Origin of the sequence: Streptomyces sp. 150FB (assembly GCF_000818195.1) — a bacterium.
Lineage (GTDB): Bacteria > Actinomycetota > Actinomycetes > Streptomycetales > Streptomycetaceae > Streptomyces.
Window position 1 is genome coordinate 9,007,040 of sequence record NZ_JTHL01000001.1, and the last position, 56,542, is coordinate 9,063,581.

General features: G+C 70.3%; 55 protein-coding genes and 1 pseudogene (1 of these 56 only partly in view). 34 read left to right on the forward strand and 22 right to left on the reverse strand.

Going from position 1 to position 56,542, the window contains the following annotated elements; translation table 11 throughout:
• Positions 1-561, forward strand: a 561-nt coding sequence (locus tag QR77_RS49605) for a discoidin domain-containing protein (protein ID WP_040026593.1), incomplete at its 5' end; no start/stop codon positions are given.
• A gap of 337 nt (positions 562-898) precedes the next feature.
• Complete coding sequence (locus tag QR77_RS38550) at positions 899-1,804, forward strand: aldo/keto reductase (RefSeq protein ID WP_040026594.1); 906 nt, start codon at positions 899-901, stop codon at positions 1,802-1,804.
• Positions 1,805-1,824: 20 nt separating this feature from the next.
• Here the strand turns inward: QR77_RS38550 and QR77_RS38555 are convergent, their stop codons facing one another.
• The gene (locus tag QR77_RS38555) at positions 1,825-2,733 is read right to left on the reverse strand and encodes a LysR family transcriptional regulator (RefSeq protein WP_040026596.1); all 909 of its coding nucleotides are present in this window, start codon (positions 2,731-2,733) and stop codon (positions 1,825-1,827) included.
• Positions 2,734-3,009: 276 nt separating this feature from the next.
• On the opposite strand from QR77_RS38555, the gene QR77_RS38560 reads away from it, so the two are divergent.
• The 5 genes from QR77_RS38560 (at position 3,010) to QR77_RS49900 (ending at position 6,659) form a co-directional block, all read left to right on the forward strand.
• On the forward strand, positions 3,010-3,546 hold the full coding sequence (locus QR77_RS38560; RefSeq protein ID WP_040026597.1) for a histidine kinase: 537 nt from the start codon (positions 3,010-3,012) through the stop codon (positions 3,544-3,546).
• A gap of 76 nt (positions 3,547-3,622) precedes the next feature.
• Positions 3,623-4,474 (forward strand): DUF4097 family beta strand repeat-containing protein, encoded by an 852-nt coding sequence (locus QR77_RS38565; protein WP_040026598.1) that lies wholly within the window; start codon positions 3,623-3,625, stop codon positions 4,472-4,474.
• An 86-nt stretch (positions 4,475-4,560) separates the two neighbouring features.
• Complete coding sequence (locus QR77_RS38570) at positions 4,561-5,553, forward strand: daunorubicin resistance protein DrrA family ABC transporter ATP-binding protein (protein ID WP_040026599.1); 993 nt, start codon at positions 4,561-4,563, stop codon at positions 5,551-5,553.
• A complete protein-coding gene (locus tag QR77_RS38575) occupies positions 5,550-6,341 on the forward strand; it encodes an ABC transporter permease (protein WP_040026600.1) in 792 nt (263 codons plus the stop codon). The genes QR77_RS38570 and QR77_RS38575 overlap by 4 nt, the downstream gene beginning before the upstream one ends.
• A gap of 204 nt (positions 6,342-6,545) precedes the next feature.
• Positions 6,546-6,659, forward strand: coding sequence for an LPFR motif small protein (locus QR77_RS49900; RefSeq protein WP_269084350.1), 114 nt, complete (start codon positions 6,546-6,548; stop codon positions 6,657-6,659).
• 26 nt (positions 6,660-6,685) lie between these two features.
• Here QR77_RS49900 and QR77_RS38580 read toward each other — a convergent pair whose 3' ends face one another.
• Positions 6,686-7,003: a hypothetical protein gene (locus tag QR77_RS38580; RefSeq protein WP_052489395.1), complete on the reverse strand. Its 318-nt coding sequence runs from the start codon at positions 7,001-7,003 to the stop codon at positions 6,686-6,688.
• A 210-nt stretch (positions 7,004-7,213) separates the two neighbouring features.
• Positions 7,214-7,750: an EamA family transporter gene (locus tag QR77_RS38585; protein WP_052489396.1), complete on the reverse strand. Its 537-nt coding sequence runs from the start codon at positions 7,748-7,750 to the stop codon at positions 7,214-7,216.
• 105 nt (positions 7,751-7,855) lie between these two features.
• On the opposite strand from QR77_RS38585, the gene QR77_RS38590 reads away from it, so the two are divergent.
• The 5 genes from QR77_RS38590 to QR77_RS38610 all read left to right on the forward strand — a co-directional run bounded on the left by QR77_RS38590 (position 7,856) and on the right by QR77_RS38610 (position 12,751).
• Positions 7,856-9,439 carry an FMN-binding glutamate synthase family protein gene (locus tag QR77_RS38590; RefSeq protein ID WP_040026601.1) on the forward strand — a complete coding sequence of 528 codons (1,584 nt, stop codon included), beginning with the start codon at positions 7,856-7,858 and terminating at the stop codon, positions 9,437-9,439.
• A 216-nt stretch (positions 9,440-9,655) separates the two neighbouring features.
• Positions 9,656-10,678: an acyl-CoA dehydrogenase gene (locus QR77_RS38595; RefSeq protein WP_107069037.1), complete on the forward strand. Its 1,023-nt coding sequence runs from the start codon at positions 9,656-9,658 to the stop codon at positions 10,676-10,678.
• Entirely contained in the window at positions 10,675-11,439 is a 765-nt protein-coding gene (locus tag QR77_RS38600; protein ID WP_040026602.1) for a PIG-L family deacetylase, read from the forward strand. The genes QR77_RS38595 and QR77_RS38600 overlap by 4 nt, the downstream gene beginning before the upstream one ends.
• The gene (locus QR77_RS38605; RefSeq protein WP_040026603.1) at positions 11,436-12,062 is read left to right on the forward strand and encodes a class I SAM-dependent methyltransferase; all 627 of its coding nucleotides are present in this window, start codon (positions 11,436-11,438) and stop codon (positions 12,060-12,062) included. Before QR77_RS38600 ends, QR77_RS38605 begins: the two co-directional genes overlap by 4 nt.
• Positions 12,059-12,751 carry a glycosyltransferase gene (locus QR77_RS38610; RefSeq protein WP_040026604.1) on the forward strand — a complete coding sequence of 231 codons (693 nt, stop codon included), beginning with the start codon at positions 12,059-12,061 and terminating at the stop codon, positions 12,749-12,751. The genes QR77_RS38605 and QR77_RS38610 overlap by 4 nt, the downstream gene beginning before the upstream one ends.
• Positions 12,752-12,772: 21 nt before the next feature.
• Here QR77_RS38610 and QR77_RS38615 read toward each other — a convergent pair whose 3' ends face one another.
• Positions 12,773-14,053 carry a peptide ligase PGM1-related protein gene (locus tag QR77_RS38615; protein ID WP_040026606.1) on the reverse strand — a complete coding sequence of 427 codons (1,281 nt, stop codon included), beginning with the start codon at positions 14,051-14,053 and terminating at the stop codon, positions 12,773-12,775.
• A gap of 356 nt (positions 14,054-14,409) precedes the next feature.
• Here QR77_RS38615 and QR77_RS38620 point away from each other — a divergent pair, with 356 nt between their 5' ends.
• From QR77_RS38620 to QR77_RS38630, 5 genes and pseudogenes are all read left to right on the forward strand, one after another.
• Positions 14,410-15,093, forward strand: coding sequence for a HemK2/MTQ2 family protein methyltransferase (locus tag QR77_RS38620; protein WP_040026608.1), 684 nt, complete (start codon positions 14,410-14,412; stop codon positions 15,091-15,093).
• Positions 15,094-15,106: 13 nt separating this feature from the next.
• Positions 15,107-15,367, forward strand: coding sequence for a CDGSH iron-sulfur domain-containing protein (locus tag QR77_RS44515; protein WP_107069038.1), 261 nt, complete (start codon positions 15,107-15,109; stop codon positions 15,365-15,367).
• A complete protein-coding gene (locus tag QR77_RS38625; RefSeq protein ID WP_052489397.1) occupies positions 15,361-16,395 on the forward strand; it encodes an iron-containing redox enzyme family protein in 1,035 nt (344 codons plus the stop codon). The genes QR77_RS44515 and QR77_RS38625 overlap by 7 nt, the downstream gene beginning before the upstream one ends.
• A 137-nt stretch (positions 16,396-16,532) precedes the next feature.
• Positions 16,533-16,607, forward strand: a pseudogene (locus QR77_RS50110) (cysteine hydrolase); the annotation flags it as partial.
• A gap of 209 nt (positions 16,608-16,816) precedes the next feature.
• Positions 16,817-17,362 (forward strand): cupin domain-containing protein, encoded by a 546-nt coding sequence (locus QR77_RS38630; RefSeq protein WP_040029406.1) that lies wholly within the window; start codon positions 16,817-16,819, stop codon positions 17,360-17,362.
• 45 nt (positions 17,363-17,407) lie between these two features.
• Here the strand turns inward: QR77_RS38630 and QR77_RS38635 are convergent, their stop codons facing one another.
• On the reverse strand, positions 17,408-18,085 hold the full coding sequence (locus QR77_RS38635) for a TetR/AcrR family transcriptional regulator (protein ID WP_040026610.1): 678 nt from the start codon (positions 18,083-18,085) through the stop codon (positions 17,408-17,410).
• Between the two features lie 154 nt (positions 18,086-18,239).
• Between QR77_RS38635 and QR77_RS38640 the strand changes: the two genes are divergently transcribed.
• Positions 18,240-19,067: an alpha/beta hydrolase gene (locus QR77_RS38640; protein WP_040026612.1), complete on the forward strand. Its 828-nt coding sequence runs from the start codon at positions 18,240-18,242 to the stop codon at positions 19,065-19,067.
• A gap of 33 nt (positions 19,068-19,100) precedes the next feature.
• Here the strand turns inward: QR77_RS38640 and QR77_RS38645 are convergent, their stop codons facing one another.
• From QR77_RS38645 to QR77_RS38655, 3 genes are all read right to left on the reverse strand, one after another.
• Positions 19,101-19,598 carry an SRPBCC family protein gene (locus QR77_RS38645; RefSeq protein WP_040026615.1) on the reverse strand — a complete coding sequence of 166 codons (498 nt, stop codon included), beginning with the start codon at positions 19,596-19,598 and terminating at the stop codon, positions 19,101-19,103.
• Between the two features lie 155 nt (positions 19,599-19,753).
• Positions 19,754-20,377, reverse strand: coding sequence for a DsbA family protein (locus tag QR77_RS38650; protein ID WP_040026616.1), 624 nt, complete (start codon positions 20,375-20,377; stop codon positions 19,754-19,756).
• Positions 20,378-20,510: 133 nt separating this feature from the next.
• Positions 20,511-21,236, reverse strand: a complete 726-nt coding sequence (locus QR77_RS38655; protein WP_236710998.1) for a hypothetical protein — start codon at positions 21,234-21,236, stop codon at positions 20,511-20,513.
• A 131-nt stretch (positions 21,237-21,367) separates the two neighbouring features.
• Between QR77_RS38655 and QR77_RS38660 the strand changes: the two genes are divergently transcribed.
• The 3 genes from QR77_RS38660 (at position 21,368) to QR77_RS38670 (ending at position 25,866) form a co-directional block, all read left to right on the forward strand.
• A complete protein-coding gene (locus QR77_RS38660; protein ID WP_040026617.1) occupies positions 21,368-22,576 on the forward strand; it encodes a HupE/UreJ family protein in 1,209 nt (402 codons plus the stop codon).
• A 158-nt stretch (positions 22,577-22,734) separates the two neighbouring features.
• Entirely contained in the window at positions 22,735-24,711 is a 1,977-nt protein-coding gene (locus QR77_RS38665; protein WP_040026618.1) for a metallophosphoesterase family protein, read from the forward strand.
• A 75-nt stretch (positions 24,712-24,786) separates the two neighbouring features.
• A complete protein-coding gene (locus QR77_RS38670) occupies positions 24,787-25,866 on the forward strand; it encodes a DUF916 domain-containing protein (RefSeq protein WP_040026619.1) in 1,080 nt (359 codons plus the stop codon).
• A 39-nt stretch (positions 25,867-25,905) separates the two neighbouring features.
• Here QR77_RS38670 and QR77_RS38675 read toward each other — a convergent pair whose 3' ends face one another.
• The 7 genes from QR77_RS38675 to QR77_RS38705 form a co-directional block, all read right to left on the reverse strand.
• Positions 25,906-26,337 (reverse strand): VOC family protein, encoded by a 432-nt coding sequence (locus QR77_RS38675; protein WP_040029408.1) that lies wholly within the window; start codon positions 26,335-26,337, stop codon positions 25,906-25,908.
• Positions 26,338-26,457: 120 nt separating this feature from the next.
• Positions 26,458-27,903 carry an LLM class flavin-dependent oxidoreductase gene (locus QR77_RS38680; protein ID WP_078877664.1) on the reverse strand — a complete coding sequence of 482 codons (1,446 nt, stop codon included), beginning with the start codon at positions 27,901-27,903 and terminating at the stop codon, positions 26,458-26,460.
• 1 nt (position 27,904) lies between these two features.
• On the reverse strand, positions 27,905-29,647 hold the full coding sequence (locus tag QR77_RS38685) for an ABC transporter ATP-binding protein (protein ID WP_078877665.1): 1,743 nt from the start codon (positions 29,645-29,647) through the stop codon (positions 27,905-27,907).
• A complete protein-coding gene (locus QR77_RS38690) occupies positions 29,644-30,528 on the reverse strand; it encodes an ABC transporter permease (protein WP_052489398.1) in 885 nt (294 codons plus the stop codon). Before QR77_RS38690 ends, QR77_RS38685 begins: the two co-directional genes overlap by 4 nt.
• Positions 30,525-31,469: an ABC transporter permease gene (locus QR77_RS38695; protein WP_040026620.1), complete on the reverse strand. Its 945-nt coding sequence runs from the start codon at positions 31,467-31,469 to the stop codon at positions 30,525-30,527. The genes QR77_RS38690 and QR77_RS38695 overlap by 4 nt, the downstream gene beginning before the upstream one ends.
• 11 nt (positions 31,470-31,480) lie before the next feature.
• Entirely contained in the window at positions 31,481-33,178 is a 1,698-nt protein-coding gene (locus QR77_RS38700; RefSeq protein ID WP_078877666.1) for an ABC transporter substrate-binding protein, read from the reverse strand.
• Positions 33,179-33,519: 341 nt separating this feature from the next.
• A complete protein-coding gene (locus tag QR77_RS38705) occupies positions 33,520-34,458 on the reverse strand; it encodes a LysR family transcriptional regulator (RefSeq protein WP_040029413.1) in 939 nt (312 codons plus the stop codon).
• 431 nt (positions 34,459-34,889) lie between these two features.
• Between QR77_RS38705 and ssuE the strand changes: the two genes are divergently transcribed.
• The 3 genes from ssuE (at position 34,890) to QR77_RS38720 (ending at position 37,994) form a co-directional block, all read left to right on the forward strand.
• Positions 34,890-35,450, forward strand: a complete 561-nt coding sequence (gene ssuE, locus QR77_RS38710) for an NADPH-dependent FMN reductase (RefSeq protein ID WP_040026621.1) — start codon at positions 34,890-34,892, stop codon at positions 35,448-35,450.
• A gap of 116 nt (positions 35,451-35,566) precedes the next feature.
• Complete coding sequence (locus tag QR77_RS38715; RefSeq protein ID WP_052489399.1) at positions 35,567-36,787, forward strand: SfnB family sulfur acquisition oxidoreductase; 1,221 nt, start codon at positions 35,567-35,569, stop codon at positions 36,785-36,787.
• Positions 36,788-36,836: 49 nt separating this feature from the next.
• Entirely contained in the window at positions 36,837-37,994 is a 1,158-nt protein-coding gene (locus QR77_RS38720; RefSeq protein WP_040026622.1) for an LLM class flavin-dependent oxidoreductase, read from the forward strand.
• Positions 37,995-38,105: 111 nt separating this feature from the next.
• Here QR77_RS38720 and QR77_RS38725 read toward each other — a convergent pair whose 3' ends face one another.
• The gene (locus QR77_RS38725) at positions 38,106-38,927 is read right to left on the reverse strand and encodes a shikimate dehydrogenase (protein WP_201778862.1); all 822 of its coding nucleotides are present in this window, start codon (positions 38,925-38,927) and stop codon (positions 38,106-38,108) included.
• 356 nt (positions 38,928-39,283) lie between these two features.
• Here QR77_RS38725 and cysD point away from each other — a divergent pair, with 356 nt between their 5' ends.
• The 3 genes from cysD to QR77_RS38740 all read left to right on the forward strand — a co-directional run bounded on the left by cysD (position 39,284) and on the right by QR77_RS38740 (position 43,104).
• Positions 39,284-40,192 (forward strand): sulfate adenylyltransferase subunit CysD, encoded by a 909-nt coding sequence (gene cysD, locus QR77_RS38730; RefSeq protein ID WP_040029416.1) that lies wholly within the window; start codon positions 39,284-39,286, stop codon positions 40,190-40,192.
• A gap of 312 nt (positions 40,193-40,504) precedes the next feature.
• A complete protein-coding gene (locus tag QR77_RS38735; RefSeq protein ID WP_063798131.1) occupies positions 40,505-41,995 on the forward strand; it encodes a DHA2 family efflux MFS transporter permease subunit in 1,491 nt (496 codons plus the stop codon).
• A gap of 80 nt (positions 41,996-42,075) precedes the next feature.
• Entirely contained in the window at positions 42,076-43,104 is a 1,029-nt protein-coding gene (locus tag QR77_RS38740; protein WP_040026623.1) for a 3-dehydroquinate synthase family protein, read from the forward strand.
• Between the two features lie 56 nt (positions 43,105-43,160).
• On the opposite strand, the gene QR77_RS38745 is transcribed toward QR77_RS38740, so the two are convergent.
• Positions 43,161-44,078 (reverse strand): hypothetical protein, encoded by a 918-nt coding sequence (locus QR77_RS38745; RefSeq protein WP_040026624.1) that lies wholly within the window; start codon positions 44,076-44,078, stop codon positions 43,161-43,163.
• 231 nt (positions 44,079-44,309) lie between these two features.
• Here QR77_RS38745 and QR77_RS38750 point away from each other — a divergent pair, with 231 nt between their 5' ends.
• The 7 genes from QR77_RS38750 (at position 44,310) to QR77_RS38780 (ending at position 51,444) form a co-directional block, all read left to right on the forward strand.
• Positions 44,310-45,329, forward strand: a complete 1,020-nt coding sequence (locus tag QR77_RS38750; protein ID WP_040026625.1) for an aldo/keto reductase — start codon at positions 44,310-44,312, stop codon at positions 45,327-45,329.
• On the forward strand, positions 45,326-45,754 hold the full coding sequence (locus tag QR77_RS38755; RefSeq protein WP_052489400.1) for a PPOX class F420-dependent oxidoreductase: 429 nt from the start codon (positions 45,326-45,328) through the stop codon (positions 45,752-45,754). Before QR77_RS38750 ends, QR77_RS38755 begins: the two co-directional genes overlap by 4 nt.
• A 74-nt stretch (positions 45,755-45,828) precedes the next feature.
• Positions 45,829-47,124 carry a transposase gene (locus QR77_RS38760; RefSeq protein ID WP_150130508.1) on the forward strand — a complete coding sequence of 432 codons (1,296 nt, stop codon included), beginning with the start codon at positions 45,829-45,831 and terminating at the stop codon, positions 47,122-47,124.
• A gap of 482 nt (positions 47,125-47,606) precedes the next feature.
• Complete coding sequence (locus QR77_RS38765) at positions 47,607-48,389, forward strand: ABC transporter permease (RefSeq protein ID WP_052489401.1); 783 nt, start codon at positions 47,607-47,609, stop codon at positions 48,387-48,389.
• Positions 48,386-49,288 (forward strand): ABC transporter ATP-binding protein, encoded by a 903-nt coding sequence (locus tag QR77_RS38770; protein WP_052489402.1) that lies wholly within the window; start codon positions 48,386-48,388, stop codon positions 49,286-49,288. The genes QR77_RS38765 and QR77_RS38770 overlap by 4 nt, the downstream gene beginning before the upstream one ends.
• A 21-nt stretch (positions 49,289-49,309) precedes the next feature.
• The gene (locus tag QR77_RS38775) at positions 49,310-50,422 is read left to right on the forward strand and encodes an ABC transporter substrate-binding protein (RefSeq protein ID WP_040026627.1); all 1,113 of its coding nucleotides are present in this window, start codon (positions 49,310-49,312) and stop codon (positions 50,420-50,422) included.
• 119 nt (positions 50,423-50,541) lie between these two features.
• The gene (locus tag QR77_RS38780) at positions 50,542-51,444 is read left to right on the forward strand and encodes an ABC transporter substrate-binding protein (RefSeq protein WP_040026628.1); all 903 of its coding nucleotides are present in this window, start codon (positions 50,542-50,544) and stop codon (positions 51,442-51,444) included.
• 81 nt (positions 51,445-51,525) lie between these two features.
• Here the strand turns inward: QR77_RS38780 and QR77_RS38785 are convergent, their stop codons facing one another.
• The 5 genes from QR77_RS38785 to QR77_RS38805 all read right to left on the reverse strand — a co-directional run.
• Positions 51,526-52,890: a cytochrome P450 gene (locus tag QR77_RS38785; RefSeq protein ID WP_052489403.1), complete on the reverse strand. Its 1,365-nt coding sequence runs from the start codon at positions 52,888-52,890 to the stop codon at positions 51,526-51,528.
• A gap of 4 nt (positions 52,891-52,894) precedes the next feature.
• On the reverse strand, positions 52,895-53,770 hold the full coding sequence (locus QR77_RS38790) for a methyltransferase domain-containing protein (protein WP_052489404.1): 876 nt from the start codon (positions 53,768-53,770) through the stop codon (positions 52,895-52,897).
• Positions 53,763-54,605, reverse strand: coding sequence for a methyltransferase domain-containing protein (locus QR77_RS38795; protein ID WP_040026629.1), 843 nt, complete (start codon positions 54,603-54,605; stop codon positions 53,763-53,765). Before QR77_RS38795 ends, QR77_RS38790 begins: the two co-directional genes overlap by 8 nt.
• A 65-nt stretch (positions 54,606-54,670) precedes the next feature.
• On the reverse strand, positions 54,671-56,281 hold the full coding sequence (locus QR77_RS38800; RefSeq protein WP_052489405.1) for a serine hydrolase domain-containing protein: 1,611 nt from the start codon (positions 56,279-56,281) through the stop codon (positions 54,671-54,673).
• Positions 56,282-56,284: 3 nt separating this feature from the next.
• Positions 56,285-56,542: the end of an LLM class flavin-dependent oxidoreductase gene (locus QR77_RS38805; RefSeq protein WP_040026630.1), read on the reverse strand. 756 nt of this gene lie beyond the right edge of the window; only the last 258 of its 1,014 coding nucleotides appear in the window; the start codon falls outside the window, past its right edge; the stop codon is at positions 56,285-56,287.

Below are 56,542 nucleotides of genomic sequence, written 5' to 3' on the forward strand. Positions count from 1 at the left end.
GCGGGCGGCCGGCTCCCGCAGGGGCTCAGCGCCGAGGTCCGCGACGCCGCGACCGTCGTGCTGCGCGGCCCGTCCTGCCGCGTGGAGGTCGCCGCCCCCGGCGGCGGCCGTACCGTCCGCGTCACACTGCGCGCGGGACGCGCCCACACGGTCACACTGCCCGGGGCCGCGCCCTACCCGCTGGACGACCTCGCGCTCGGCCGCGTCACCTTCCCGACCTCGCCGCTGCCTCCGGGCATGTCCGACCCCGCCGCAGCGGTTGACGGCAGTGCGCACACCGCCTGGACGCCGGGCCCGGGCGGGCGCATGGTCGTCGATCTGGGCTCCGCTGTCCCGCTCGGTACGGTCACGGCCCGCTGGACCGGCGGCCGCACGCCGGCCGCGCGCGTCGAAACCAGTACGGACGGGCTGACGTACCGGCAGGCCGGGACGCTCGCCGGCCGCAGCACGTCGTCACTGCGCCTCCAGGGCACGGCGCGCTACGTCGCCCTCGCCGTCCAGAACGGCGCCCCGCACGGCGGTGCCCGTCTCGTGTCCCTGGCGCTGACCGGGGGACGCTGAGCCGCGCGGTCCGTCCGCCCCGGTCCCATGGGATCGGGGCGGACGGGGTTCGGCGTACGATCCGGCCGGGCGGTGCGCGAAGCGCTCCACCCGTGGCGGGACCTGGTAGAGTGTGCGTTGTTGTTCAAGCCTTCTTTCTGCGGATGCTGTTTCCGCCGAGGAGGCTTTTTTCATGCCCGGGGCGACTTTCCCTCGGAGCGTTCGGAGCGTGGGGATCCGCTCTCGCGATGCCGACCCCGCGCAGCGCGACTTGATATGCGGCGCCCCCTCATGAGCCTTTCCTGAAATGGAGATTCATGCCATACGCCCACGGCCCCGTAAAGGTGCGCGGCTGATCATGACCTCACAGACGAACACCGCGGCGGCCGCGGGCACATGGAAGCTCGGTGACCTGACCGTCAACCGCATCGGGTTCGGCGCGATGCGCCTGACGGGCGGTAGGCCCTTCGACCCCGGCGAGCCGAGCGACCGCGAGCGGTCGATCAGTGTGCTCCGGCGCGCGGTCGAGCTCGGTGTCAACCACATCGACACCGCCGCGTTCTACTTCTCGTCGAAGCGCTCAGCCAACGAGCTGATCAACCGCGCGCTCGCGCCGTACCCGGACGATCTGATCATCACCACCAAGGTCTGGCCCGGCCGGGACCCGTCGGGGGCGTGGTGGTGGGCCACACCCGAGCAGTTGCGCGGCCAGGTCGAGGAGAACCTCCGCCAACTGGGCCGTGATCACCTGGACATCGTGAATCTGCGCATACCGCCGAGCCGCCAAAACGGTTCGATCGCCGAGCACTTCGGGGCGTTGGCCACGCTGCGTGATGCCGGGCTCATACGTCATCTCGGTATATCCAACGCCACCCCTGAACACCTGGCCGAGGCGCGGGCCATCGCGTCGGTCGTATGCGTGCAGAACTCCTACGGTGTCGGCGCGCCGGGCAACGAGCAGGAATTCCTGCGGGCCTGCGGTGAACTCGGCGTCGCCTACGTACCGTTCTTCGCGATCGCCGGTGCCGGGCGCGAGGCAGGCGCGAGGGCCGCCGAGGATGAAGCGGTGCTGGACGTCGCACGCGCGCGCGGTGTGTCGGCCGCGCAGGTGCGGCTGGCCTGGACGTTGCGGCAGGGGCCACATGTGCTGGCCATCCCGGGCACCGGCGATCCGGCCCATCTCGTGGAGAACATGGCGGCCGGGGCGATGCGGCTCTCGGACGACGAAATGGCCCGTCTGTCCCCTCAACAGGACCTCGCGTAGGCAGCCGCCGAGCGCGACGCCTACGGACCTGTGAGCGTGAGCGGTGAGGGGTGCCGCTCCCTGAGCAGGTCCAGAAATGCCTCGGTCGTCGCGCTGGGCCGCCGATTCGCCGCGGTGGCAACGGTGAGTTGCCACCGCAGGTCGTAATCGGCCACCTCCAAGACCTCCAGGTCCGTAAGGTCGTTGACAAGGAACGGGCTGAGAAAACCGACCCCGAGCCCCGCGCGGATGAACTTGACGGCGGTCCCGATGTCCGCGACCTCAAGGGTCACTTCTCTGTCCACGCCCACAGAGGCGAAGGCCCGATCGACCAGGATGCGGTTGCCGAAGCCCTGCGGGGTGTCGACGAACGGGAACTCGCCGAGTTGGGTCAGCGACACCCGTCCTGCCCCGGCCAGGGGATGCGTGCTGGGTACGTAGAGGGAGAGCGAGGCGACGGCCAGCAGCCGGGTGTCCAGGCCGGCGGGCGAGGGGCCCGGCAACGAGAGGAAAGCGACGTCGAGTTGACCGTCGCGCAACTGCTGCGCCAGGCCGGCCGAGCCCGCCGCCGCTGCCCTCAGCCGGACTGTGACAGCGGGATGCCTGGTGTGCAGAACGGTCAGCAGTTCGGGGAGATCGACGACTTCGACCGAGGTCAGTGTGCCCACGGTCACGTCGCCCTGGAGAGTGCCCCGCATCCGGTGAACGGCGTCTCTGGCCGCGCTCGCGGCACTCAGTGTTTCCCGTGCCCGTGGCAGGAAGGCCCGGCCGGCCGGCGTCAGTGTGATGGTGTGGGGGCTCCGGATGAACAGGGCCGATCCGAGCTCCCGCTCCAGCGCCTTGACGGTTGCCGACACTCCCGACTGGACGACATGCAGGGTCTTCGCCGCGCGGGTGAAGCTGCCGGTGTCAGCGACCGCGAGGAAGTATTCAAGGTGGCGTAGCTCCATGGGTTCCACTATCACATGTGCTGCTGGCGTTCGGGATTACGAATCGCCAGGCATGATTTGCGGCGCATGTGGCATCACATGGCGCCAGATGATGCCAGGTGATGCCATGTGGTGCCACGTGATGCCATGCGGCGCCGCGTGGTGCCGCCCTGAGCCCTCATGTGTGCCGTATGGAACCTGACGTTTATGCAGGTCAGTCGCGTGAATGCGGGCATCCTCCCGCAGGCCCGCCGTCGGAGACTTGCGCGTGGCACCACATGGTGCCACTATGGCGTCATGGACCTCACGCCCTACGTCGACACCCTCCGCCGTGAACTCGCGGTGGCCGCCGAAGCCGGAGGGGACGAAGCTCGCGAGCTGGCCGAGCGGCTCACCGCTCCTCTGGAGTCGGCGACCCGCCTCACCATGCTCAACGTCCTCTCCGCCGCGATGAACGAGATCACCCGCGACCTCGCCCCCGGCTCCGTCGACGTACGGCTTCGCGGGCTCGAGCCCGACTTCGTGGTGACCCTGCCGCCGAGTGGCGGCAGCTACGAGGAACGGGGCGGGCAGGCCGAGCCGGCCAAGGCGCCGCACCCGACAACGGCCCCTGTCGCCGGCGACCCGGAGGACAGCGGTACCGCCCGCGTCAACCTGCGCCTGCCCGCCCCCCTCAAGGCCCGCGCCGAAGAGGCGGCGAGCCGCGAGGGGTTGTCGGTCAACGCGTGGCTCGTACGTGCCGTGTCGGCCGCCGTCGACCCCGGCGGCACGGAGCCGCGTACGGCGGAGAAGACCCGTACCGGCGGACAGAGCTTCACCGGTTGGGTGCGCTGAGCGCTCCCACGCCGTTCCGACCACATCACGTCCCACCAGCGGGGACGATCACGCGACCTCATGAGACGGGACAGTCATGCCTTCTTTCGACACATCCGAACCGATCTCGGTGACTGCTCAGGTGTTCGCCGGTTCCATTCACTTCGCCGCCTCCGACCGGAACGACACGGTCGTCGACGTCCGGCCCCACGATCCGAAGAAGGACCTGGACGTGCGGGCGGCCGAGCAGACCGAGGTCACCTACGCCGGGGGCAGGCTGCACATCAAGATGTCCAGACAGCGCAGCCTCTTCGGGCGCACCGGCGTCGTCGACGTGGTGGTCGACCTCCCCACGGGCTCCGACGTGGAGGCGACCGGCTCATGGGTCGAGGTGCGCGGCAACGGGCGCCTCGGTGAGGTCCGCGTGAAGACCTCGTCGGGCGACATCCGGCTCGGCGAGACCGGGCCGCTGCGTCTTGACGCGTCCCACGGATCCATCGTCGTGGACAGCGTCGAAGGTTCCGCCGAGATCACCACCAGCTCGGGCAGCATGCGGGTCGGTACCCTCGACGGCGCCGCGATCCTGAAGAACTCCTACGGCACCACAACCGTCCGCCACTCCACCGGCGATCTGCGGATCAGTGGTGCCTACGGCGACATCATCGTGGAGCGCGCCGAGGGATCCGTCGCCGCGACCACGGCGTACGGCGCCTTGCGCCTGGACGAGGTCATCCGGGGCTCGGTCCAGTTGGAGACCTCGTACGGGTCCATCGACGTCGGCGTTCGCGCGGGCACCGCCGCCTGGCTCGACGTCAGTTCCAGTTCCGGGCGCGTGCACAACTCGCTGACCGGGTCCGACAGCCCGGACGGCTCCGAGGACACGATCGAGGTCCGGGCCCGTACCAGCCACGGCAACATCGACATCCACCGCGCCGCCCCCATGAGCTGAGCAGCCTCCGGCCCCGCACCCGCCCGACCACCGATCGGCACCGATCCACACCCTCGAAAGGGGAGAGCGCCATGCCTTCATCTGTCATGCCCACGCCCAGACGCTCGGGCGATCAGCCGCCGCCGTACGCCGTTTCGACCCTCGGCCTGCGTAAGTCCTACGGGGACAAGACCGTCCTCGACGGCATCGACCTGCGCATCCCGGCCGGCACCGTCTTCGCGCTGCTCGGACCGAACGGCGCAGGCAAGACCACCACCGTGCAGATCCTGTCCACCCTGATCGCGGCCGACGGCGGTCAGGCCCTGGTCGCGGGTCACGACGTCGCCACCTCGCCCGACGGAGTGCGCGCCGCGATCGGAGTCACCGGACAGTTCGCGGCGCTCGACAACCTGCTCACGGCCGAGGAGAACCTGCTCCTCATGGCCGATCTGCTGCGGCTCGGCAAACGTGAAGGCCGCGCACGGGCACGGGAGTTGCTGAGCCGTTTCGGGATCGCTGACGTGGCCGGCAAACGCGCCGCCACCTTCTCCGGCGGCATGCGGCGCCGGCTCGACATCGCCATGACGCTGGTCGCCGACCCCGAGGTGATCTTCCTCGACGAGCCGACGACCGGCCTCGACCCACGCAGCCGCCGCACCATGTGGGAGACCGTGCGCTCGCTGGTCGCCGAAGGTGTCACCGTCTTCCTCACCACGCAGTATCTGGAGGAGGCCGACCAGCTCGCGGACCGCGTCGCCGTCCTCGACGGCGGCCGCATCGTGGCCGAGGGAAGCGCCGACGAGCTGAAGGCGCGCATCCCCGGCAGCTATGTGCGACTGCGGTTCACCGACGCCGACGCATATGAGCGTGCGATCGGAGTCTTCCCCGGAGCGGCCCGCGACGAGGAGGCCCTGGCCCTGCGCATCGCGGGCGACGGCGGCATCGAATCCCTGCGTACCCTCCTCGACCGGCTCGACGCGACCGGTGTACGCGCCGCCGACCTGTCCGTGCACACCCCCGACCTCGACGACGTGTTCCTCGCCCTGACCGGCGACGGTCCCACTGGCAGCCCGCTCCACCTGAAGGAGACCCTGAGATGAGCACCCTCGGCTACGCCGTGCAGGACTCGACGACCATGCTGCGGCGCAACCTGAAGCACGCGATCCGCTACCCGTCGCTGTCCCTGAGCGCTGCGCTGCTCCCCGTGATGATGCTCCTGCTGTTCGTGTACGCCTTCGGGGACTCGATCGGCACCGGCAGCGGTGGGGCGATCGCCGGCCGGGGCGCGTATCTGGAGTACCTGACCCCCGGCATTGTGATCATGGCAGTGGGCTCGGGGTCCATGTCCACTTCGATCGCGATCTGTTCCGACATGACCGAGGGCATCATCAACCGCTTCCGCACCATGAACATCACACGCTCGTCGTTCATGACGGGGCATGTGCTGGGCAGTGTCATACAGACGATGTTCAGCGTGGTCGTCGTTCTCGCGGTCGCCCTGGCTGTCGGCTTCCGGCCGGAAGCGAACGCGCTGGAGTGGGTGGCCGCGGCGGCTCTGCTGATGGCCATCGCCTTCTCGCTGACCTGGCTGTCGGTCGCTCTCGGTCTGATCTCGAAGACCGTCGAGGCCGCGAGCAACAAACCGCTGATCATCCAGTTCCTGCCGTTCATCGGCTCCGCGTTCGTGCCGGCCGACTCGATGTCTCCCGGGCTGCGCTGGTTCGCCGAGAACCAGCCCTTCACCCCGATGATCGAAACACTGCGCGGGCTGCTCACCGGATCCCCGATCGGCGCCGACGCCTGGCTCGCGCTCGCCTGGTGTGCGGGGATCGCGCTGGTCGGCCACCTGTGGTCGCGTTCCCTCTTCAACCGCGACGCGAATCGCTGACCGGCGGGGCCGCGTCGTCGTGGATTCGGCCGGTCTGCCGCCGTAGGGAGCGGAGCGAGTGCGTGCCGACACCAAAAGCCGGGTGTGTCCACTAGCCTCTTTGGGCGTATACCTGAATAAACAGGGCATACGCCTGTTCCGCAGGGTGACGGCATGATCGGTGACGGCATGATCAAAACTCTGCTCACCCCATGAGGAGGAAGCATGTTGAGTGCTGTGGCAGACGTATTGCGTGCGATCGCCGGCACGATCGCATCCGTTGTGACGCTTCCTTTCCGAGCACTGGCGCGGCTCTTGGGTGGGGCGTCGCGGACCTGACCGGCCAAGGCGTGGGCTCCGTACGTTCAGGGCTGGTCCTCGCCGCGCGGGGTACCGCGACGGTGGGCCGGGCCGGTGCCCGAGTCGTCGTCGCGGGATCGCCGCGTCCGGCCGGCGGGCTTCTCGTCGGCGGGTGTGCTCGTCGCGCCGCCCTCGGCCTCCATGGACTCCGCCGCCCTCATGTCCTCGTCCTCGACGGGGCTGGTCGCGCCCGCGGTTCTGGCGCCCCCCTTGGCCGATTCGCCCTTGCCGGCCGCTCCGCCCGATTTCTTGCGGCCTTCGTACGGGGGCACGGTCCTTCCCTCGGTGTCGGCGTCGTCGGGCCGGTTCGGATCGGGCGTCATGTTCTTCTCCTGCCATGGGTGGGCTGGGCGCGTGGATCAGCCGCCGGACCGGTAGCCGGACGCGTCCGGGTGGGGGGTGTGCGGTGTGACGGCGGTGCCGGACGGGTCCGACCGCTCATGACCGCAGCGTAGAGCCGTCGGACACACGGGGCACCTGGACTGTTCCGCCCCCACCGGCTCGGCGTGACGCGGCCGAACGGCCCATGTCGATCAGCCGAGTGCCGGCAGTCCGATGGCGGCGCCTGCCGCCGCGAGGCCGATCGCCCGGAGCTTGCTCACGATGCCGCATCCCGCGACAAGGCCGTCGCCGGAGGCGCCGAAGCTTCCGGAAGCCTGCTTCCCGTCCCGGCTCACCAGCCACAACGCCGGTATCGTGACGGCGAGTCCGACCCAGGACAGCGCCGAAGGGCGGTCGGACAGCAGCGTCACGCCGATGAGTACGGGCAGTGCCACCCCCGTCACCGCACTGAGCGGCACCACGACGCTCATCGCGCCCCGGCCCATTCCCCGGTACAGGAAGATCATCGCAAGGCCGGTGCCCACCCCGGAGACCGCGCCCCAGGCCAGATCAGCCCCCTCTGGGACTCCTCGGGACAGCAGGACGGCGGCGACCAGGGCGAGGAGGAGCCCTCCGGCCTGCCCGATCACAGCCACATACGTGTAGTGCGCACGGCGGGACAACAAGCCGCCGGTTACGTCGGCCACGCCGTAACACACCGCCGAGGCCTGCGCCGCGAGGACACCCATCAGGCCTCACCACCGTCCCGGCCGACCGCAAGGACGCGTCGGAGGAGGGGATCTCTTGACCCGCACCGTGGTGTGAAACACCGACGCCCGGCAACCCGCGTAAGCGTGATACGCATCGGATTGATCGTTCTGGCGGTGGCAGCGGCTCTCGCGGCGGTGGGCGCGGCCGTCCGGGTCTCGCCGTGGTGGTGTTTCGCCGCCGTACCGCTTGTCCTCGTGGGCCTGCTCGGGGTCTTCGACCTGGTGCAGCGCAGGCATTCCGTCCTGCGCAACTACCCCGTCCTCGGGCACGCCCGCTACCTGCTGGAGCGCATACGTCCCGAGTTGCAGCAGTACTTCGTGGAGCGGAACTTCGACGGCCGCCCGTTCGACCGCGATGTCCGCAGCATCGTGTATGAGCGGGCCAAGGGCACCGATGCCGAGGAGCCGTACGGGACCGAACGTGACGTCTACCGGCCGGGCTTCGAGTTCCTCGTACCGTCGATGGCGCCCTGTCCCGTACCCACAACGCCGCCGCGCGTACGCATCGGCGGCCCCGACTGCGCCCGTCCGTACGACATGGCACTTCTGAACGTGTCCGCCATGAGCTTCGGTTCCCTCTCCTCGAACGCCGTCCTGGCCCTCAACCGGGGTGCCGCCGCGGGAGGTTTCGCCCAGGACACGGGCGAGGGCGGCCTGTCGGAGTACCACCTGCGGCCGGGCGGCGACCTGGTCTGGGAGATCGGCACGGGCTACTTCGGATGCCGCACCGGGGACGGGGAGTTCGACCCCGCGGAGTTCGCGGACAAGGCGGCGCGGGACCAGGTGAAGTGTGTTTCCCTCAAGCTCTCGCAGGGAGCCAAGCCCGGTATCGGCGGTGTGCTTCCCGGTGCCAAGGTCAACGCGGAGATCGCCCGGGTACGGGATGTGCCGCAGGGCCGTACCGTGGTGTCACCCCCGTACCACCAGGTGTTCTCCACCCCGCGCCAACTGGTGCGTTTCGTGGCCAGGATGCGGGAGCTGTCCGGCGGCAAGCCCGCCGGGTTCAAACTCTGCCCCGGCTCGCGGAGCCAGTTCCTCGCCGTGTGCAAGGCCATGATCGAGGAGGGCACAGGCCCGGACTTCATCGTCGTCGACGGCGCGGAGGGCGGCACCGGGGCCGCGCCCCTCGAGTTCGCCGACCACGTGGGCACACCGCTCACCGAGGGACTGCTCATGGTGCACAACGCACTCGTCGGCACCGGCCTGCGCGACCGGATCAGGATCGGCGCGAGTGGCAAGATCGCCACGGGTGCCGATCTGGTCAAACGGCTGGTGCAGGGCGCCGATTACGGCAACGCGGCGCGCGCCATGATGTTCGCGGTGGGCTGCGTCCAGGCGCAGCGCTGCCACACCAACACCTGCCCGACGGGTGTCACCACCCAGGACCCCCGGCGCGCCCGCGCCCTGGACGTCGGCGACAAGTCGGAGCGCGTCCGGCGCCTCCAGGAGGCGACGGTGGCGAGCAGCCTGCAGATCATGGCATCCATGGGAGTGACCGATCCGTCCGAGCTGCGCCCGCACATGCTGCGCCGGCGGATCGACGCGCACAGCGTGCGCTCCTTCGACGAGATGTACGAGTGGCTCGCGCCCGGCCAGTTGCTGGCCGAACCGCCGTCGACGTGGGCCGCCGACTGGCTGGCCGCCGACCCCGACCACTTCGCCGTATGAGCCGCCCGTAGCCGGAATCCGCCGGCCGGCCGAGGCTGCCGGACCGTACACACGCAGTACCCGGCGGCCGTACCCGGCGCCTCCGCCGAAGCGCGCCGCGCGGCAGGCCAGCCGCATAATCGAAACACTTTGCTCATATCTGATCGCTCAGCGTAATCAAATTGTCATGTCATCACGTCATCACCCTGTCAATGTCATGGCGCCAAGGAGACCCCGATGCCTCAGCTTTCTTCCCCCGATCGTGCCGCGTCAGCCGAGGTGGGAACCAGTCCCGGTTTCTCCGCCGAGGAATCCCGACGCCGGACGGCCGAGGGGTTCGCCACCCGTGTGTCCGCCCTGGCTGACGATTTCCCCCTGCCGGGGGGCGGCCGGACAGGCGAGCGGTTCGCGGCTCTGACGTCGGCCGGGGAGCAGGACGTGTGCGTGGCCCGTCTGCTGGAGGGGCATGTGGACGCTGCGGCGATTCTGGCGGAGCTCGGCGGCCCGCCGCCCCGCGCGGGGGAGCGATGGGCGGTGTGGGCGGCGGAACCACCCGGTGAGGGGCTGACCGCCGAGAGGTCCGGCGCCGGGTGGGTGCTGAACGGACTCAAGCAGTACTGCTCCGGCGCCCACATCTGTACGCACGCCCTGGCGACGGCGGAGGCACCCGACGGGCGCCGGCTCTTCCGCGTCGGCCTCGGCGCGGGCACCCGGCCCGTGCCCGGTACCTGGCAGGCCCTCGGCATGGCCGGCAGTGACACCCCGGACGTCCGCTTCGACGACGTCCCCGCCGAACCGCTCGGGGACGTCGAGTCGTACGTACACCGGCCCGGCTTCCAGCACGGCGGCATCGGCGTGGCGGCCTGCTGGTACGGAGGGGCGCGAGCGGTCGCCCGTACCCTGCTGGAGTCCGCCGTCGGGCGCGGCGAACCGTTCACACGCGCTCACCTCGGCGCCGTCGACATGCGCCTCCACGCCGCCGGGGCGGTTCTCGACCAGGCGGCTCGCGACATCGACGACGACCCTCTCGACGCCGCCGGCACGGCCCGGCAGCGGGGTCTGCGGGTACGTGCCTTCGTCGAGTCGGTGTGCGCGGACGTCCTCACCCATGTCGGCCGGGCCACCGGAGCCGGCCCGCTGTGTCACGACGAACGCCACGCGCGCGCCGCCGCCGACCTCGCCGTCTACATCCGGCAGCACCACGCGGAACGCGACCTCGCCGAACTCGGCGGGCTCGTCGCGGGGAAGGGATCGCTGTGACCGCGCACGCCGAGGGACAGCGGGAGTACGCCGACCCCATCCAGGCGCCCGGCACCGACGAGATCCACTGGCGGACCTGGACGGGCTGGGAGAGGCTGCCCGACTTCCGGCTGCCCACCTCGGGCCGGGTGGTGGTCGTCGCCGCCCACCCCGACGACGAAGTCCTCGGAGCGGGAGGCGCCATCGCGCGGCTGCGCGAGACGGGCGTCGAGGTGACGGTGGTGTCCGTCACGGACGGGGAGCGGTCCCATGCCGCCAGCGGTGCCGTAACCCCGGCCGACCTGGCCGGCATCCGGCGCCTGGAGCTGCGGGACGCGCTGTCCCACCTCGGAGGGGCGGACATCGTCCCCTTGCACGTGCCCGACACCGAAGTGGCACAGCACGAGGACCGCGTGACCGACACCCTTCGCCGCGTACTGAGCGGTGCGCGGCTGTGCCTCGCTCCCTGGACCGGTGATCTGCACAGCGACCACGAGGCGGCCGGGCGGGCGGCGCTGGCCGCCTCCCGCGACCTCGGGGTGCGGTGCGCGGCGTACCCGGTGTGGATGTGGCACTGGGCGGCCCCCGGGGACACGCGCGTGCCCTGGTCGACAGCCGAGCGTGTCCGCCTGCCCGCTCCCGTACTGGAGCGCAAGCGCCGGGCCGTCGGTTGTTTCGTGAGCCAGACCGAGCCGCTGGGCCCGCTCGCCGAGGACGCGGCGATCCTCCCACCGGACGAACTCGCCCACCATCTGCGGCCCTTCGAGGTGGTCTTCACATGAACCGGCCCGCTACGCCCGCCTCCTACTTCGAGGACATGTACCGAGGTGCCGACGATCCCTGGCACCTCGCGGAGCGGTGGTACGAGCGTCGGAAATACGATCTGACCGTCGCCGCGCTGCCACTTCCGCGCTACCGGCGGGCGTTCGAGCCCGCCTGCTCCGTCGGTGAACTCACCCGACGGCTGGCCGGTCGCTGCGACGCGGTGCTGGCCTGCGATCGTGTCGCCTCCGTCGTGGAGAGCACCGCACGGACGACCGCCGGGCTGCCGGGGGTGACGGTCCGGCAGTTGACGATCCCCGAGGAGTGGCCGGAAGGCACCTTCGACCTGATCGTGCTGTCCGAAGTCCTCTACTACCTCGACGACACCGACGTCGACCGTGTCCTCGACCGCTCGGTGGCGACGCTCGAACCCGGCGGCACGCTGGCCACCGTGCACTGGAACCACCCCGTACGGGAACACCTGAGCACCGGCAGCGGGATCGCCGGACGCCTGGCCGGCCTCCCCGGTCTCGCCCTGCTCGCCGACCACCGCGAGGACGACTTCGTGCTCCAGATCCACACGCGCGTCGACGCGGACGGCCGGGCCGCCGCGAGCCCCGCCCGGCGGGAGGGTCTCGTATGACCATCGATGCCATCGCCGTTGTCGTCCCTGCACACAACGAGGAAGAGCTGTTGCCGGCCGCCCTGCGGGCCCTGAAGCGGGCGGCCGTGGGCCCGGGCCTCGGTGAGGTGCGTATCGCGACGGTGGTGGTGGCCGACGCGTGCAGTGACCGTACCGCCGAAATCGCCATGGGCGCCGGGGCGTTGGTGGTTCCCACGCTCTGCCGCAATCCGGGCGCCGCACGCGCGGCCGGTGTCGCGTACGCGCTCGACCTGCTGGGCGGCGGGCGTACGTGGATCGCCTCCACCGACGCGGACAGCGTCGTACCACCGCACTGGCTCAGCTTCCAGTACGCGCGGGCACGTCAGGGGTGGGACGCCGTCGTCGGCACCGTGCGACTGCCGCCTTCTCTCCTTGCCTCCCGTCATTCGCTCCGCTACCACGCGGGCCGCCCGGCCTCGATCACCCCCTGGAACCACCCGCATGTGCACGGCGCGAATCTCGGTTTCAGCGCCGGCGCCTACCGGGACGCCGGCGGGTTCCGGTCCCTCGCTGTGGGCGAGGACCGCGCCCTGGTACGGGCGCTCCAGCGCCGGGGCCACCGCATCCTGCGGACCGACGAGTGCCCCGTTCTGACATCCGACCGGCTCCAGGCCCGCGCCGAGGGCGGATTCGCCCGCGACCTCGTGGCGCTCTCGGCGGGCGATTGACGGGGTCTGGATTGACGGGGTCTAGTAGGTCCCGCCCAGGCGCAGTGTGGTGACGAGGCTGTCCTCCAACTCCTCTGTACGGCGCGGATCGGAGCCGATGACCGCGTACCGCCACTCGGATCCGGCGGCGGGACGGTCCGCGTACAGGACAACGCCCTCGCCGCGGCCGGGTGTGTAGCTGAGGCCGGCGGCATCGAGCAGCTTCAGGGCCCCCGGGAAGGTATGGCTGACGGAGCTGTCGCGCTTGGCGATCAGCCAGGCGGGCTGCGGTCCGTCCCCGTGTCCGCCCCCGCTCAAGCGGGTCACCATGGCGTGCGGCGTTGTCGTCGCCGTACGCCGTACGTTGCTCTCGGTCGCGTACAGGGTTCCGTCCTCGGCCACCAGCGCGTCGATGCTGTACGGGCCCTGGTAGCCGTGGCCGCCCAGATGGCGTCCCAAGGCGAGCCCCCAGCGCTCCAGGTCCCGGTGGGTCGAGTCCGGGACGTCGCACAGGGGGGAGCGGTAGCCGATGAACGCGCCGTCGCGCGTCCGCATCTCACCCGTGAACAGGATTCGCGGCCCTGTCGGTTCGGCCAGGCACATCACACTGACTTCCTTCGTGTGACGGACGAACCGCTCCACGACCCAGGAGCTTCTCTGCGGTTCCACACTGACCGGGTCGTCGTGGGAGAGGAACCGCAGGCCATGGCCGCCGGCTGACCGGTCCGCCTTGACCACCACTCGCTCGTGGCACGCGAGCAGTTCCGAGACGGCTCGTGGAAGGTCGCTACCTTCGCAGGCACGCCCCTCGGGAATCCGGATGCCCAGTTCCTCCGCGGCACGGCGAAATCCGCTCTTCGTGTTGAGGCGGGTGACCGAGTGCACGACGCCGGGGCTGATGAGGTCGCGGGCGAAGGGGGATACGGGAACGCCCAGCGCGGCGGCGAGCGCGACCGACGGGGCGTCGAGGATGGTGGGCAGCAGACGCGTCCCGGGGTGCCGCTGGGCGAGGCTCCTCAGCAGGTCGGTCAGCCCGTGGTGTCCGACGGCTTCGCCCGTTCCCATGTCGGGGAGGTCCGGTGCGACGACGATGTCGACCGCCCCGTGCTCCATCCCCAGCAGGCCGCTCGCGTAGCGTACGAACGCGTCCGAGAGCGGTACGGGAGTGATCAGTACGTCGCCGGGCCGGCTCAGCCACATCTTTCGCGGCGCCTGCGCCGACCACCGGCGCACCACGTCCCTCTCGCCCAGGTCCACCGTCACGGCGGAGGCGAAATTGGCGAGAAAGATGAGCGGAGAGTCATCACCGTGCTCGGACACCATGGTGCAGGCCTTCCCCCGTCCGGCCCTGCGTACCGGATTCCCTGCCCGGCCCACCCGTAGGGACGCGGATGGGGCCGGAGCCCTGGAATCGACCTCCAGGGCGCTGATTCGCACGGTCGTGGAATCGATGGGATTCTGTCGGGGACGACCAGGATGGGCCGGATGGGCTGGATGTTTTGTTATGGCGGCCGGGCCGCGGCCGGTGCCTGGCGGCGTGACCACCGAGGAAACCAACCGAGGCAACCACGAGGAAAAGGGAGACTCGACATGGCGGTCACGTCCGTGCACCATGCCGCGTCTCCCCGGACCGTTCCGGATCGGACCGTGCGGCTGTCAAGCCCGCCGGGAGCCGCGTCGTGACCACCGCGCCTGCGGCGCCCGCGATATTGGGCAGACTTCTTACGCTGCCCGGTGTCTACGTGCCGCAGTCCGACAGCTTCCTCCTCGCGGAGGCCATGCGACGCGAGGGGATACGCGTCGGCATGGATGTGCTGGACGTGTGCACCGGAAGCGGGGCGCTGGGGCTGTACGCCGCCCGGCTGGGCGCGCGGGTCACCGCTGTCGACATCGGCCGTCGGGCGGTTCTGATCACCAGGCTGAACGCCCTGCTCGCACGGCGGCGTCTCATCGTGCGACGCGGCGATCTGATGGCGTCGCTGCCCGCGAACTCGTTCGACGTGGTGGTCACCAATCCGCCCTACGTCCCGGGGCCCGGCGCGCATCCACCGTGCCGGGGCGCCGCACGGGCCTGGGACGCCGGTGCCAACGGCCGGGCTCTCGTGGACCGTATATGCGATTCCGCTCCCGCGGTTCTGCGTCCGCAGGGGGTGCTGTTGATGGTCCACTCCGCCCTGTGCGGAACGGACGCCACGCTGCGACGGCTGTCCCTGGCGGGCATGCGCGCCACGATCAGCGACCGTACGCACATCCCTTTCGGGCCGGTACTGCGCGAGCGCTTGTCCTGGTTGCGGGAACGTGGCTTGGTGGAGTCCCGCGAGGAGATGGAAGAACTGGTGATCATCCGTGCCGAGAAGATCTGACGATTTCCGCCGTGTGACCGCGTCCCGCGAGGGGCCCCTGCTGATCGAGGGGCCGGTGGAAGTGACTCTGGACGACGGCAGTGTGGTGTCATCGGAGCGGTTCACCGTAGCGATATGCGCGTGCGGTCGCAGTCGTAATTATCCCTGGTGCGACACCAGCCACCGCCGTCGCGCCAAGGCAGCCACCCATGACGACCAGGAATCAGGAGCAGAAGCGGAAACGGAAGCAGAAGCGGAAACGGAACGAGCCGACGGAAAGGGAGCAGCATGGTGAGCGTGCCCACCGACGTCAGGCAGGCCGACCCCGTGCTGCCCCAGCCGCGCGGCGCCCTGTCGTCCGCCGTGATCAGCTCGCTGCGCGGCACCGTCACCGCGCTGCCGCCGTACGAAGACGTGATGTCCGCCGAGCCGTACGGCGGCGACCTCCACCTCGCCCTCTACGCGCTGTACGAGCTCCACTACCGCGGTTTCGGGGGAGTGGCCGGCGACCGGGAGTGGGATCCGGACCTGCTACGGCTGCGCGGCAGGCTGGAACAGCGCTTCCTGACGACTCTGCGTGCGGACGTTCCGGGGAACCCCGGCATCGACGAGGCCCTGGCCGGGCTGCTCGCGGAGCCGGTGGGCGACGACGGGAACAGTGTGAGCCACTACCTCCACGACGAGGGAGAACTGTGGCAGGTGCGGGAGTACGCGGCGCTGCGCTCCCTCTACCACCTGAAGGAGGCCGACCCCCACGCCTGGGTGATTCCCCGGCTGCGCGGGCGCGCCAAAGCGGCGATGGTGGCCATCGAATTCGACGAGTTCGGGGCCGGCCGGGCGGAGAACATCCACGCGCGGCTTTTCGCGAACCTGATGGCCGACCTGGGCCTGGACCCGTCGTACGGCAGCTACCTCGACGTCGCCCCCGACGAGGTGCTGGCCACGGTCAACCTGATGTCGCTGCTCGGCCTGCACCGGAGCCTGCGCGGGGCCCTGGTGGGGCACTTCGCCTCGGTCGAGGTGACGTCCTCACCCGGCTCGCGGCGGTTGGCGGGGGCCATGCGCCGGGTGGCCGCCGGGCCGGCGGCCGAGCTGTTCTACGACGAGCATGTGGAAGCCGACGCGGTCCACGAACAGGTGGTCCGCCGGGATGTCATCGGTGGCCTGCTCGCCGACGAACCGGGACTCGAAGACGATGTCGTTTTCGGGATCGAGGCGACCGGCTTCCTCGAAGAGCGTCTGAGCGGGCATCTTCTCGCGAACTGGCGTGGCGGCCGTACGGCGCTCCGTGGGCCGCTCGACGACGGAGCGCCCGGCGCCTGACCGAGTCCGTCGGGCGCGGATCCCGGCCGCCGGGCGCCCGGCCGGGGAAGCGCCACCATGGAGTGCGTGAGCGAGAGCGCGGTCGTCGTCATCCACATGATCAACACCTGTGAGCACACCGACGCCGACCTGCTCCTCCCCTCCGTACGCCGGACGACGCTTCGCTGTTCGTGGTGAAGGCCAGGCACTCGATCTTCTACGAGACGCCCCTGACGCCCAGTACTGAAGGCCGCTCCGACCGATGAAGGAGGCCGCTCCGACCGATGAACTCGCCGGGCGATACGCCCGAGGACCCACCAGGAGGCGACCGCCCCCGAGAATGGTTACGATAAATGCCCGTAACGAAATCATCCGCGGGCACCACCCCCTTTCCGGGTCCGGGAACGGCCGGCGGGTGCGGGCGCAGGAGGAGGGATGCGACGTGGCCGATGAGAACCGCACCAAGGTCGCGGTGGTGAAACCCGGAGAGGGCGACACCGTACGGCTCCCCGGCTTCGGGGCCGTGTTCAAGCTGCGAAGCCGCGACAACGGCGGCGAGGTGGCGATCCTGGAGCACCCCTTCGCCGTCGGCACGATCACCGCTGCCCACCGGCACACCCGCGAGGACGAACACTCGCTCGTACTGGAGGGTGAGATCGGGTTCCGGTCCGACGACAGCGAGGTGGTCCTCGGCCCCGGCGGCTACATCACCAAGCCGCGCGGAGAGATGCACGCGATGTGGAACGCGGGCGACCGCCCCGGCCGCATCGTGGAGGTCATCACCCCGGGCGGGTTCGAGAGCTACTTCCGGGAGCTGGGCGAGCTGCTGACCGCGCACTCGGGCGTTACGACGGACGGTGGCGGCGGTCTCCTCCACGACCTGCCCGAGTTCGGCGAACTCGCCGTCAAGTACGGACTCACGTACGGGAACCCTGACTGGATGGACGACATCGTGCGCCGCTACGGCCTGAAGCCGCCCACACACTGACACCGGCACGGCGCGCGGACCTCGGACCGCAGGGGGTCGCGCGCCTCAGCTTTTACGTTTGGCCGCGCCGGCGGTGCGCCGTGCCCCGCCGGGCGCTTTTCGCGTCAGCGCCGGCCACAGGACCGAGACGACCGCCTCGGGGATGTCGGCCCTGTTCTCACCGCGGTAGAAGGCGGCGAAGTAGCTGCCGAAGCACAGGGTGGCGACCGTGTGCCTGTCGACTTCCTTGTGCACGGCACCGCTCTCCTGGAGCTGTGACAGCACGTTCTCCATCAGTGTGACGCGTGGCTCGACCGCGTGCTTGCGGAGTATGTCGAGCAGGCCCGGGGTGCGGTCCGCCTCACCGGAGAAGTTACCCATCAGCACCATGGCGTCCGGGTTGAAGTACGCGGGGTCCAGCCGGCGTACCGCCTCGACCACGGATTCCCGCGGCTCCATCGTGCTCAGGTCCAGGGTGTACATGTCGCGCTGCTTGCGGAAGCCGTAGTCCAGCGCGTCGACGACCAGCTCGAACTTCGTGCTCCACCGTCGGTAGAGCGCAGGGCGGCTGACCTTCGCGTCGGCCACGACGTCACCGATGGTCATACGCGAATAGCCGTCCCGGACAAGGCGGTCGCGGGTGGCCCGGATGATTGCCTCGTCGATGGCCGTGTCCCGTGGCCGCCCACCGGAGCGCGCGACGGCGCCCGGACGCTCGTTCGCCGCTTCGTGTGCTGGGACCATGACCCTGCCTCATAGACGGTTCCGACCGTCGCATCATATCCAATCCGTTACGGCGAATCACTGTTCCGCAACCCGCGGAGCGGGCGGCACGGCGGGTCCTCAACTGCCGTGCGCCGTCCTACGATGCCGGAGTGGCAGCGCAGGCGGACTCGGCATGAGCGGCGAAGGACACGCGGTCCCGGTGGAACGGGACCTGGCGTACGCGACCTTCGACGGAACTCAACTCGCCCTCGACATCTACCGCGCTCCCCAGCGGAACGCGCCGGTCGTCCTCTACGTACACGGCGGCGGCTGGACCAGGAGCGACAAGCGCACCGACGGGAAGGGGCGACTGGCCCCACTCGCCGCCCACGGTGTGACGGTGGTTTCCGTCGACTACGGCCTGGCACCGCGAGCGGTCTTCCCGCAGCAGGTGCACGACCTGAAGGGGGCCGTGCGCTGGGTACGTGCCCAGGGGCCCCGGCTCGGGCTCGACACCGCGCGGCTGGGCATCTGGGGCGCCTCCGCGGGGGCCTACCTCGGGTCGCTGCTGGCGCTGTCCGAGGGGGACGGCGCGCTGGAGGGTACGGTCGGCGGCAACCTCGGGCACTCCAGCGCTGTGCAGGCCGTGGTGCACTGGTTCGGTCAGTCGGATCTGGCGGCGTCGGCGGCGCGCACCCCGACTGAGGCGAAGCTCCTGCCCTTCCGGTTCGAGGCGGACCTGCTCGCCACCGATGACCCGCTGGAACTGGCCGAACGGGCGCGGGGGCTCAGCCTGATGTCGCGTGCCTCGCCGGGGGCTCCGCCGTTCCTCATCGCCCACGGGGACGGCGACAAGATCGTCTCTCCGTCGCAGGGTCTCGCCCTCCATCAGGCCCTCGGCCGGGCCGGCGCCCGGAGCCGCTTCGAACTTCTGTCCGGAGCCGGGCACGAGGACCCGGAGTTCGACAGCCCCGCCATGCTCGCGACCACTGCCGCGTGGCTACGAACGGTCCTGCGCTGACCGCCTACAGGCAATCCAGCCCCTGGCCGACCACTACGCGAAGTTCCTGCCCGCCACCGCGTAACTCCTGTCGGTGACCTGGCCCGTCTCCATGACCTGCTTGAGCCTCCGGAGGTTCGCGAGCACCTCCTCGGCGGGAAACTTTCCCATGGACGCCAGAACCGCCCTGCTCGCCCTCCCCAGGGGAGCGGACATCACCTCGCGGACCTCGGTCTCGTCCGGATTCCCGCCGGGCGCGAAACGGAACTCCCAGGTGGCCCGGATTCCGGGGAAAGGCGCCGTCTCGTAGCGCATCAGTGTGTTCTCGTGCCGCTCGGTCACTTTGACGGTCCAGCGGATGCGCACACCGCCGGGGCCTTGTACCACCCACCGGTACACGCCGGATCGGACAAGGTCGACCGCGATGACGTCCCCCGAGTACCGCGGCATGTTCCGAAGGTCCGCACAGAAGGCGAAAACCTCGGACGGCGGGCGTTCGATCCTGGTGTCCGCCGCTATGGCGTTGTGTTCTTTCCGCCTTGACGTGAACATGGAGCATTCTCCTCGTGGCGGGGGGTAACGAACGCGCGTGCCTCGACCGCGTCCGCCGCTCCCGCGACGGTGATGCCTTCTTGCGTCCGACCGTACGCCCGCGTCACCCCTGACGCACCGGACGGACGACACCGCGCTCGCCGCGCATGCCGCGCTCACTGAGCGACTTCGGTGGCCCAGTCCTCGAACCACTCTCGGGGGCGCAGGCCGGAGACCCGCTGCTCACCGCTGATCCACGTCGGTGTGCTGACCACGCCGTACGCGTCGGCGAGGGGGAGGGCCCGGTCCAGCGCCTCGTTCGCCGCGTTCGATTCCAGGGCCGCGCGCAGCCCCTCGCCGTCGGCTCCGGCCTCTTCGGCCAGCGTGGCGAGGAGGTGATGGGACTCGATGTCCAGGCCGTCGGCGAAGTACGCCGCGAACACCGCCGGGGCGAACCGCTCACCCGCCATGGGGTCCGCCTCGCGCAGCCACGCGAAGGCCGACAGAGCGGGCCGTGAGTAGGGGATTCGCTCGCCCCAGTGCAGCGGGAGACCCGCGGCCTCCGCTTCGTGGGCGAGGAAATCGTACGCGGGCCCTGAGCGCGGCCCGGCGGGCGCGCCACCCGGTCCGATGTCGGGATGGATCTGTAGCGGGTGCTCCACCACACTCATGCCCTGCTCGCGCAGGACCCGGTTGCGGTCCTGGGCCACGTAGCAGTACGGGCAGATGAAGTCGAACCAGTGGTCGATGGTTACGGCGCGGGTCGTCGTCCCTGTCGCGTCCTGAGGTGCGAGGGTCATGCGGTCCTCCGCTTCGCGCGGGTTTCATTACGTTCATGGTGTGTAACGCAATGGGGGGCGCGGTGATTCCGGGGACGGAGGCGCTCGGGGCCCGGACCCCCGGTGGCGGAGCCGGACAGGCTCTGCCCGGTGGTCAGATGGTGTCGAGCCAGAGCACGATCCCGGTCCGGTCGTGGAGCACGGCAGCGACGCCTGCCCTGATGGCGGCCGCGCAGCGGTCGGCGGTGAACGAGGCGGGGTCGTACGTCGACGACGCGCCGAGCCCTTCGCCGCGGAACGACGCGCCGGACCAGTCGACCGCGGTGACGTTCTGCGTCGGCTCGGCAAGCTCGGCGCCCACGACCAGGAAGTCCTGCGACAGGTGGTTCGGTGTGACCGTGGCGAGGGGGTCGACCAGGTCGTTGCCCGCGTTGACGATGAGGTCCGGGCTCAGCTCGAGGGCCCTGGCGACGCTGGGAACGAGATCGGACGGGCCGTCGGCCACCACCGTCCTGAGGTCGACGTGTTCGTCGTCGGCCCACTCCTTGACGGCCTTCACCAACGCCTTGGTCGGGCGGTCGTCTCCCGCGGTCAGCAGCACCACGCGGTAACCCTCCGACGGGCGGACCCCGTTCCAGGAGCCCGGCCGTGGCGTTGTGGTGGCTTCCGGGGCGGGCGGGGACGATGGGTCGATGAACCCCGCGCCGAGAGCACCGACGGGCGTGGGCTCGGGGTGGGGCCCCGACCAGTCGTCGCCCGAGCCGCATCCGGTGACCAGCGCGGCGGCGGCCAGCACGGCAACGGGCGGTGCGGCAAAGGCCCGTAGCGAGGAGCGCAAGGCGATCGTCCTTTCGAACGGTGGCGGCTGGTACGCGTCCATCCTGCTATCCCGACTCGCGTCGTCCGCGCCCGCGGGCGTCGCTCCGGTGTTTGTTTTTCAGTGATTCGCCGACCGGCCGGTTCGTGTTCATCCATGACCTGCAACGTGCACTCCCAACCTCAAGGAGTGACATGTCAAGACGGCTCCGCCGTACCATTGTCGCGATCACCGCGGTGGTGATCGCTTTTCTGTGCTCCGGGCAGCCGGCGGCCGCGCACGGGTTCTCGTCGGTCGTGTACGTCCACGTCACCGCCGGCGACGACGGGCACCTCCGGACCGTGCTGGAGCTGGAGTACGACCTCTTCGTCGTATCCACTGCCGACTCCGAGCACGACGATGCCTTTTTCCGTACGGGAAACGCCGCGTTCGACGCAGGTGACACCGCGGGACAGGCGGCGGCGCTCAACGCGCACGCGAAGTCGGCCGTCGCGTATGTCACCGAGCGCTTCTCGGTCAGCGGAGGCGGCAAGGCCTGCGTACCGACCCGGGCCGGCGACTTCACGATGGGCCGGCGGGAGGGTGTGCCGTACGCCGAACTGCCGCTCGACTGGGCCTGTTCCGGGGAAGGCGGCGATCACGAGGTGCGCGGCGGGCTGTTCCCCGACGCCGAGACCTATGTGACCGGGACCAAGACGATCGTCACCTACGACGTCGACGGGCGCACCGGCAGCGCGGCGCTCGACGCCGCTCACCCGGCCTTCTCGATCAGTCAGGCGTGGTACGCGCGGTTCTGGGAGTTCTTCCGGCTGGGCGCCGAGCACCTGTTGACCGGGATCGACCACATCCTGTTCCTGCTGGCGCTCATCGCCGGGTCACGGAGGCTGCGCGAGATCGTGCTCGCCGCCACCAGCTTCACCCTGGCGCACTCGGTGACCTTCATGCTCGCAGCCCTCGGTCTGGTCGATGTGCCGACGGCGGTCGTGGAGCCCGTCATCGCGCTGTCGATCGCCGTGGTCGCGGGCTGGTACCTGTGGCGGATCTGGCGGCGCGGCGGCCGGGCCGCCGACCTGGAGGCCCTGGGGGACGGGCACTTCAGCCTGGACCGCGCGGGCTGGACCCGCCTCGGGGTCGTGTTCTGCTTCGGGCTCGTGCACGGCCTGGGCTTCGCGGGCGCGCTGGGAATCGACCAGGCGTGGTCCTGGACCCTGTTGTGGTCCCTGCTGGTGTTCAACGTCGGCATCGAGGGGGTGCAACTGGCCCTCATCGCTCTCGTCTTCCCCCTGCTGACCCTGCTGCGGCACCGCGCGCCGAGGACCGGCCTCTGGGCGACCGGCGCGATTTCGGCGGGCGTGGCGGCCGTGGGCCTGGTGTGGTTCGTACAACGGGTCATGGAGTCCTGAGGCCGGCTCAGATCCCGGGTCGGACCCGGCCCTCGGACTGGTGCGGGTCATGGGGAAGTTTAGCTATTACCAAGATTGTATTTGGGGTTGGTTAACCCGGCGATGAGAGCTTGACGGTCCGCATTCCAGTACGTCCGTGCGCAGAAGGAATGAAACTGATGAGATCCAGACCCTCGACGCAGGCCTCCGGGCCTGTGCGGCGGCGCGTGGCCACCGGGGCCACAGCGACCATCCTCGGCTTGGCCGTGGCCCTCGGCGGCGGACTGGCGTCCCCCGCCGGCGCCGCCGAACCCACCACTCCCACCGGTGTCATCCTCGGTGTGGGCGCCAACGAGTCGCAGCGCACCGTGACGTGGTACTCCTCGACGGACAGCGCCCAGAAGATCCAGGTCGCCCCGACCGCGGAGCTGGTCAAGGGCGAGTTCCCCGCCGGCGCCGCCACCTACGACGCCGTCGGTGGGGCGAACATAGCCACCAGCGGCGGTTTCAACCGCCACGCCACGATCACCAACCTGAAGGAGCACACGCCGTACTCCTACCGGGTCGGCACCGAGGGCGCGTGGTCCTCGGCGTACTCCTTCAAGACCCAGGACTTCGAAGGCGACTACGACTTCCTGTTCTTCGGCGACCCGCAGATCGGCTCGTCCGGCAATGTCGCCAAGGACCAGGCCGGCTGGCAGGACACACTCGACGTCGCCCTGACGGCCAACCCGGACTCCGAGCTGCTCGTGTCGGGCGGCGACCAGGTCGAGACGGCGAACACCGAGTCCCAGTGGAACGCCTTCCTCGCACCCGACAAGCTGCGTCAGTACCCGTGGGCCGCCACCATCGGCAACCACGACGTCGGTGGCAAGGCGTACGAGCAGCACCTCTTCACCCCGAACACCGACCGCTCCGGCCCGTACTACTCCAACGGGAACCCGGCGTCCGACACGTCCGGCGGTGACTACTGGTACATCTACAAGGATGTGCTGTTCATCGACCTCAACAGCAACAGCTACGACCCCTCCCAGGGCGGCGGCGGCGACGCGGCGCACATCAAGTACGTCACCGACGTCATCAACCAGCACGGTGCCGAGGCGAAGTGGAAGGTGCTCACCTACCACCACGCGATCTACTCGCCTGCCGACCACGCCAAGGACAGCGACAACAAGAAGCGCCGGGTCGACTTCCCGACCACCTTCTCCGAGCTCGGCGTCGACCTGGTGCTCCAGGGACACGACCACAGCTACTCCCGCAGCTACCTGATCAAGAACGGGGAGAAGGCCGACAAGGACGAGAAGCCCGGTGCCGCCGATGTCAACGCCGGTCCCGGCGGCGTCATCTACGTGACGGCGAACTCCTCGTCGGGCTCGAAGTACTACGACATCACGGCCCCGGACAACAGCGGTACGAGCGGCGCGGGCAACGGCGCCGACCCGCTGAACCCGAAGAACTACTGGTACAACTCGGTGCAGGACCAGGAGCACGTCCGCACCTACGTCAAGGTCCAGGTGCGGAACGACAAGCTCGTCGTCGAGGACATCCGCAGCGGCACCTGCGCTGCCCCCAACGCGGCTGTGGAGAACGGTTCTTGGTGTAACAACACCACCGCCGAGCAGCCGGTCGGCTCCCTCGTCGACAAGGTCACCGTCCACCCGTACCACGGCTCGGGCCAGGACCTTCAGGTCAATGTGCCGGAGGCCGCTCCCGGCGAGTTCGGCTGGACCATCGACGGTCACAACGGCCTGGTGGACCTCGGCACCGCCCAGGAGCGCGACAGCGACCACTTCGAGGCGACCGGCAGGATCAACCCGATCGCTGTCTCGGACAGCCGCCGCTCGCTCTCGCCCTGGTCGATCTCGGCCAACGTGACGGACTTCCAGGACGCCGGCAAGACGTTCTCGGGCTCCTTCCTCGGCTGGGCGCCGCGCGTGCTCCAGGACGGCGCGGGAGCCAAGGCCAGCGACTCGGTGGCCTCCGGCTACGACGACAACGGCAAGGGCCTGTCCATCTCGCGCGGTCTCGGTTCGGCCGTTCAGGGCCACCCCCGGGGCACCGCCAAGCTGGGCGCCGACCTGAGTCTGAAGATCCCGGACAGCGTCGAAAAGGGCGGCTACCGCTCGACTCTCACGATCACCGCACTGAGTAGCTGACCGGACCCGTTCCACCTGGCGGGGCAGGCGCCTTCCGGTGGCCCGCCCCGCCTCTCGCGCCAGGAGACCCCTGAGATGCACGCGCACACCACGCGCCGTAGGACCGCTGTCACCGCACTCGTCCGTACCGCTGTGCTGGCCCTGCTGGTGGTCATGGCCACCGCCGGCCTGGGCGCCGGCCCCGCGCTGGCGGACGACGGTGACGTCACCTGGACGGTCAGGACGGCCGCGAACGGCTACGGCGCCGATCGGTCCAGCTTCAGCTACGGCGTCAACCCCGGCGGACGGGTCAAGGACACCATGACGGTCGCCAACCGCGGCACGGCGCCCCTCACACTCGCCGTCTACGCGGCTGACGGCTTCACCACCGACACGGGCCAGCTCGACCTGCTCACCAAGGCCAAGAAGTCCGTCGGAATCGGCGCCTGGGTCCACACGGACAACGCCAACGTGACGATCAAGCCCGGGAAGTCCGCCGACGTACCCTTCACGATCACCGTCCCGGCCAACGCCACACCCGGCGACCATGTGGGCGGCATCCTCACCTCGTTGAAGCAGTCCGACGAGGCCGAGGGCGTCAACGTGGACCGGCGCCTCGGTATCAGGATCAAGCTGCGGGTCAGCGGCGCACTCAGGCCGGCCCTCGCGATCGAGAACCTGCACGCGGACTACGCGGGCACGTACAACCCGTTCGGCAAGGGCGACGCCACCGTCACCTATACGGTCCACAACACCGGCAACGCCATCCTGTCGGCCAAGCAGGCGGTGTCGGTGTCCGGCCCGTTCGGATGGCTGCGGGCCGAAGCGGGTGACATCGCGCCGCCGCCGGAGCTGCTCCCCGGGGAGACCTGGAAGGTGACGGTGCCCGTACACGGGGTGGCTCCCGGCATCAGCCTGGCAGCGACAGCGACCCTCACCCCACTGCTCGCCGACGCGTCCGGCTCGACCACCTCACTCAAACCGGTCGAGGCCACCGCCCATGGCTGGGCCGTGCCATGGACGCTGTTGCTGCTGGCAGTTGTGCTGATCGCGATCGTGGTCGGGTCGCTCGTCCTCGCGCGCCGGAGCCGCGCACGGCGCACGCTGCGCGAGGACGCCCGCGTACGGGAGGCCGTCGAGCAGACGCTCCGCGAACAGCAGACCCAGAAGAGCTGACGGCCCGCGCGGGGCCGGTCGGCCCGCTGTCGCGCGCGGTTACGCCGCGAAGACCTGGGCGTCGTCGGCGAACGCTTTGAACTCCAGGGCGTTGCCCGCCGGGTCGAGCAGGAACATCGTCCACTGCTCGCCCTTCTCGCCGGCGAAGCGCAGGTACGGTTCGATGACGAACTCCGTTTCGGCGGCCCGCAGTCGGTCCGCCAGCTCCTGGAACTCCGGGACCGTCAGCAGGAGTCCGAAGTGCGGTACGGGCACGTCGTGGCCGTCCACCACGTTGTGCGCGCGTTCCCCGGCGCGCGGTGCCAGGTGGGTCACGAACTGGTGTCCGTGCAGGTTCCAGTCGACCCACGTGTCCGCGCTCCGCCCCTGCGGCAGGCCGAGGACCTCGCCGTAGAAGCGGCGCGCCGCGGCCAGGTCGTCGACCGGTACGGCCAGGTGGAAGCGCGGGACGGTGGGGTCCGGTGCGGTCATGGTGGCTTCGCCTCTCGTGCGCGTCGTGTACGTACCGCCGAGCACGCTACGCGCGCGGGGACCGTTGAGGCGAACCCCGCCGCCGAGCGGCTCGGCGGCGGCGCGCACCGCCGCTCTCCGTCAGGCCGACGTCACCGCCACTTCCGTGGCCGGCTCGGCGACTGGCTCGGCGACCGGACCAGGGCCCGCCGGGCGGCCTTCGAGGTCGCGGAACCGCTTGCCCGGGTGGTCGTCGAGCAGTCGCGCGCTGCCAGGCCCGAAGAGCCGTTCGCGCAGCGTCTCGCCCTCCTCGTACGACTCGCGGAACCGTCCCCGGCGGCGCAGTTCGGGGACGACCAGCTCGATGAAGTCCCGCGCGGTGCCCGGGGTGAGGAACTGGCGCAGGTTGATGCCGTCGATCCCGCCCTCGTCCAGCCAGTTCTCGATGGCGTCGGCGACCACACCCGGAGTTCCCGCCACATAGAACGGGCCTCGGTCGAAGCGGCCGGTCTGCCCGATGATGTCCCCCACCGTCTGCCCCGGCTTGTACCGCCTGGTGAGCCGCTGGTAGCCGGGGTCCTCGCGGGCGATGATGTCGCCGATACGTGTCTCGGGGGAGTAGCGCGTCCAGTCCAGGCCCGCTCCCGAGTGCGCGAGATAGCCGTCCACACTGCGCAGCGCGGTGAACTCCTCGACCTTGCGCGCCACGTCCTCGTCACTCTTGCCGACGATGACGGAGGCACCGGCCATGAACTTGATGTGCCGCGGGTCCCGGCCCGCGGCCTTGGCCTGCGCGCGGTATCCCTCGATGTACGTGCGGGTGTCGTCGAGCGAGCCGCCGCCGACGAACACCGCCTCCGCGTGCTTCCCGCCGAAGGCCCGGCCCGCCGTCGAGCTCCCCGCCTGGTAGATGACGGGGGTGCGCTGCGGCGACGGCTGGGAGAGGTGCGGTCCCGCCACCTTGTAGTAGCGCCCGGCGTGGTCGATGTACCTGACCTTCGCCGGATCGGTGTAGACGCGGTTGTCCACGTCCTGGATCACCGCGTCGTCGTCCCAGGAGCCCTCCCAGAGCTTGTAGAGGACTTCCAGGTACTCGTCGGCGATCTCGTAGCGGTGGTCGTGGTCGACCTCGTCGGACAGGCCGAAGTTGCGCGCGGCGTTCGGCAGGTAGGACGTCACCACGTTCCAGGCGACCCGCCCCTTGGTGAGATGGTCGAGCGTGCTCATCCTGCGGGCGAAGGCGAACGGCGGCTCGTACGTCGTGGAGAAGGTGGCGGCGAAACCGAGCCCCTTTGTCACGGCGGCCATGGCGGGGATGAGCAGCAGCGGGTCGTTGTTGGGGATCTGGACGGCCTCGGTGAGCGCTGTCGCGGGACCGCCGCGGAAGCCGTCGTACGCGCCGATGACATCGGCGAGGAAGACCGCGTCGAACGTGCCGTACTCCAGGAGCTGCGCCAACTCCAGCCAGAAATCTATGTCGTTGAAGCGGTGCCGGTTGTTGTCGGGATGCACCCACAGGCCGTGGGAGATGTGCCCGACACAGTTCATCTCGAACAGGTTGACGTGGAGTTTCTTGAGTTCTTTCACATCAGTCTCCGGCAGTCGTGAGCCGTGGCACGGCGCTGAGCAGGGTACGGGTGTAGGGGTGGGCCGGCCGGTCGAAGATCTCCTCGACGCCGCCCGACTCCACGACGGCCCCGTCCTTCATCACCAGCACCCGGTCGCTGAGGTGGTGGATCACACCGAGGTCGTGGGAGATGAACAGGTAGGCGAGGCCCAGTTCGCGCTGGAGATCGGTGAGCAGGTCGAGGATGCGGGCCTGCACCGAGACGTCGAGCGCGGAGACGGGCTCGTCACAGACGACGATCTCCGGCTCGGGGGCCAGCGCCCTGGCGATCGCGACGCGCTGGCGCTGGCCGCCGGAGAGTTCGATGGGACGGCGCCGCAGCAGGCCGTGGTCGAGCTGTACGAGATCGAGCAGTTCGCGCAGCCGGTCGCGGCGCCTTGGCCCACGGGGTACGCGGGCCACGCGCAGCGCCTCGGTCAGCACCCGCTCCACGGTGTAGCGCGGGTCGAAGGAGGCGAGCGGGTCCTGATGGATCACCTGGAGGTGCCGGCGTTCGTCCCGTTGTTCCGGTACGGAGAGCGTTCCCCAGCGGCGGCCGCGCAGTGTGACGGCTCCGGATTCCGCTGTTTCCAGGCCGAGCACGATGCGCGCCGTTGTGGTTTTGCCGGAGCCCGACTCGCCGACGATGCCGAGCGTCTCGCCCGCCGCCAGTGTGAAGGACACGTCGTCCACGGCCTTGCGTGTCACACCGTCCCGGCCCTTGTACGACCGCTTGAGGCCGGTCGCCTCGATCAGGACGGTGCCACGGTCCGGCCGTTGCCGCAGGCGGGTGCTCCGCCCGGTGCCCACGGTGGCCGGCGGCGCCGAGCTGAGCCGGGTGGCGCGGGAAGCGGCCGACGGCACAGCGGCGAGCAGCTCCCTGGTGTAGGGGTGTACGGGATTGCGCAACACCCGCTCCGTCGGGCCCTGTTCGACGATCCGGCCGGCCCGCATCACGGCGACCCGGTCGGCGATCCTGGCGATCATCGCCAGGTCATGGCTGATCACCAGCAGCGCCCGGTCCGCCGTCTTCAACTCCCGCAGCAGATCGACCACCTGCGCGGCGACGGTCGCGTCCAGCGCGGTGGTCGGCTCGTCGGCGATGATCAGTTCGGGGTCGCAGGCGATGGCGGAGGCGATGAGGGCCCGTTGCCGCAGCCCGCCGGACAGTTCGTGCGGATACTGCGTGACCCGGAACTCCGGCTCCGGCACACCGACAGAGGTGAGCAGGTCGAGGACCTTCTTCTCGCGCTGCTCCTTGGTCATGGGCGCGTGCAGCCGCAGTGGTTCGGCGATCTCCCGGCCCACCGGGCGCAGCGAGTCCAGCGAGGAAAGGGCGTCCTGCATGACGAACCCGACGCGGCTGCCGCGTATCCGGCGCCACACTGCCTCGTTGAAGCGGGACGAGTCCTCGCCGTCGAAGAGCAGCCGGTCGTGCTCAAGGACGGCACCTGCCCCGGTGAGTCCGACGAGGGTGCGCGCGGTGACGCTCTTGCCGGATCCCGACTCGCCGACCAGGGCGAGACATTCGCCCCGGTGGAGGGTGAACGACACGTCGTCGACGACCGGTTGTGCCGTACGGGAGCCGAACCGCACGCGCAGGCCCGCGACATCGAGCAGCGGTACGGGTCCGGACCCGCCACCGCGACCCGGCCCGGGCGCCTCGGACGTACGGGACGCCTGTTCTCGAGGCGCTGGTTCGCGCGCTGATGCCGTGGTGGTCACTGGCCCGTCCTTCCTTCGCCGCGGCGCTTGATGTCGCGTCCCGTGACCGTCACCGCGAGGACCGTCAGTGTGATCAGGCCGCCCGGCAGCGCCACCAGCGCCCAGTCGTTGGAGATGTACGGGATCGCTGAGGAGAGCATGCTTCCCCACTCAGGGGCCGGAGGTACGGCGCCGAGGCCCAGGAAGCTCAGGCTGGCGCCGACGCCGATGGCGGTCCCCGTACCGATGGTCGCCAGCACCGTCAGGGGCCTGACGGCGTTCGGCAGGACGTGCCGCAGAACGACCGTGGACCTGCGTACCCCCAGGGCGGTGGCCGCTTCCACGTACGCCGACCTGCGCACCACATGGGTCTGGGCGCGCACCATCCGCGCGTAGTACGGGATGCTGGCGACACCGACGGCGACCAGCGCGTCCACCGTCCCGGCCCCGAGCAGGGCGATCACGACCAGCGCGAGCAGGAGTTCGGGGATGGCGAGCACGATGTCGAGAAGCCGCATCACCAGGGACTCGGTGAAGCGGGTGCCGAGACCGGCGAGCAGCCCGAGGACCGTCCCGCCGGTCACACCGATGGCGGTGGCCCCGAGCCCCATGGACAGCGAGGCCCGGGTGCCGTGGACGAGCCTGGCGAAGAGGTCACGGCCCGCCTGGTCGGTACCGAGGATGTGCGCCGTACCGCGGAACGGCGCGAGGAACCCGGGGTCCGTACCGGTCGCCAGCGGGTCCTGCGAGGTGAGCAGTCCGGGCGCCAGCGCGGCGATCGCGAGCAGCACCAGGAAAAGGGCGGCCAGGACGGTCCCGGCGCGCGGGCGCCGGGACCGCAGCCAGGCGGCGCGGGACGCCCCGCGCGACGAGGTGGTCGCCGGGACCGTGGTGGTGGTCACTGGGTCACCACCCGGGGATCGATGACGGTGTAGAGGACGTCCACCACGAGGTTGACGATCACATAGACCAGCGCGGCGAAGATGATCACACCGACCACCAGCGGGATGTCCTTGTTCGTGGTGGCGGTGAGCATCAACTGCCCCAGCCCCTGGCGGTTGAAGAGCGATTCCGTGACCACCGCCCCGCCGAGCATCCAGCCGATGACCGACCCGGACATGGTGACCAGCGGGATCAGCGCGTGCCGCAGGGCATGCCGGAAGCGGACCCCCGCGTCGCGCATTCCGCGTGCCCGGGCGGTCAGGATGAAGGGCTGCTCCAGCACGTCCTCCAGCTCCGATCTCAGTACCTGCGAGAGCACGGCGGCCACCGGCAGGGCGAGGGTGAACATCGGCAGGACGAGCGAACGGAAGCCCTCCTGCCCCGAGACGGGGAACCAGCCCAGGCCGATCGAGAAGATCAGCAGCAGGATCAGGCCGAGTACGAAGGTCGGCATCGACGCGAGCACCAACTCGCCGCCCGTCGTGGTGGGACCGACCCACCTGCGGCGCCGCTTCGCCGTCAGTACGCCCACGGCCAGGGCGAGGACGAGCGCGATGACAACAGCGCCGACGGCCAGTTCGACGGTCTGGCCGAGCTGCGCCCCGATGGCACGGCTCACCGGCAGCCGCTGCTGGTACGACTCGCCCAGGTCGCCGTGGAGCAGCCGGCCCAGGTAGTCGGTGTACTGGTGCCACAGCGGCAGGTCGAGGCCGTAGTCCCGGCGCACCTGCTCCAGCACCGCCTGCGTGGGGTCGGCGCCCTGGCCCGACACGGTCGACAGGGCCGCGTCACCGGCCGTGCCGTGCAGGGTGAAGAAGGAAGCGGTGGCTGCTCCCCACATCACACCGACCCCGGCGAGTATCCGCCAGCCGGCCCTGCGGGCGATCGAAGCGGCCTTCATCGAAGCGGCCTTCATCGGGACAGCCAGGCGTACGTGAGCAGGGGTGTGCCGTGGGAGGTGTTGACCACCACGTTGTGGAGCTTCTTGTTGAAGGCCCACAGGACGGTGTTCTGGTAGATGGGCAGCCCCGGCACACCGGCCACGAGCTGCTTCTGCGCCGTCGAGTACAGCGCGGTCAGCTTGGTCCTGTCGGTGGTCTCCCTGGCCTCCTGGAGGGTCTTGTCGAGGGCCGGGTCGGAGAGCCTGGCCAGGTTCTGCCCCAGGTGCTTGGAGTCGGAGATCTGGCTGGACGCGTACTTGATGTAGAGCACGTCCGGTGTGTTGGTGTGCCACACACCGGACAGCAGGTCGTAGTCGCCCTTGTAGCGCAGGGTGGTGACCTGGGTCTGCGGCTGAAGGTCGATCTTCAGGTTGACGCCGATCTTCTTGAGCTGCGCCTGGAGCAGGTCGTAGACCGGGCTGACCGTCGTGGCGTTCGACACGGGCAGGGAGAGGGCGAGTTCCTTGCCGTTCCTGGTCCGGAAGCCGGCCGCGTTCTTCGTCTTCCAGCCGGCCTTGTCCAGCAGCGCGCCCGCGGCGGCCGGGGCGTAGCCGGGCAGCTTGGCCGACGGGTCGTAGAAGGCCGTGACCGAGTCCAGATAGCTGTCGGCGGTCGGCCGCTGGCCGAACTGCGAGGTCTGGACGATGGCCTTGGTGTCGACGCCCCTGACGAGCGCCGTGCGGACGTCTACGTCGTTCAGCGGCGCCCTGGAGGTGTTGAAGTCCAGGGTGAAGGGCCAGCCGATGCGGTTGACGTTCTCGTAGACGAACTGGTCGTTCGCCGCGAGCGCGGCGCCGTTCTGCGGCGGTACGTACGCGGAGAGCTGATACTGCCCGCTGACCAGCGAGTTGTACCGTACGGGGTCCTGCCCGATCCAGGAGAGGTCGACGCCGGCGAGATGCGCGGGACCGGTCTGGCCCAGGGCCGGCGGCGCCCAGTCGTAGTCGTCGCGGCGCACATAGCTGGCGCCGACGTTCGGTGTGTACTTCGCGAGCTTGAACGGCCCGGAACCCACCGGGTGCGCGCACAGTTCGGCCGGCGTGTCCCGCTGGATCGCCTTGGGCGACTCCATCCCGAGCCAGCCCTGCGCCAGCACACTGAGGAAGGGGCTGTACGGCGTCTTGAGGTGGACCTCAAGGGTGTGGTCGTCGATGACCTCGCTGCTGTCGTACGGCGCGATGTACGGACCGGCCAGCGGGGACCGGGTCTTGGGGGCGAGCATGTGCTCGAAGTTCACCACCACGGCGTGCGCGTCGAAGGCGGTGCCGTCGGCGAACGTGACGCCCTTCTTGAGTGTGAACCGGTACGTCCTGCCGTCGGGCGAGATGGTCCACGACGTCGCGAGCCAGGGACTCGGCGCCCCGTTCTTGCCGAGGTACGTCAGGTTGTCGAACTGCAACTGGCCGAGTATCTGCTCGGTGTCGGCCGAGATGGCGTGCGGGTCGAGGCAGAGCGGGTCGGCCGACATGGACATCTTCAGCGTGCCGCCGTCGACCGGGGCGCCGCCGCCGTTGAGCACGGCGCCGGCCTTCGCGGTGCTCTGCGCGGCGTTCGGCCCGGAAGGGGATCCGCCGGCCGGAGCCGAAGTGCTGCAGCCGGCGAGCAGGGCGGCAGCGGCGATCAGAGTGGCAGCTCTCTTCGCCAGTTTTCTGAACTGGTGTGTGGGCACAGGTTCTCCTCAGACCGAACAGCTCGAAGGCCGGGTCGTCAAAAGGGCCGGATCGTTAAAAGGCTGGGACGCGGGACCGGGAACACAGGGGGAACCGGCACGCGAAGGGCCCGATCGGCGCGCAGCGGGGCACCGCCGGTACGAGGACGAAGGGCTGGAGCTGTCCGGTGACCCGGAATCTTGGCGCGATACGTCCGGTCGACGACGCTAGACGGCGGTGTGCGGTGGCCGGAAGTGGCACGGTCGAGCCGCCACGAGGTCGCAATGTCGCGGCAACATAATGTCGCGGCGACACACACAAGGCCGCCGCCGCTCATGGCGGCGGCCTCAGGGGCGCCGTGTCATCCGGCCGCCGGGGCGGTGCCGCCCGAGGCGACCTCCGCCTTGTGGAGGGCGGCGATGTCCACGAACTTCGTGTGAAGCGCACGGGAAGCAGCCGGAACCGAGCCGGCGAGCGCCCGCTGGATCACCAGCAGCACAGCGGTGTCCTCGACGGCGAGCGGCCGGTAGGTGATCATCCCCGCGCGCTCCAGAGGATCGCCGCGCACGCTGAAGTCGGGCAGCACAGTGGTGCCGAGACCCTCGGCGACCATCAGCTTTCCCATCTCGGCGCCGTCCGTCGAGTACGAGAAGCTGGGGCTGCGCCCGTGCAGCAGCCGGTGTACGTACCGGTGCATGAGATAGCCCGACCGCATCATCACCAGCGGCTGGCTGAGCAGGTCGTCCACCGACACCCTGTCCTTGGCCGCGAGCGGACTGTCGGAGCGTACGCAGGCCACCGGGCGACCGCGGAGCAGCTCCGTGGTGTGGAAGCCGGGCGGAGTGTCGTCCCCCTGGAGGTAGTTCACCAGGCCGAGGTCGAGGCCGCCTTCCAGCAGCGACCTGTGCAGCTCGGCCTGCTGCCCGCTGACCACCTCGACCTGCGTCTCCGGGTGCTCGGCGCGGAACGCCCGGATCGTGGGCACGAGCAGCGGCACGGTGGCGGCGTGGACCGTACCGAGCCGGATCATGCGGCTGGTGTGGTGCTGTTCGTCAGCGGCCCTGCGCAGTCCTTCGACCGCGTCGAGCACGCCCGCGATGTGCGGCAGCAACTCGCGGCCCTCGGCGCTGATCTTGGCTCCCGAGCGCCTGCGGTCCAGGATGTCCACGCCCAGCTCGCGTTCCAGATTGCGGACGGTCTCGCTCAGCGCCGGCTGGGACAGATGCAGGGCCTCGGCCGCCCGGCGCAGCGACCCGAGACGGGTCACGGCCTCAATGTATTCGAGCTGTTCTATCCGCATGACACCCACGTTCTCCGATCGGTGTGAGAGGGAATCCCTATCACCACTTCGCGGATCCCGAAGGTACCCCGGTGTACGCCGACAACAACGACGGCTAATCTCATGAGCACATGCTTCGGTGAAACAGGTTCGAGAGGTGGTGACGAGCGATGCGGGATCTGTGGGAGCTGACCTGCCGCCGTCACGTGGACCTCGTGCGCGTCTCCAGCGCCCTGTGTCGTCGGGCGCGATAGGACCGGGCCCGCATCACACCGCGTGTCACACCGACGCGGCACGGACCCGGCGTTCACAGCGCGCGGGCCCCGGCCATTCCGATCTTCTCTGACGCTTCCCGTATGCCCTGACGGAGACCGTACCGCCGGCGTACGCGGTCGCTCACCGCTGCCCGCGCGCTCCACCGCACCCGCAGATTTCACGAGGTGATTCCCGAAATGGCCACCATCCTCTCCGTCTCCGGCAGTCCGTCCCCCGCCTCCCGCACCGCCCGGCTGCTCAGGCACCTGGACACCGGACTCGCCGCCAGGGGCCATCACGTCGTCCCGTTCGACGTCCGCACACTTCCGCCCGAGGCGCTCCTCGGCGCCGACTTCGCCCACCCGCAGATCGTCCGTGCGACGGAGCTGTTCGAAGAGGCCGATGCCGTGATGATCGGCACCCCCGTCTACAAGGCGGCCTACTCGGGCCTGCTCAAGTCCCTGCTGGACCTGCTGCCCCAGTACGCGCTGGCAGGCAAGACCGTCCTTCCGCTGGCCACCGGCGGCAGCACCGCCCATGTCCTCGCCATCGACTACGCGCTGCGCCCGGTGCTGTCCTCCATGGGCGCGCAGCACATCGTCCAGGGCTGGTTCGTCCTCGACCGGCACATCACGGTCCTCGAAGGCGGCGGGGTGTCCCTCGACGCCGAGACGGAGAAGGGACTCCACCAGGTGGTGGACCAGTTCGCCTGGGCGCTACGACCCGGCGGCGCGTACCAGGTGCCGGCCGCCGCCTGAACCACCCGGTCCTGAACCACCCGGCCGTGTCCGACCATGGACCATTGGATACGGCGTCCACGCGCCGTGTCCGCACCCCCCTGCCCATCTGCCGCATCCCGCCCGGAGGCCCTACGGTGACCGCATCCACACTTCCCGACGACACGGGGCCGGCCAACGCCCATGTGATCGCCGACGACCTCGAAGCGCTCACCGTGGCGGCCGAGTTGGCCGACGCCTTCCGGGCGGGTGCGGCGCGGCGGGACGCCGGGCGCGTCCTGCCGCGCGAGGAACTGGCGCAGCTCAAGGCCGCCGGACTGTTCGGGATCACCGTGCCCCGCACCCACGGCGGTGCCGACGTCTCGGCCCGGACGCTCGCCGAGGTCTTCCGGCTGCTGGCGAGCGCCGACGCCAGCCTGTCCCAGATACCGCAGAACCACTTCGTCTACGTCAACGTGCTGCGCAGACAGGGCAGCCCGGAGCAGCAGAAGTTCTTCTTCGCGGAGGTGCTGGCCGGACGCAGCTTCGGCAACGCGCAGTCGGAGGCCGGCACCAAGCACGTCCAGGACATCAAGACCAGGCTGACGCCCCAGGACGACGGCTCGTACCTGCTCACCGGCGAGAAGCACTACTCGACAGGAGCGCTGTTCGCCGACTGGATCCCGGTCCTCGCGCGGGCCGAGGAGGACGCGCTGCATGTCGCGTACGTGGCGCGCGACGCGCCCGGTGTCACCGTCGTGGACGACTGGAACGGCATGGGGCAGCGCACCACGGCGAGCGGCACCGTACGCCTCTCCGGCGTCACCGTCGCCGCCGACCGGGTCGTGCCCCATCACCTCACCTTCCAGGGGCCCCAACTGCACGGCGCCGTCGCGCAGTTGCTGCATGCCGCCATCGACACCGGCATCGCGTCCGGTGCGCTCGCCGAGGCCGCCGAATTCGTCCGTACGAAGAGCAGGCCATGGTTCGAGAGCGGATTCGAGACCGCCGCCGAGGACCCGCTGCTGATCCAGCGCTTCGGCGAACTCGCCGTACAGGTACGGGCGTCGGAGGCCCTGCTGGTCGCCGCCGCGACCGCCGTGGACGCGGCGACCGCCGACCTGACCGACGACACGGCGGCCGAGGCCTCGATCGCGGTGTCCGCCGTCAAGGTCCACGCCGCCTCGACGGCCGTGGAGACGAGCAGCGCGCTGTTCGAGGTGTCGGGGACCCGCTCGGCGCTGGACAGCCTCAACCTCCACCGGCACTGGCGCGACGCGCGTACCCACACCCTGCACGACCCGTCCCGGTGGAAGATCCAGCACATCGGCCGCTACGTCCTGAGCGGCACCAGGCCGCCCCGTCACGGCCTGATCTGAGCCGCCCCCCGTCCAGGCAGCGCCCTGCCAGAAGAGTCCGGAGAATTCAGTGAGCCTCACCTTCCATTGGTTCCTGCCCACCTACGGAGACAGCCGGCACGTCGTCGGCGGCGGCCACGGGGTGCCCGCGGGTTCCGCCGGCGGCCAGCGCCCCGCCGACCTCGGCTACCTCACTCAGATCGGCCGCGCCGCCGAGCAGTTGGGATTCGTCGGCGCGCTCACCCCGACCGGCGCCTGGTGCGAGGACGCGTGGCTGACCACGGCGATGCTGGCGCGGGAGACCGAGCGGCTGAAGTTCCTGGTCGCCTTCCGCCCGGGCTTCGTCGCCCCGACCCTGGCGGCCCAGATGGCGGCCACCTTCCAGCGCCACGCGCCCGGGCGGCTGTTGCTCAATGTGGTCACCGGTGGCGAGAGCCACGAACAGCGCGCGTACGGCGACTTCCTGGACAAGGAGGGGCGTTACGCGAGGACGGGCGAATTCCTGGAGATCGTACGGGGGTTGTGGCGCGGCGAGTCCGTGTCGTTCACCGGCGAGCACCTCCAGGTGGAGAACGCCGAGCTGGCCCGCGTACCCGATCCGGTGCCGCCCATCTACTTCGGCGGCTCCTCACCGGCCGCGGGCGATGTCGCCGCCCGGCACAGCGATGTCTATCTGACCTGGGGGGAGCCCCCGGCGCAGGTCGCGGAGAAGATCGCCTGGATCCGGGGCCTCGCGGCCGAGCAGGGCCGTACCGTACGGTTCGGCATCCGGCTCCATGTGATCACACGTGACACGGCGGACCAGGCGTGGGCCGAGGCCCGCCGGCTGCTCGACGGTTTCTCCGACGAGGCGATCAGCTCCGTCCAGTCCGGCCTGGCCCGCAGCGAGTCGGAGGGCCAGCGGCGCATGCTCGCCCTGCACGGAGGAGAGAGGGACGGGCTGGAGGTGTCGCCCAATCTCTGGGCGGGCATCGGCCTGGTCAGGGGCGGCGCGGGTACGGCGCTGGTGGGCAGCCACGCCGAGGTCGCCGATCGCATCAAGGAGTACCACGACCTCGGCATCGACGAGTTCGTCATGTCGGGGCACCCGCACGTCGAGGAGGCGTACTGGTTCGGCGAGGGCGTCCTGCCGAGGCTCGCGGAGTCCGGTCTGTGGACCCACCCGAACGCCCCCGCCGGCGCTCAGCGGGAAGCGGCGGTCCCGTTCGCCGGCGGCGTGAACCGCTGACACGGGCACGGGCACATCCGGGCACACGGGCACACGGGCACACGGGCACACGGGCACACGGGCACACGGGCACCCGGCTGAGCGCCAGGACCGCTGCCCGGACCCTGCCGCTCAGCGGCCCGGGAGGCCGAAGAACGCCTGATAGAGGTCCAGTTGATGGTCGAGCATATGGTGGCCGTGGAGCGTCGGGAGGCGCAGCGCGGCCGCCGCCGCGAGCAGTGGAGTCTCCTTCGGCTTCATGATGATGTCCGCCACCAGCGTGCCGGGGGCCAGCGCTTCCGGAGCGAAGGGAAGCGGGTCCCCGGGACGCATGCCCAGCGGGGTGGCGTTGACGGCGATGTCACAGTCGAGTGAGCCGTCGGTGATGTCGAGGACGGCGGACCTGCCGGGCCAGTGCCGCTCCAGTCGCGCGCGCAGCGCGTCGCGCTTGGCCGGCTCGGGGTCGTACACCGTCAGCCGGGCCGCTCCGGCCTCCAGGACCGCGGCGGCGATGGCACGCCCGGCGCCGCCGGCGCCCAGGAGGCAGACACGCTTGCCCGCCGGTGGATGACCGGAGGCGCGGAGCCCGGCGACGAACCCCTCGCCGTCGAAGTTCTCCGCCCGCCAACGGCCGTCCGGATCGCGGCGCATGGCGTTCGTACTGCCCGACAGGGCGGCGCCACGGCCGAGTTCGTCGGCGAACTCGCACGCCCTGATCTTGTGGGGCACGGTGATCAGCAGGCCGTCGACGTTCGCCGTGCGCAGCCATCCCGTGATCACCTGCGGGAAGTGCTCGGGCGTGGCATGTACGGGGACGAGCACCGCGTCCACGCCGAGGCGGGCGAAGAGCGGGTTGAGCAGGGCGGGGGCCCTGACCTGTGCCACGGGGTCGCCGATGACGGCGAACAGCCTGGTTCTGCCGCTGATGCGGTGTGAGGCCGTCCCGTCGTCCACTGGCTCCCCCTGTCGGCGTCGCCCACCCGCCCCCCGCCGAACGAGGCTCCGGGTGAGCGGCTGCCACCTCAAGCTAACAGCGGTGTGCGGGGACTTTCCAGATGGCCCGCGCGCCCCCGAACTGCGGTTCGAGGGGAATTCCGGCCAGAGTCGACCGCCGGGGCCATCTTGACGCCCCGGCGCGGCGGTTGACACAGTTTGCCTGGTTCGACGGGGGTCTCGATGGTTTGCCGGTTCTCACCGGCCCGGCCCGGCACGTTCCCCTCCCGGCCGCATGCCCCCGAAGCCGCTCCGACCTCGTGGAGGACGCTGTGAGCACGGACCACGGACGCGAAAATCCCTCCCGGCCCGTCGGCCTGAGGGAGACCGGAGAAGCCCTCACGCATCTGGATCTGCTGGAGTCGGAGGCGGTGCACATCCTCCGCGAGGTGGCGGGGGAGTTCGAACGGCCGGTGATCCTGTTCTCCGGCGGCAAGGACTCGATCGTGATGCTGCACCTGGCGCTGAAGGCGTTCGCCCCCGCGGCGCTGCCCTTCGTACTCCTGCACGTCGACACCGGACACAACTTCCCCGAAGTGCTGGACTTCCGGGACCGGACCGTCGCGCGCCACGGGCTGCGCCTGCACGTGGCGCTGGTGCAGGAGTTCATCGACCGAGGGGAGTTGCGGGAGCGGCCCGACCGGACACGTAACCCCTTGCAGACCGCGCCGTTGCTGGCCGCCATCGAGAAGAACCGCTTCGACGCGGTCCTCGGCGGCGCGCGCCGCGACGAGGAGAAGGCGCGGGCCAAGGAGCGGATCTTCTCGTTACGCGAGGAGTTCGGCGGTTGGGACCCGCGCCGCCAGCGTCCCGAGCTGTGGCAGTTGTACAACGGCCGCCACTCGCCCGGTGAACACGTCCGGGTGTTTCCGCTGTCCAACTGGACCGAACTGGATGTCTGGCAGTACATCCGCGCGGAGAGGATCGAACTGCCCTCGATCTACTACGCGCACGAGCGCGAGGTGTTCGCGCGGAAGGGCATGTGGCTGGCGCCGGGGGAGTGGGGCGGCCCCGGCGAGGGCGAGACCTCGGGGAAGCGCAGGGTGCGCTACCGCACCGTCGGCGACATGTCCTGCACCGGGGCCGTCGAGTCCGTCGCCGACACCATCGACAAGGTCATCGCGGAGATCGCGGCGTCCCGGCTCTCCGAGCGGGGAGAGACCCGGGCCGACGACAAGCTCTCCGAGGCCGCCATGGAGGACCGCAAGCGCGACGGGTATTTCTGACCGCGAGCGCCGCCGTCGGGCACCCTGGTAGCTGCCGTTGACCGGCCGTCAGCCATGGTGTCAACATCGGTCGTCAACCGGCGTCCTCGACACGCTCGGTGAACCGGCGGACGCGGTCCGGGCGCACCACAGCCACCGGTACCCCCTGAGGACCAGGACCCGTACAACTGCCTGGGTCCCACCTGGCAGGCCGCCCACTTCAATGGTTTGTTGAACGTCCGGGACGAGCTGAGGATGATGTCGCCCATGGAACGCTTAACTTCAGAATCCGACCGCGCCGGGAAGGCGCGGGAGTCACGGGGACTCTTATGGGTGGCTGTCCTGGCCGCCTGTGTGGGCCAGTTCGTCGTGGTCCTCGACATCTCCGTCATCAATGTCGCCCTGCCCTCCATCCGTGCCGGACTCGGCATCGGCGAGGGCGGCCTGCAATGGGTGGTGAACGCCTACGTCATCACCTTCGCGGGACTTCTCATGCTCGGCGGCCGGGCCTCCGACCTGTTCGGCTACAAGAAGATCTTCGTCCTCGGCCTGGGAGTGTTCACCTTCGCGAGCCTGCTGGGCGGTCTCGCGAGCGCACCGTGGATGCTGATCGTGGCGCGCGCACTCCAGGGGATCGGCGCGGCGATCCTCTCGCCCGCCACGCTCATGATGCTCACCACGACGTTCCCCGAGGGGCGTGAACGCGTACGGGCCGTGGCCGCGTGGACGGCCGTCGGTACGGGTGGCGGGGCCCTCGGCGGGCTCGTCGGCGGTCTGCTCACCGACTACCTCTCCTGGCGCTGGGTGCTCCTGGTCAATGTGCCGCTCGGCGTTGTCGTACTGATCGCGGCGGCCGTCTGGCTGGTGGAGAGCCACCGCCCGAAGGCGCGCCGGATCGACCTGCTGGGCGCGCTGCTGGTGACGGTGGGCGTCGGCAGCCTGGCGTACGGCATCTCGCAGATCGAGCCGCACGGCTGGGCCGGGGCGCAGACCCTGGTGCCGCTGGTCGTCGGCTGCGCCGGAATCGCCGCCTTCATCGCGGTGGAGCACCGGACGCCGGAGCCGCTGATGCCGCTCGGCCTGTTCCGTACCCGGTCCGTCTCGGTGGCCAACGCCATCATGGTGGTCAGCGGTACGGGCTTCTACGCGATGTGGTACTTCCTCTCGCTCTACATGCAGAACGTCCTCGGCTACACGGCCGTCCAAACCGGCCTCGCCCTGCTCCCGCACACCTTCTCCATCATCCTGGCCGCGCAGTTCGCGTCCCGGCTGCTCCAGTGGATCGAGAGCAGGACCCTGCTGCTGCTCGCCGGGCTGCTCACGACGGGCGGCTTCCTCTGGCAGAGCTCCATGGGCGCCGACGGTACGTTCCTGGGCACCCTGCTGGGCCCCGGCATCCTCCTCTCCTTCGGCGCGGGCCTGATGATGACGCTCCTCGCCGTCGCGGCCACCTCGGGAGTGGAGGCGTCGCAGGGCGGCCTGGCGGCGGGACTCCTCAACACCACACGCACCATCGGCGGAGCCATCGGTCTCTCGCTGCTGGCGTCGGTCGCCACCAGCCGCGCCGCCGGTGCGGGCGGCGGGGCTCAGGCTCTCGCTTCCGGGTACGGGCGCGCCTTCCTGGTGGCCGGTCTGATCATCCTGGCGAGCACGGCGATGGTGCTGCTCCTGCCCAAGCAGGAGCGCACGGGGGCGCAGCCGACGCAGACACCCGAGCCCACGGCGCGGCCCGAGCCGGAGCCGCGGTCGGAGCCCCAGTTGGAGCCGCAGTTGCAGCAGGCGAAGGCCGAGGCGAGGCAGGAGCTGGAGGCGGAGGCGGAATGAGGCCCGCGGCGTAGGAGGGCGCACGGCGGTTGGCCCACTGCGCCCTGTTCCGCGCCCCGTCGGATCCGCAGACTGATGGCATGACGACTGCGCGGCGCATCGACGTACGGCTGGGCGACCGTTCCTATCCCGTCCACATCGGTCCCGGGGCGCGCCTGCTGCTCCCCGGGACCGTGGCGCGCAGCGGAGCAGCCCGGGCGGTGGTGGTGTCGGCGCGGCCCGCTGAGGCCGTGCCGGACCCGGGGGTGCCGCACCGGGTGATCCGGGCGCTGGACGGTGAGCACCACAAGACGCTGGCCACCGTGCACGAGCTGTGCCGGGAGTTCGCCGCGTACGGCCTGACCCGCGCCGACCTCGTCATCTCCTGCGGCGGCGGCACCACGACGGACGTCGTCGGGCTTGCGGCCTCCCTCTACCACCGGGGAGTGGCGGTCGTACACCTGCCGACGACCCTGCTCGCGCAGGTCGACGCGGCGGTCGGCGGCAAGACCGCGGTCAACCTGCCCGAGGGCAAGAACCTCATCGGCGCCTACTGGCAGCCACAGGCGGTCCTCTGCGACACCGACCTGCTGCGCACCCTCCCGCCGGAGGAGTGGGCCAACGGGTACGGGGAGATCGCTCGCTGCCACTTCATCGGCGCCGGCGACCTGCGGGGGCTGCCCGTCCACGAGCAGATCGCGGCGAGCGTCGCCCTCAAGGCGTCGGTCGTGGCCGCCGACGAGCGGGACGCGGGCCCGCGCCACATCCTCAACTACGGCCACACGCTGGGCCATGCGCTCGAACGAGCCACGGACTTCGCGCTGCGGCACGGCGAAGGGGTCGCGATCGGCACGGTGTTCGCCGGCCGGCTGGCGGGCGCCCTGGGACGCATCGACGAGGACCGGGTGGCCGAACACCTGGCGGTCGTCCGCTCCTACGGGCTGCGCGAGAAGCTGCCGGCGAAGGTGCGGGCGGACGAACTGATCGCGCTCATGCGGCAGGACAAGAAGGCGACGAACGGCCTCACCTTCGTCCTGGACGGCCCGTCCGGGGTGGAACGCGTGGCGGACGTACCGGAGAGCGTCGTGGGGACCGTCCTGGCGTCGATGGGGCGCGAGGAGTGTGAGTGATGCGAGTGGCGAGTGTGACGGCGGAGCCGCGTACGGCTCCGCCGCCGTACCCCGGGTCAGAGTCTGCCGTACGCCCGGAGCGTCCGCACCGCGTTCAGTGTGACGATGGGACGCCACTCGGCGAGCGTGCCGGGCGCCCAGACCCGCCACAGCACCGGCCAGCCGCCGTCCTCCTGCTGGACGGCGGTCAGGTGGTCGAGCGCGTCGGTGACCTCCCGGTCGGAGAACCAGGCACGCGCCAGTGAGTCCGGGGTCCGCGCCACGTCGTACACGTAGTGGTACTCGCCGGGCGCGTACGAGGAGTTGACGGGGAACTCCTCGGGCCGGGCCGGGTCGGTCACCACGAGCCGCTGCTCTCGGACCAGTTGACCGAGGCGGTCGGCCGACTTCGCCGCGCGCTCGCGGTCCGTGACACCGTCCAGGAAGGTGACGGCCGCCTCCACCTCGTACGGATGCGAGGTCTCCAGGGAGTCGACGGCCGCCCAGCAGAATTCGGTGGCCTCGTCGAGCCAGGGGTGCGTGATGCCGTTGCGGTGCAGTGTCCCGGCGATCACACCGGTCGACAGCAGAGCGCCGGGCGGGTCGCTCCGCATCGGCAGCACGGCGGCGGACGGGTAACGGGCGCCTCCGGGATGGATGGCGGGGAGGCCGCCGTCGGGCGTGGTCAGGGTGGGGAGATGATCGAGGAGGCGGGCCGTGTGCGCCGCGTCGCAGCGCCCGATCTCGTCCAGCACGAGCAACGCCGTCCCCGCGTGCAGTGGTTGCGAGGCGGGGCCGCGCACATCAGCCTCCAGGGCGTAGCCGTAGCCCCCGTCGGGGCGGGCGTACGGCGCGAGCGCGGTCTCCACGGCGTCCGCCGCACCGCCGAGGAAGTGGTAGGCGAAGCGGTGCTGTTCCAGCAGGCGGGCGGACAGCCAGATGAACTGCTCGGCGCGGTCGACGATCGTGGGGGACAGTGTGGGGCGCTGGGTCATCGGGGCCTCGTGTGGTGGGGAGTCTGAGCGCCCAGGGGCCATGTCCGCCCGCTGAGCGGCGAGTTGGTCGGGCCCGGGCGGGGTCGGTCGGGGCGTCCGGGTCGGCATAGGGTATCGGCCGCTTACGGGAAAACCGGTCATGATGCGCATGCGCCCTGGTGTGCCCGTCGGGGGAGGGCCACAGTAGTACGGCGTGGCGCGGCTGTCCGCTGACGGAGAGGCATACGTCGTATGAGGCGAAGGATCCTGGGTGGCACCGGCATCTCGGTGACCGAACTCGCCCTGGGCACCATGATGTTCGGATCCTGGGGCAACACGGACGAGGCCGAGACCACCCGTGTCGTCCGGCTCGCCCTGGACGCCGGGATCAACCTGGTCGACACCGCCGACATCTACGGCGAGGGTGAATCCGAACGCATGGTCGGCAGGGCGATCCGGGGGCGCCGGGATGACATCGTTCTGTGCTCCAAGTTCCACAGCCCCATGGGCCCGGACGCCAACCACCAGGGAAACTCCCGCCGTTGGATCGTACGGGCGGTCGAGGGCTCGCTGCGCCGGCTCGGCACCGACCACCTCGACCTCTACCAGGTGCACCGGATCGACCCGGACACCGACATCGACGAGACACTCTCCGCGCTGTCCGACCTCGTACGGTCGGGCAAGGTCCTGGCGATCGGTACGTCGAACTTCCCGGCCGACCAGATCGTCGAGGCGCAGTGGACCGCCGAACGCCGCGGCCACATCCGCTTCCGCAGCGAACAGCCGCAGTACTCACTGCTCGCCAGAGGCGTGGAGACCGCCGTCCTGCCGACCGCGCTGCGACACGGTATGGGGGTGCTCGCCTGGGGACCGCTGGGGGCCGGCTGGCTGACGGGCAAGGAGATCCGGCCGGGCGTCGGCCGCGCGGTCCTGGAGGCACGCAGATTCGACCTCGCCGTGCCGGAGAACGCCGCCAAGGTGCGCGCGGTCGCGGCCCTGAAGAAGGTGGCGGCGGACTCCGGCATCTCCCTCACCCATCTCGCGCTCGCCTTTGTGCGCGCCCACCCCGCAGTCACCGCCGTGGTCATCGGCCCCCGCACGCCTGAGCAGTTGACCGATCTGCTGGCCGGCGCCGATGTGGTGCTGGACGACGACGTACTTGACCGGCTGGACGCCATCGTGCCGCCGGGAACCGACCTCAACCGGGCGGACAACCACTATGTGCCCCGCGTCCTGACCGACGCGTCGCTGCGCCGGCGGCCGACGCGGTGACGGCTGACCCGGTCGCCGGAGTTCCGCTGTCGGAACGCGTCAGGGCGTTGCTGGACGCACCGGTCTTCGCCGTCGTGGCCACGGTCGGGGCGGACGGCATGCCGCACCAGTCCGTCGTATGGGTCACCCACGACGCCTCGCAGCTCATCTTCGGTATCGAGCGGGGCAGCCGGAAGGCGCGCGATCTCGCGCGGGCGCCCCGGGTCGGCGTACTCCTGCACCCGCCCGAGGCCCCCTACACGTACGTGTCCGTGCGGGGCACCGCCCGCCTTGAACCGCCGGGACAGCACCCGGGGCTGATGGACGCACTGTCCGCCAAGTACACCGGCCTGTCCCACGCCGAGTTCCTGGGCGATCAGGTTCCGGCCGACGACGACCTGCTGTTCGTACGGGTGGTGGCGGAACGGGTCCTTGAGATCCCCTAGTCGCTGTCCGACCGGCTCGCGCGTTGACAGCCGCGCCTTGACAGCAGGCGGACACGCCGTCTGTAATCACGATCGTGGTGACGCCTGACGCGACCGCGGCAGCGCTGCCGCGATGCCCGGTTCCCGGGCATGAATTCAGCAAGGTTGTTCTGGGCGGCCGGTACGGCAAGCCCGGCCGGCAAAGACAGCTCTACGTATGCGGGATGGCCAAGCCCGGCTCGGCGGCGCCCTCGCACCGGTTCACGGCACCGATGGCCACGCCGTATCCGGACAGGTCCGGCGCGGGCGACCCGGGCGCCGAGACCGAGGAGCGGCGCACCGCGCGCAACTACCAGTTCACCGCCTACGACATCGCGTCGGGCTTGGTCGCCGTGGCGCGCGGGACGAGTTACGCGAAGGCGGGCCAGGACGTACGGGAGCACGCCGCCCGCCGCTGGGGCGCGGCCGTGGACGGCGGCGCACGGCGGCACGGCACCCTGGTCTCCGACTGGGTCGAGGTGTACGCCGAGGCGCTGTGGCAGACACAGGCGCCGTACCGCGAGACGTGGCCCGAGACGGTCCTTGTCGGCGTGTTGCCCCTCACGGCCGACGCGCCCGGCGGGGAAGCGGCGACGCGGCTGGTCTTCTCGGTGTTCGTGGCCGTGGCGTACGGGTCCGACGGGAGGCCCGCCGTGTTCGGGATCCGCACCTCGACGGGGACCGGGGCCCGCCACTGGGAGGCGTTCCTGCGGGAGTTGGACCAGGAGCGGCGCGGGCGGCCCGCGTACGTCGTCGGCGACGGCTCCGCCGGACTGGCGCGTGCCGTCGCCCTGGTGTGGCCGGAGAACGACGGAGCCGACGCGCCGTCCCGGTCGTTGTCGCCCGCGCTGTGGACCGACGAGCATCTGATGCGCCAGGAGGCGCGCCGTATCTGCCGAGACCGCGGTCTCGACGGCCGGGGCGGACGCCTCTGGCAGCTTGTCCAGCGCGCGTGGCGCAGTGCGGACGACTGGGACCGCTTCACCGCCGAGGGACACCGTCACGGCCTGCCCGAGCTGGAACGGTGGCTGGCGCGCGCCGAACCCACGATGGCCCGTCAGTTCGCCGCACGCGCGCACGGTGTGCACCGCTCGCGCCAGTGGATACGCGCCGCCCTGGGTGAACTGGAGGAACGCGTCGGCCGGCGTCGGTCGACCTTCGGCAACCAGGCGCGCACCGACAGGCTGCTGCGCCTGATGGCCCTCGACATCTCCGGAGTCGCCCGGATCCACGCCTGGACGGATCTGATCTGTGTGTGGCTGGAGCGGAGCGACGGGCGGCCCCTGACATCCCAGCGACGGATAGCGGACCAGGGCGGGCGCAGGTCCCTGCGCGATGCGCCCTCGCGTTGATCTGACGCTGATCTCACGCTGACCGGCGCCGACTTGAGCTGACCTCGCACTGACCCCGGGCCGGACACCGAGTCCGCCTGCCCGAGGGCCCGTTCGCCTCCTCCATGTCAATGAAATGCGATGGCATTGACACCGGCGACGGCGGCTGCGCATACTTCAGCACATGAATCCGGCCGCTGACATCCTGGTACGGCGACGGTATCTCGACTTCAAGCTCTACAGCGGAGCTCTCTGTCGGTGAACCGCCGGGCCCCGCGCTCTGCCTGCGGGAGCCCCTTCCTTCCGATCACCTCTGAGTCGTACGAGCGGTACGAGCCGTACGGCCGGACCGGAGTCCGTGCCGCGTCCCGGCGCGTCCTGACGCCGTCATTCCGGTGATCCCCTTCCCGTACGGGCCACGCGGTCCACCCCCCCCGTACGCCCAGAACTTCCCTCATGAGCACCGGAGGATTTCCGTGCGCGCTTCTGTCGTGATCAGAAGCATGTCCAGGGGCAGACGCATCCGCAGGCTGGTGGTGCCACTGCTCTCCATCGTGGGCGGCCTGGCGCTGTGGCAAATCGTCATCAGTCTCTTCCGCCCCAACGAACTCGCCGTGGTCGGACCCGTCCGGATCGCTCACGACGCCGCCGACCTGTACAGCGCCGGCACGCTGGGGCCCGACATCGGTGTGAGTCTCGTCCAGCTCCTGGCCGGACTGGCCGTCGCGGTTGTCGCCGGTGTGCTGACCGGGCTGCTGCTCGGCACCAAACGCTGGCTGGCGAGTGCTGTCGGCCCCTGGGTGACGGCGCTCTACACCATCCCCGTCATCGCGGTGGCTCCTCTGATCATCGTGGGGCTCGGGCTCGGCACCACCGCGAAGATCGTCATCGTCGCGGCCTCCGGCTTCTTCCCCGTGGCGATCAACACGCAGGCCGGCGCGGCCACCGTCGTGGACGGCGGGCTGCGCGATGTGACCAGGGCCTTCAGGGCCAACTCCCTTGAGACGCTCTGGTTCTTGACCGTTCCCGGCACGGTGCCCTTCATCCTGACCGGGATCAGGCTGGCCATCGGGCGCGCCCTGATCGCACTCGTCGCCGCCGACCTCTTCGGCTCCACATCGGGCCTCGGCTACCTGATCATCTCCGGGCAGCAGAACCTCAAGACGGACGACGTGTACGTCGGCGTGGTGACCCTGAGCCTGATCGGGATCGTCTTCACGGCTTTCGTCGCGTTCTTCGAGCGACGGATGAGCGCCGCCCGCAGCGGCCGGATGGACCACGCATGAGCTTTCTCGCCAGGTCGGAACAGGACCGTACGCACAAGCCGCCGGACGGGGACTCCGTCATCGAGGTGCGCGACGCGTACGCCCACTACTCGACGGTCTCCGGACCGCTGCCCGTGCTGAGCGGTGTGGACCTGACGGTCCGCCGGGGTGAGGTGCTCGCGGTCGTCGGCCCGAGCGGGTGCGGCAAAACGACACTGCTGCGGGTGCTCCAGGGCCTCGCGGCACTCGACACGGGCACCGCCACCATCCAGGGCCGTGGCCCGGACAGCGCGACGCCCGACAGCGGATACGTGTTCCAGCAGCCGTCGCTCTTCCCGTGGTGGAGCGTGCGCAAGAACATCGAGTTCGGGCTGCGGCTGCGCTCGCACACCCGGCGGCTCAACGCAGGGGCGCGCCGGGACCAGGCGGACCGGCTGCTCGACATGGTCGGGCTCACCGGATTCGCCGACTTCCGGCCCGCCGCGCTCTCCGGCGGCATGCAGCAGCGGGTCAACCTCGCGCGGGCGCTGGCCATCGACCCGGTGGTGCTGCTGCTCGACGAGCCCTTCAGCGCCGTCGACACCCTCACCCGCGAGCGGCTGCAACGTGTCCTCTCGGGAACGCTCGACGCGCTCGGCACCGCTGCGGTGATCGTCACCCACGACATTCACGAAGCCGTCTTCCTGGGGGACCGGGTCGCGGTGATGAGCGAGCGGCCCGGCCGGATCGTGGAGACCTTCGAGGTCGGCCAAGACCGGCCCAGGACCGAGGAGTTCCAGCACAGCGAGGCTCTCGCGGCGGTGAGCGCCCGTATCTACCAGCGGCTCAAGACCAGTGACGAGCGGGCCAGCGAGTCCGAGTTCGCCCGAACCCGTCAACCCCTCAGAGGGAAAAGCCAGATGAGTGAGCCAGATGAGTGAGCCAAATAATGAGTGAGCCAGATGAATGAACCACGCAACGGGCCCGCGCGCGCCCCGCTCCGACGCCGTGCCGGGTTCCCGGCCCTTCTCACCACCCTCACCGTCGTACTGGCGGCGGCCCTCGCCGGCTGCGGCTCGGGCGGCGCCGGGGGAGGGGCCGGCGGCGGGGACGGTTCGGCGACGGATCTGAGCGTGCCGGCCGGCTCGGTGTCCGCCTCCCAGGGGGCCTTCCAGTACGCGGTCACCAAGGGGTTCTTCAAGAAGAACGGTCTGACGGTCACCACCCCGCTCTCGGCGGAGGGCCAGCTCAAGGCGTCCTTCGTGGCGGGCTCGGTCCACTTCGACCAACTGGCCGGCGGCGACGTGCTCGACCTGTACGCCAAACACGTCGGGATCAAGGTCATCGGCTGCGTCGCGAAGAACACCGGCTACTACCTCTACGCGCAGAAGGGCATCGGATCCGTCCAGGCGCTCAAGGGCAAGACCGTCGGTGTGCCTTCACTGGGCGGCGCCCCGCAGATCGCGATGCAGTCGTACCTGGTGAGCAAGGGACTTCAGCCGGACGCCGTCAAGTTCGTCTCGCTCGGCTCGATCCCCAACGTACTGACCGCGCTCACCAGCAAGAAGATCGACAGCGGACTGCTCTCGACACCGTTCAACTTCCGTGCCGACACCGCGAAGCTGCCCAACCTTGGCTACGCCACGGGCCCGCCCACCCCGTACGTGGTGAACGCGGCGTGGGCGAAGAAGAATCCCGCGGTCGTGGCGAAGATCCTCAAGAGCGTGGCCGAGGGCGGCTGGTCCTACCAGACGAAGAAGGCCGACGCGCTGACGTCACTGGGTAAGTTCCTCAGTCTCGATCCCTCGAAGCCCGCCGACAAGGCCACGCTCAGCAAGAGTTTCGACGCGTATCTGCCCCCGGTACAGGCACCGGTCGGCCGCTGCTCGGCCGCCGACTTCGCGCCGTACGTCCGCTACCAGCCGGCCGCCCAGCAGGGCGCGTTGAAGGATCTCGGCCCGCTCATCGACAACTCGGCCATCGACGCACTCGACAAGCAGGGGTTCTACACCGGTCTCCAGAAGACCTACGGCCCGCTGCCCAAGGGCACCACCCTCGCGCAGGTCCTGCGCTGAGGGCCAGGACACACCGCATCACACTGCAATCACACCGCATCACACCGCATCACGCCGGATCACCGGACCGTCACACCACCGCCGGACCACCGAACACGCCCGAGAAAGGCCGTCAGACCATGACACTCAAGAAGATAGTCAGCGAGACGTCAAGCCCCGTCTTCTCCCTGCCCTACTTCGTCGCGCGCGACGAGGGCTACTTCGCGGAGGAGGGCCTGGACGTCGAACTGGTCCGCAAGGGCGAGCGGGAAGCGATCATCAAGCCCGTCGAGGACCACCACCTGATCTCCTCCTTCACCAGCAGGTCGAACTTCGAGTCCGGCGACGCCTCGCTGTACCGGGCCTGCGAGTGGGGCCAGATCCGGCGCTCGTACGACAGCGAGGCCGGCGGCCAGGTGGTCAGCAAGCGCGCCGCCGTCGGCAGCCAGGCGATCTACGTACGGCCCGACGACGCGGCCAACCACCCCCAGGACCTGGCGAATCGCACGGTGGCCGTCAACTTCCACCACGGCTCCCACTACATCGGCATCCAGACCCTGGAGGGCTTCCTCAACAAGGACGAGATCAACGTCGTCCACGTCGGGGGACCGAAGGAGCGCTTCGAGGCGCTGCGCGACGGCAAGGTCGACGCCGCCGCCGTGATGGAGCCCTGGATCACCGTCGCCGAGAAGCTCGGCTACAAGCTGATCGCCGAGGCCTTCTACGTGGGCGCCGAGATCGCCAGTCCGGACCTCGCCCCGGAGACCTTCACCGCGATCCAGCGCGCCGTGATCAAGGCCGTACACAAGATCAACGAGGACCCGAAGCCGTATCTGCACTATCTGATCGCCGATGTGCCCGAGGAGATCGTGCACCTCGACCCGACCGACTTCCGCCGCGACCGGCTCCGCTACACCGAGCCGGCTCCCTACCCGGCGGCCGAGTTCCAGCGCACGTACGACTGGATGGTGGCCTGGGACCTGATCCCCGAGGACGCCGACTTCACGCAGATCGTCGACAACCGCCTCCAGATCGCCATCTGACGGGTCGTCATTTTCCTCGCTGTGCGGAGTTGTCCGGAGCGCGCACGCACTCCGGTCAACTCCGCCCGGCGTAGTGCTCGTTCAGCCGCGCGGCTGCGTCACCACCGGCAGCGCGCCCATGCCCACCAGAGCCCGCGGTGTCGGCCGGACCGGGGTGACCGAGGTGGGCCGCAACTGCCACCGCGAGGCGATCGTCGCCAGTGCGATGCTCGTCTCCGCCATGGCGTAGTCGTCGCCGATGCATTTACGGCTGCCGGAGCCGAAGGGGATCATCGCGCCCTTCGGCACCTCCTTCACCCGCTCCGGTGTCCACCGGTCCGGGTCGAAGCGCTCCGGGTCGGGGAACAGGTCGCGATGGTGGTGCAGGGCGTACGAGCTGTAGAAGACGACCGTTCCCGCGGGCAGCGACTGCCCGCCCAGTTCGGTGTCGGTCGAGACGACCCGGGTGACGAACCACCCCGGCGGATACAGCCGCAGCACCTCGGTGACCACCCGCCCGGTGTACGGCAGATCCCCCGGGCCGTGGCCGGCGGGGCCGTCCAGGGCCATGAAGGCGTCCGCCTCCTCCTGGAGCCGGCGTTCGTATTCCGGGTGCCTGCCCAGCAGTTGGAGCGCCCAGGCCAGGGCCGTCGCTGTGGTCTCGGTGGAGGCGGTGAGGAAGTTCATCACCTGGTCGTGGATCTCCTGGTCGGCCAGTCGGTCGCCGTCCTCGTACCGGGCGGCGAGCAGCCCCGAGAGCAGGTCGCCGTGGTCCACCCCGGCCTCGCGGTAGTCCCTGATCACCGTGTCGATGAGGACCCGTAGTTCCTCCAGCGCGCTCTCGAAACCCCGGCGCTCGGGGCTGGGTATCCGGTGGACCAGGTCGATCGGCGCGACCATCCGCCGGTAGATCCCCTTGAGCACGATGGGCAGGCAGCGCACGATCTGGTCGACGTGGTCCCTCGCCATGTCGGTGGAGAGCAGCACACGGGCCCCGATCCGGGCGGTAATCGCGTGCATGCGCGCGTTGGCGTCGATCGTCCCGCCCGGATGCCAGGTGGCGGTCTCCGCCTCCGTCTCCTCACGTATCACCGCCGGGTACGAGGCGATGCGCTCGCGCCGGAACGACGGCTGCACCAGCCTGCGCTGCCGCCGGTGGTCCGCGTACGGGCAGTTGCCCAGGCTGTTGCCCATCAGGAGCTGGGTCTTCTCGTAGAACGGCCCGCCCCGGTCGAAGGTCCTCGGATCCTTCAGCATCTGGTCGATCAGTTCGGGGTGGCAGGCCATGTACAGCGGCTGCCCCTTCATGTTCAGCCGGACCAGGTCACCCTCGTACTGGAGCGAGGTCAGGAATTCGAGCGGGCGGCGCCGCATCGGCAGCAGATGCCCGAGGAGCGGCAGCCCACCGGGTGCCTGGGCCACCGACCACTGGCCGGGAGGGGCGGGTTGAGTCTGGGTGCGGGGCATCGGATCAGATCCTTCCTTCCGCTGTCCGGGGGCCGGGCCTGCGGGCGGTCACCACGGCGTAGCCCAGCTCCGTGATGTCCCCGAAGCGGCTGAGATCCTCCACCATGTAATGGAACTCCTCCTCGGAGACGAGTCCCTTCAGGGCCTCCCAGGACCGGGCGAGATTGCCGCCGACGATCCGGTACGACGGCCGGACGAACTCGCCGATGTCGACGAACTCGACCACTTCGAGGCCGGCCGCGCGTACGCAGGCCTCGTACTCGTCCTGGGTGAGCATGGGGCCCTGCTGGAAGTTCTTGTTCGCGGCCTCGACTAGCGCCCGGTGTTCGTCGCTCTCCAGCGGCCGCAGGAGTACGAAGTCGGTGACCGTGAGCAGCCCGCCCGGGCGCAGCACCCGGGCCAGGCCGGCGAAGACATCCGTACGGTCCTGCGCGTGGCAGGCGCTCTCGATGGCGTACGCCGCGTCGAAGGACGCGTCGGGAAAGGTCAGCGCGAGCATGTCGTGGACCTCGAAGCCGACGGAGTCGGCGAGGCCGCGTGCGCGGACCAGGTCCCCGGCCTGCCGGACCTGCTGCGGGGAGATCGTGATGCCCGTGACCCGCACCCCGTGCCGCGCCGCGATGTGCGCCGTGGCTTTGCCGTTGCCCGAACCGACGTCGAGCACCCGGGCACCGGGGGTGAGCCGGAGCCGGTCGGACACGAAGTCGGTGAGCCGGGCGCCGGCCTCCTCCACGGTGCTCGGATCGTCGGGCCCCTCCCAGTAACCTCCGTGCAGGAAGCCGCCCATGGCGGCGACCATCACCTCGGTGATCCGGTCGTAGAACTCGCCTACGCCGCTCTCCCCTCCGTCCTCCCCGCCGGGCCTCGGCGCCTCAGGCATCGGGGCGCACCGCCACGACCAGCAGATGGCCGAACTCCTCGACGCCGATCAGGTCGCCCGGGTTGAACTGTTGGACCAGCTCGCCCCCGTAGTCGGCGGCCAGTTCCGGGGCCGACTCCGTGATACGGCCGGAGAGTTCGACGAAGGTACGGCGCAGGGTGGGTTCGCTGATGTCCTTCATCTCCTCGAACCACAGGCCCGCCCGGCGCAGCAGCGGCGGATAGTCCTCCGCCTGGACCATCGTCATCATGAACTCGCGCAGATACCGTTCGACGGCGGGCCGCCCCGAGTCGGGGATCGGCGCGCGCTCGAAGAAGTCGGTGAGCACCAGCCGGCCGCCGGGCCGCAGTACCCGGGCGACATGGCGCAGCACCTGCGCCCGGTCCGGCATGTGGATGATGGACTCCAGCGCGATGACCGCGTCGAAGGACCCGTCGGCGTACGGCAGGTCCATCGCGTCGGCGCGCTCGAAACGAGCCTGGTCGCCGAGGCCCAGTGTGGTGGCCAGCGCGTTGGCCCGCTGCACCTGCTTGTGGCTGACCGAGATGCCGGTCACCTGCGCGCCGGTGGTGCGGGCGATACGGCTGCCGGGAGCGCCGGTGCCGCAGCCGAGGTCGAGGACGCGGGAGCCGGGGCCGATCCGCAGCCGCTCCGTCATCAGGTCGGTGAGCCGGTCGGTCGCCTCGTTCAGGGAGGCGGTGCTGTCAGGGCTGTCCCAGTAGCCGAAGTGCAGGTTCTCGCCGAGCGTGACGCTGCCGAGGTCCGTGTAGCGGTCGTAGAGTCGGCCCACCTCGTCGGACACGGGGAGGGAGGGCGGAGCGGGCTGCTGTGCCATCGGGCGCCTTTCGGGTGAGGGACCCCGCCGGCGCCGGTCGCCGGGCGGGGGAGGAGCGGTGCGGATCAGACCAGTCCCAGATCCTGGTGAACGGCGTCGGTGATGCGGAAGATGCGCTCCCGGTGCCGTTCGTGCTCGACCTTGCCGTTGAGATGGACCGCCACGGCGAGGTGGGTCGCCGGGTCGGCGAAGGCCGTGGCGGTCCACAGTCCGTCGTGGCCGAACGCCCTGGGTGAGGCGTGGTGCGAGAAGCTGGTGAACTCCTCCCCGAGCGACCGGCATTCCAGCCGGACCCCGAACCCCCAGTCGGCGTTCCCGTACCGGTCGCGTACTCCCGTACGGTGACGGCCGGTCACCGCGGCCACGGTCGTCGGCGAGAGGACACGCCCGCCAGGGGCCGACCCTCCGGCGAGCAGCATTTCTAGGAGACGGCCCAGATCGCTGAGCGGGCCCCGGGTGTTCACTCCGGGGATGCGGCGGGTGGTGGCGGCCCGGGTCGACCAGAAGTAGGTGGGCTGGGGTGTGTCGCCGAGATTGCTCACATGGATGAGCGGGAGCCGGTCGCCGTACGCGTCGTAGTCGTCCGGTGTGAGATGGACGCGGGTACGGTCCATCCCGCACGGGCGCAGGATCTCCTCCTCGACATAGCCGGCGTAGTCCCGTCCGTCGAGCACCGGGAGCAGCTCGGACAGCACGAACCACGCCCACCACTGGCTGTAGTTTATGCCCGTCGGGGCATCCGCTGTGTCCGGACCGCGCGGGGGCAGTACGGCGCCGAACGCCCGGCGCAGCCGCTCCTCGTCCGGTCCCGCCACCACACCGTGCAGCGGGTCCTGGCCGGTGGGCACCGGGGCGGTGTGCGTGAGGAGTTCCATCGAGGTGATGGCCGCCTTGCCGCCGGTCCCGAACGCGGGCAGGTAGTGGGCCACCGGGAGGTACGGGTCGAAGTCCCCCCGCTCCCACAGCCGGCCGAGCGCGACCGAGAGCAGCGGCTTGGCGCAGCAGTACCAGAGCGGCGCGGAGTCGGCGGACATGGCGACCCCCGGCCTGGCCACGCCCAGTCCGGCGTCGGCCAGGGTCTTGCCGTCCAGGGACACGTACACCTGTGCGCCCGGGGTGGAGTCGCCCACCTCGCGGCGCAGCTCGCGCAGCGTCCGGGGCAGGGCTTCCGTCGCGCGCTCGACCGCCTCGGCGTCCGCCGGCGCGGCGCCTGCCTCGCGCTGCGTGTCCCGTACAACAGGCGCGCGGACCGACCCCGGTGGTACGGCGGTGCCCTCGCGCAGCGCGGCGACGTGTCTCGCCCGGTCGCGTTCCAGCGCGGCATCGATGAAGAACAACAGGCTGAAGTTGCCCGCGACGGTGACGTCACCGCGCTCCAGGATCTCCACCCGGGCCCGCGCGGGGCCGAGCAGCAGGTCGTAGGCGGCGGCGTACGGCAGAGCGATCAGCAGCCCGGGGGCTTCCCCGCCCGCCGGGGTCAGGCCCAGCCGTCCGCCCGCCAGATCGACGAGGACGTCCGTCGCGGTGACGACGCCGGGCGGCGGGTCGGTCAGGGTCAGCCGGAGCGCGACCGTGCTGCGCGGTACGGGGTCGGGGGCGGCCAGCCGCCCCACCACAGCGTCCAGCCAACCGGCGGACAGAAAAGCGGTGTTGGCGGGCCCGGGGAGTGTGGTCATCCGTCACACCCCCGCAGTCACCGCAGTCGGCACCCGAGGCGCGATCTCCTCGGCGAACCGCCGCAGACTCTCGGTCGAGGGATAGTCGCGGAACCACAGCACGAACTCCTCCACACCGCCGGCGGTGTACTCCCCGGCCTTCTCGACGAGTTGGTGCACGGTCCCGTACAGGCTGCGCCTGGCCAGCAGGTCGGGGTGGTGGCTCCAGAACACCACCACGTGCGGGGTGGCCAGCCAGCGGTCCCGGCCGAGCCGGTCGTC

Excerpts from the sequence above, each read along its gene's own strand:
- QR77_RS38675 (WP_040029408.1), bottom strand. The coding sequence starts at position 26,337 with ATGACCGCACCGGACCCCACCGTCCCGCGCTTCCACCTGGCCGTACCG.
- QR77_RS38800 (WP_052489405.1), bottom strand. The coding sequence starts at position 56,281 with ATGACCACACTCCCCGGGCCCGCCAACACCGCTTTTCTGTCCGCCGGT.
- QR77_RS38655 (WP_236710998.1), bottom strand. The coding sequence starts at position 21,236 with ATGGACGCGTACCAGCCGCCACCGTTCGAAAGGACGATCGCCTTGCGC.
- QR77_RS38770 (WP_052489402.1), top strand. The coding sequence starts at position 48,386 with ATGAGCTTTCTCGCCAGGTCGGAACAGGACCGTACGCACAAGCCGCCG.
- QR77_RS38745 (WP_040026624.1), bottom strand. The coding sequence starts at position 44,078 with ATGACCCAGCGCCCCACACTGTCCCCCACGATCGTCGACCGCGCCGAG.
- QR77_RS38740 (WP_040026623.1), top strand. The coding sequence starts at position 42,076 with ATGACGACTGCGCGGCGCATCGACGTACGGCTGGGCGACCGTTCCTAT.
- QR77_RS38580 (WP_052489395.1), bottom strand. The coding sequence starts at position 7,003 with ATGACGCCCGATCCGAACCGGCCCGACGACGCCGACACCGAGGGAAGG.
- QR77_RS38640 (WP_040026612.1), top strand. The coding sequence starts at position 18,240 with ATGAGCGGCGAAGGACACGCGGTCCCGGTGGAACGGGACCTGGCGTAC.
- QR77_RS38785 (WP_052489403.1), bottom strand. The coding sequence starts at position 52,890 with ATGCCCCGCACCCAGACTCAACCCGCCCCTCCCGGCCAGTGGTCGGTG.
- QR77_RS38615 (WP_040026606.1), bottom strand. The coding sequence starts at position 14,053 with ATGGTGTCCGAGCACGGTGATGACTCTCCGCTCATCTTTCTCGCCAAT.
- QR77_RS38560 (WP_040026597.1), top strand. The coding sequence starts at position 3,010 with ATGGACCTCACGCCCTACGTCGACACCCTCCGCCGTGAACTCGCGGTG.
- QR77_RS38780 (WP_040026628.1), top strand. The coding sequence starts at position 50,542 with ATGACACTCAAGAAGATAGTCAGCGAGACGTCAAGCCCCGTCTTCTCC.
- QR77_RS38645 (WP_040026615.1), bottom strand. The coding sequence starts at position 19,598 with ATGTTCACGTCAAGGCGGAAAGAACACAACGCCATAGCGGCGGACACC.
- QR77_RS38565 (WP_040026598.1), top strand. The coding sequence starts at position 3,623 with ATGCCTTCTTTCGACACATCCGAACCGATCTCGGTGACTGCTCAGGTG.
- QR77_RS38650 (WP_040026616.1), bottom strand. The coding sequence starts at position 20,377 with ATGACCCTCGCACCTCAGGACGCGACAGGGACGACGACCCGCGCCGTA.
- QR77_RS38695 (WP_040026620.1), bottom strand. The coding sequence starts at position 31,469 with ATGAAGGCCGCTTCGATCGCCCGCAGGGCCGGCTGGCGGATACTCGCC.
- QR77_RS38605 (WP_040026603.1), top strand. The coding sequence starts at position 11,436 with ATGAACCGGCCCGCTACGCCCGCCTCCTACTTCGAGGACATGTACCGA.
- QR77_RS38610 (WP_040026604.1), top strand. The coding sequence starts at position 12,059 with ATGACCATCGATGCCATCGCCGTTGTCGTCCCTGCACACAACGAGGAA.
- QR77_RS38750 (WP_040026625.1), top strand. The coding sequence starts at position 44,310 with ATGAGGCGAAGGATCCTGGGTGGCACCGGCATCTCGGTGACCGAACTC.
- QR77_RS38670 (WP_040026619.1), top strand. The coding sequence starts at position 24,787 with ATGCACGCGCACACCACGCGCCGTAGGACCGCTGTCACCGCACTCGTC.
- QR77_RS38775 (WP_040026627.1), top strand. The coding sequence starts at position 49,310 with ATGAATGAACCACGCAACGGGCCCGCGCGCGCCCCGCTCCGACGCCGT.
- QR77_RS38575 (WP_040026600.1), top strand. The coding sequence starts at position 5,550 with ATGAGCACCCTCGGCTACGCCGTGCAGGACTCGACGACCATGCTGCGG.
- QR77_RS49900 (WP_269084350.1), top strand. The coding sequence starts at position 6,546 with ATGTTGAGTGCTGTGGCAGACGTATTGCGTGCGATCGCCGGCACGATC.
- QR77_RS38585 (WP_052489396.1), bottom strand. The coding sequence starts at position 7,750 with ATGGGTGTCCTCGCGGCGCAGGCCTCGGCGGTGTGTTACGGCGTGGCC.
- QR77_RS38625 (WP_052489397.1), top strand. The coding sequence starts at position 15,361 with ATGGTGAGCGTGCCCACCGACGTCAGGCAGGCCGACCCCGTGCTGCCC.
- QR77_RS38555 (WP_040026596.1), bottom strand. The coding sequence starts at position 2,733 with ATGGAGCTACGCCACCTTGAATACTTCCTCGCGGTCGCTGACACCGGC.
- QR77_RS38665 (WP_040026618.1), top strand. The coding sequence starts at position 22,735 with ATGAGATCCAGACCCTCGACGCAGGCCTCCGGGCCTGTGCGGCGGCGC.
- QR77_RS38790 (WP_052489404.1), bottom strand. The coding sequence starts at position 53,770 with ATGCCTGAGGCGCCGAGGCCCGGCGGGGAGGACGGAGGGGAGAGCGGC.
- QR77_RS38795 (WP_040026629.1), bottom strand. The coding sequence starts at position 54,605 with ATGGCACAGCAGCCCGCTCCGCCCTCCCTCCCCGTGTCCGACGAGGTG.
- QR77_RS38705 (WP_040029413.1), bottom strand. The coding sequence starts at position 34,458 with ATGCGGATAGAACAGCTCGAATACATTGAGGCCGTGACCCGTCTCGGG.
- QR77_RS38660 (WP_040026617.1), top strand. The coding sequence starts at position 21,368 with ATGTCAAGACGGCTCCGCCGTACCATTGTCGCGATCACCGCGGTGGTG.
- ssuE (WP_040026621.1), top strand. The coding sequence starts at position 34,890 with ATGGCCACCATCCTCTCCGTCTCCGGCAGTCCGTCCCCCGCCTCCCGC.
- QR77_RS38570 (WP_040026599.1), top strand. The coding sequence starts at position 4,561 with ATGCCCACGCCCAGACGCTCGGGCGATCAGCCGCCGCCGTACGCCGTT.
- QR77_RS38635 (WP_040026610.1), bottom strand. The coding sequence starts at position 18,085 with ATGGTCCCAGCACACGAAGCGGCGAACGAGCGTCCGGGCGCCGTCGCG.
- QR77_RS38550 (WP_040026594.1), top strand. The coding sequence starts at position 899 with ATGACCTCACAGACGAACACCGCGGCGGCCGCGGGCACATGGAAGCTC.
- QR77_RS38595 (WP_107069037.1), top strand. The coding sequence starts at position 9,656 with ATGCCTCAGCTTTCTTCCCCCGATCGTGCCGCGTCAGCCGAGGTGGGA.
- QR77_RS38765 (WP_052489401.1), top strand. The coding sequence starts at position 47,607 with ATGTCCAGGGGCAGACGCATCCGCAGGCTGGTGGTGCCACTGCTCTCC.